At 36.7% G+C, this 57,671-nt stretch carries 54 protein-coding genes, 3 tRNA genes and 1 riboswitch (1 of these 58 running past the window's edge); of the genes, 38 read left to right on the forward strand and 19 right to left on the reverse strand.

The window, feature by feature from the left end; translation table 11 throughout:
• Positions 1-238: 238 nt before the first annotated feature.
• From B9N79_RS21395 to dnaA, 10 genes are all read right to left on the reverse strand, one after another.
• A complete protein-coding gene (locus B9N79_RS21395) occupies positions 239-418 on the reverse strand; it encodes a hypothetical protein (protein WP_019394651.1) in 180 nt (59 codons plus the stop codon).
• A complete protein-coding gene (locus tag B9N79_RS26970) occupies positions 415-585 on the reverse strand; it encodes a hypothetical protein (RefSeq protein ID WP_420874886.1) in 171 nt (56 codons plus the stop codon). The genes B9N79_RS21395 and B9N79_RS26970 overlap by 4 nt, the downstream gene beginning before the upstream one ends.
• Positions 549-1,013 carry an HD-GYP domain-containing protein gene (locus tag B9N79_RS21400; protein WP_085118922.1) on the reverse strand — a complete coding sequence of 155 codons (465 nt, stop codon included), beginning with the start codon at positions 1,011-1,013 and terminating at the stop codon, positions 549-551. Before B9N79_RS21400 ends, B9N79_RS26970 begins: the two co-directional genes overlap by 37 nt.
• Before the next feature lie 146 nt (positions 1,014-1,159).
• Positions 1,160-1,309: a hypothetical protein gene (locus B9N79_RS26275; RefSeq protein WP_156134627.1), complete on the reverse strand. Its 150-nt coding sequence runs from the start codon at positions 1,307-1,309 to the stop codon at positions 1,160-1,162.
• 97 nt (positions 1,310-1,406) lie between these two features.
• Positions 1,407-3,908: a DNA gyrase subunit A gene (gyrA, locus tag B9N79_RS21405; RefSeq protein ID WP_040060469.1), complete on the reverse strand. Its 2,502-nt coding sequence runs from the start codon at positions 3,906-3,908 to the stop codon at positions 1,407-1,409.
• Positions 3,909-3,998: 90 nt separating this feature from the next.
• Complete coding sequence (gene gyrB, locus B9N79_RS21410; protein WP_019394655.1) at positions 3,999-5,921, reverse strand: DNA topoisomerase (ATP-hydrolyzing) subunit B; 1,923 nt, start codon at positions 5,919-5,921, stop codon at positions 3,999-4,001.
• Between the two features lie 136 nt (positions 5,922-6,057).
• On the reverse strand, positions 6,058-7,173 hold the full coding sequence (gene recF, locus B9N79_RS21415) for a DNA replication/repair protein RecF (RefSeq protein WP_019394656.1): 1,116 nt from the start codon (positions 7,171-7,173) through the stop codon (positions 6,058-6,060).
• 14 nt (positions 7,174-7,187) lie between these two features.
• The gene (yaaA, locus tag B9N79_RS21420; RefSeq protein ID WP_019394657.1) at positions 7,188-7,400 is read right to left on the reverse strand and encodes a S4 domain-containing protein YaaA; all 213 of its coding nucleotides are present in this window, start codon (positions 7,398-7,400) and stop codon (positions 7,188-7,190) included.
• 110 nt (positions 7,401-7,510) lie between these two features.
• The gene (gene dnaN / locus B9N79_RS21425; RefSeq protein ID WP_019394658.1) at positions 7,511-8,647 is read right to left on the reverse strand and encodes a DNA polymerase III subunit beta; all 1,137 of its coding nucleotides are present in this window, start codon (positions 8,645-8,647) and stop codon (positions 7,511-7,513) included.
• Between the two features lie 183 nt (positions 8,648-8,830).
• Positions 8,831-10,180, reverse strand: a complete 1,350-nt coding sequence (gene dnaA, locus B9N79_RS21430; protein WP_040060467.1) for a chromosomal replication initiator protein DnaA — start codon at positions 10,178-10,180, stop codon at positions 8,831-8,833.
• Between the two features lie 605 nt (positions 10,181-10,785).
• Between dnaA and rpmH the strand changes: the two genes are divergently transcribed.
• From rpmH to B9N79_RS21475, 9 genes are all read left to right on the forward strand, one after another.
• The gene (gene rpmH, locus B9N79_RS21435; RefSeq protein WP_019394660.1) at positions 10,786-10,920 is read left to right on the forward strand and encodes a 50S ribosomal protein L34; all 135 of its coding nucleotides are present in this window, start codon (positions 10,786-10,788) and stop codon (positions 10,918-10,920) included.
• 173 nt (positions 10,921-11,093) lie between these two features.
• On the forward strand, positions 11,094-11,432 hold the full coding sequence (rnpA, locus tag B9N79_RS21440; protein WP_040060466.1) for a ribonuclease P protein component: 339 nt from the start codon (positions 11,094-11,096) through the stop codon (positions 11,430-11,432).
• Positions 11,433-11,475: 43 nt separating this feature from the next.
• Complete coding sequence (gene spoIIIJ, locus B9N79_RS21445; protein WP_040060464.1) at positions 11,476-12,240, forward strand: YidC family membrane integrase SpoIIIJ; 765 nt, start codon at positions 11,476-11,478, stop codon at positions 12,238-12,240.
• 238 nt (positions 12,241-12,478) lie between these two features.
• Positions 12,479-13,867, forward strand: coding sequence for a tRNA uridine-5-carboxymethylaminomethyl(34) synthesis GTPase MnmE (gene mnmE, locus B9N79_RS21450; protein ID WP_040060463.1), 1,389 nt, complete (start codon positions 12,479-12,481; stop codon positions 13,865-13,867).
• Between the two features lie 17 nt (positions 13,868-13,884).
• The gene (gene mnmG / locus B9N79_RS21455; RefSeq protein ID WP_040060461.1) at positions 13,885-15,783 is read left to right on the forward strand and encodes a tRNA uridine-5-carboxymethylaminomethyl(34) synthesis enzyme MnmG; all 1,899 of its coding nucleotides are present in this window, start codon (positions 13,885-13,887) and stop codon (positions 15,781-15,783) included.
• Between the two features lie 32 nt (positions 15,784-15,815).
• The gene (gene rsmG / locus B9N79_RS21460) at positions 15,816-16,532 is read left to right on the forward strand and encodes a 16S rRNA (guanine(527)-N(7))-methyltransferase RsmG (RefSeq protein ID WP_019394665.1); all 717 of its coding nucleotides are present in this window, start codon (positions 15,816-15,818) and stop codon (positions 16,530-16,532) included.
• Between the two features lie 108 nt (positions 16,533-16,640).
• Positions 16,641-17,495, forward strand: coding sequence for a nucleoid occlusion protein (gene noc / locus B9N79_RS21465; RefSeq protein ID WP_019394666.1), 855 nt, complete (start codon positions 16,641-16,643; stop codon positions 17,493-17,495).
• A 163-nt stretch (positions 17,496-17,658) separates the two neighbouring features.
• Positions 17,659-18,441, forward strand: coding sequence for a ParA family protein (locus B9N79_RS21470; RefSeq protein ID WP_019394667.1), 783 nt, complete (start codon positions 17,659-17,661; stop codon positions 18,439-18,441).
• Positions 18,413-19,258, forward strand: coding sequence for a ParB/RepB/Spo0J family partition protein (locus tag B9N79_RS21475; RefSeq protein WP_019394668.1), 846 nt, complete (start codon positions 18,413-18,415; stop codon positions 19,256-19,258). The genes B9N79_RS21470 and B9N79_RS21475 overlap by 29 nt, the downstream gene beginning before the upstream one ends.
• Before the next feature lie 34 nt (positions 19,259-19,292).
• On the opposite strand, the gene yyaC is transcribed toward B9N79_RS21475, so the two are convergent.
• Positions 19,293-19,916, reverse strand: coding sequence for a spore protease YyaC (gene yyaC / locus B9N79_RS21480; protein ID WP_040060460.1), 624 nt, complete (start codon positions 19,914-19,916; stop codon positions 19,293-19,295).
• A gap of 88 nt (positions 19,917-20,004) precedes the next feature.
• On the opposite strand from yyaC, the gene B9N79_RS21485 reads away from it, so the two are divergent.
• The 24 genes from B9N79_RS21485 (at position 20,005) to rlmH (ending at position 41,768) form a co-directional block, all read left to right on the forward strand.
• Complete coding sequence (locus B9N79_RS21485) at positions 20,005-21,024, forward strand: YkvI family membrane protein (protein ID WP_019394670.1); 1,020 nt, start codon at positions 20,005-20,007, stop codon at positions 21,022-21,024.
• 66 nt (positions 21,025-21,090) lie between these two features.
• The gene (locus B9N79_RS21490; RefSeq protein ID WP_019394671.1) at positions 21,091-21,966 is read left to right on the forward strand and encodes a mechanosensitive ion channel family protein; all 876 of its coding nucleotides are present in this window, start codon (positions 21,091-21,093) and stop codon (positions 21,964-21,966) included.
• A 19-nt stretch (positions 21,967-21,985) separates the two neighbouring features.
• Complete coding sequence (locus B9N79_RS21495; protein ID WP_040060458.1) at positions 21,986-22,186, forward strand: DUF951 domain-containing protein; 201 nt, start codon at positions 21,986-21,988, stop codon at positions 22,184-22,186.
• A gap of 70 nt (positions 22,187-22,256) precedes the next feature.
• Positions 22,257-24,260 carry a molybdopterin-dependent oxidoreductase gene (locus tag B9N79_RS21500; protein ID WP_040060456.1) on the forward strand — a complete coding sequence of 668 codons (2,004 nt, stop codon included), beginning with the start codon at positions 22,257-22,259 and terminating at the stop codon, positions 24,258-24,260.
• Between the two features lie 120 nt (positions 24,261-24,380).
• Positions 24,381-25,481, forward strand: a complete 1,101-nt coding sequence (ychF, locus tag B9N79_RS21505) for a redox-regulated ATPase YchF (RefSeq protein ID WP_040060454.1) — start codon at positions 24,381-24,383, stop codon at positions 25,479-25,481.
• Positions 25,482-25,736: 255 nt separating this feature from the next.
• A complete protein-coding gene (rpsF, locus tag B9N79_RS21510) occupies positions 25,737-26,024 on the forward strand; it encodes a 30S ribosomal protein S6 (protein ID WP_019394675.1) in 288 nt (95 codons plus the stop codon).
• A gap of 33 nt (positions 26,025-26,057) precedes the next feature.
• Positions 26,058-26,549 carry a single-stranded DNA-binding protein gene (gene ssb / locus B9N79_RS21515; RefSeq protein ID WP_019394676.1) on the forward strand — a complete coding sequence of 164 codons (492 nt, stop codon included), beginning with the start codon at positions 26,058-26,060 and terminating at the stop codon, positions 26,547-26,549.
• A gap of 55 nt (positions 26,550-26,604) precedes the next feature.
• Positions 26,605-26,847, forward strand: a complete 243-nt coding sequence (rpsR, locus tag B9N79_RS21520; RefSeq protein WP_019394677.1) for a 30S ribosomal protein S18 — start codon at positions 26,605-26,607, stop codon at positions 26,845-26,847.
• Between the two features lie 166 nt (positions 26,848-27,013).
• The gene (locus B9N79_RS21525) at positions 27,014-27,949 is read left to right on the forward strand and encodes a YybS family protein (protein WP_048896894.1); all 936 of its coding nucleotides are present in this window, start codon (positions 27,014-27,016) and stop codon (positions 27,947-27,949) included.
• An 89-nt stretch (positions 27,950-28,038) separates the two neighbouring features.
• Positions 28,039-30,012 (forward strand): DHH family phosphoesterase, encoded by a 1,974-nt coding sequence (locus B9N79_RS21530; protein ID WP_019394679.1) that lies wholly within the window; start codon positions 28,039-28,041, stop codon positions 30,010-30,012.
• Positions 30,009-30,455: a 50S ribosomal protein L9 gene (rplI, locus tag B9N79_RS21535; protein WP_019394680.1), complete on the forward strand. Its 447-nt coding sequence runs from the start codon at positions 30,009-30,011 to the stop codon at positions 30,453-30,455. Before B9N79_RS21530 ends, rplI begins: the two co-directional genes overlap by 4 nt.
• Positions 30,456-30,550: 95 nt before the next feature.
• On the forward strand, positions 30,551-31,921 hold the full coding sequence (gene dnaB, locus B9N79_RS21540) for a replicative DNA helicase (RefSeq protein WP_019394681.1): 1,371 nt from the start codon (positions 30,551-30,553) through the stop codon (positions 31,919-31,921).
• 190 nt (positions 31,922-32,111) lie between these two features.
• Positions 32,112-33,404, forward strand: coding sequence for an adenylosuccinate synthase (locus B9N79_RS21545; protein WP_019394682.1), 1,293 nt, complete (start codon positions 32,112-32,114; stop codon positions 33,402-33,404).
• A gap of 141 nt (positions 33,405-33,545) precedes the next feature.
• Positions 33,546-33,617 (forward strand) — tRNA-Glu (locus B9N79_RS21550).
• Positions 33,618-33,646: 29 nt separating this feature from the next.
• Positions 33,647-33,722 (forward strand) — tRNA-Asp (locus B9N79_RS21555).
• Between the two features lies 1 nt (position 33,723).
• Positions 33,724-33,796: transfer RNA gene (locus tag B9N79_RS21560), tRNA-Phe, on the forward strand.
• A 408-nt stretch (positions 33,797-34,204) separates the two neighbouring features.
• A complete protein-coding gene (gene yycF / locus B9N79_RS21565; protein ID WP_019394683.1) occupies positions 34,205-34,906 on the forward strand; it encodes a response regulator YycF in 702 nt (233 codons plus the stop codon).
• A gap of 5 nt (positions 34,907-34,911) precedes the next feature.
• A complete protein-coding gene (walK, locus tag B9N79_RS21570; protein ID WP_019394684.1) occupies positions 34,912-36,732 on the forward strand; it encodes a cell wall metabolism sensor histidine kinase WalK in 1,821 nt (606 codons plus the stop codon).
• Positions 36,729-38,072 (forward strand): YycH family regulatory protein, encoded by a 1,344-nt coding sequence (locus tag B9N79_RS21575; protein ID WP_167555142.1) that lies wholly within the window; start codon positions 36,729-36,731, stop codon positions 38,070-38,072. The genes walK and B9N79_RS21575 overlap by 4 nt, the downstream gene beginning before the upstream one ends.
• Complete coding sequence (locus tag B9N79_RS21580; RefSeq protein ID WP_019394686.1) at positions 38,059-38,823, forward strand: two-component system regulatory protein YycI; 765 nt, start codon at positions 38,059-38,061, stop codon at positions 38,821-38,823. The genes B9N79_RS21575 and B9N79_RS21580 overlap by 14 nt, the downstream gene beginning before the upstream one ends.
• A 37-nt stretch (positions 38,824-38,860) precedes the next feature.
• Positions 38,861-39,664, forward strand: a complete 804-nt coding sequence (locus B9N79_RS21585; protein WP_040060450.1) for an MBL fold metallo-hydrolase — start codon at positions 38,861-38,863, stop codon at positions 39,662-39,664.
• 76 nt (positions 39,665-39,740) lie between these two features.
• Positions 39,741-40,928: a S1C family serine protease gene (locus B9N79_RS21590; protein ID WP_019394688.1), complete on the forward strand. Its 1,188-nt coding sequence runs from the start codon at positions 39,741-39,743 to the stop codon at positions 40,926-40,928.
• A 111-nt stretch (positions 40,929-41,039) separates the two neighbouring features.
• Positions 41,040-41,198 (forward strand): CxxH/CxxC protein, encoded by a 159-nt coding sequence (locus tag B9N79_RS21595; protein WP_019394689.1) that lies wholly within the window; start codon positions 41,040-41,042, stop codon positions 41,196-41,198.
• 90 nt (positions 41,199-41,288) lie between these two features.
• The gene (gene rlmH / locus B9N79_RS21600; protein ID WP_019394690.1) at positions 41,289-41,768 is read left to right on the forward strand and encodes a 23S rRNA (pseudouridine(1915)-N(3))-methyltransferase RlmH; all 480 of its coding nucleotides are present in this window, start codon (positions 41,289-41,291) and stop codon (positions 41,766-41,768) included.
• A gap of 120 nt (positions 41,769-41,888) precedes the next feature.
• Here the strand turns inward: rlmH and B9N79_RS21605 are convergent, their stop codons facing one another.
• The 4 genes from B9N79_RS21605 to B9N79_RS21620 form a co-directional block, all read right to left on the reverse strand.
• Positions 41,889-43,100, reverse strand: a complete 1,212-nt coding sequence (locus B9N79_RS21605) for an L-lactate MFS transporter (protein WP_040060449.1) — start codon at positions 43,098-43,100, stop codon at positions 41,889-41,891.
• A gap of 134 nt (positions 43,101-43,234) precedes the next feature.
• A complete protein-coding gene (locus B9N79_RS21610; protein ID WP_040060447.1) occupies positions 43,235-43,999 on the reverse strand; it encodes a LytR/AlgR family response regulator transcription factor in 765 nt (254 codons plus the stop codon).
• Positions 43,996-45,654: a sensor histidine kinase gene (locus B9N79_RS21615; RefSeq protein WP_082023748.1), complete on the reverse strand. Its 1,659-nt coding sequence runs from the start codon at positions 45,652-45,654 to the stop codon at positions 43,996-43,998. Before B9N79_RS21615 ends, B9N79_RS21610 begins: the two co-directional genes overlap by 4 nt.
• 530 nt (positions 45,655-46,184) lie before the next feature.
• The gene (locus B9N79_RS21620) at positions 46,185-47,357 is read right to left on the reverse strand and encodes an MFS transporter (protein WP_085118928.1); all 1,173 of its coding nucleotides are present in this window, start codon (positions 47,355-47,357) and stop codon (positions 46,185-46,187) included.
• Between the two features lie 82 nt (positions 47,358-47,439).
• Between B9N79_RS21620 and yeiL the strand changes: the two genes are divergently transcribed.
• Entirely contained in the window at positions 47,440-48,111 is a 672-nt protein-coding gene (yeiL, locus tag B9N79_RS21625) for a transcriptional regulator YeiL (protein ID WP_019394695.1), read from the forward strand.
• A gap of 595 nt (positions 48,112-48,706) precedes the next feature.
• Here yeiL and ahpF read toward each other — a convergent pair.
• Together ahpF and ahpC are read right to left on the reverse strand one after the other, a co-directional pair.
• A complete protein-coding gene (ahpF, locus tag B9N79_RS21630; RefSeq protein ID WP_019394696.1) occupies positions 48,707-50,236 on the reverse strand; it encodes an alkyl hydroperoxide reductase subunit F in 1,530 nt (509 codons plus the stop codon).
• 15 nt (positions 50,237-50,251) lie between these two features.
• Positions 50,252-50,815: an alkyl hydroperoxide reductase subunit C gene (gene ahpC, locus B9N79_RS21635; RefSeq protein WP_019394697.1), complete on the reverse strand. Its 564-nt coding sequence runs from the start codon at positions 50,813-50,815 to the stop codon at positions 50,252-50,254.
• 504 nt (positions 50,816-51,319) lie between these two features.
• A riboswitch (glycine riboswitch) is annotated at positions 51,320-51,400 on the forward strand.
• 160 nt (positions 51,401-51,560) lie between these two features.
• Between ahpC and B9N79_RS21640 the strand changes: the two genes are divergently transcribed.
• Positions 51,561-52,916 (forward strand): amino acid permease, encoded by a 1,356-nt coding sequence (locus tag B9N79_RS21640; RefSeq protein ID WP_085118930.1) that lies wholly within the window; start codon positions 51,561-51,563, stop codon positions 52,914-52,916.
• A 176-nt stretch (positions 52,917-53,092) separates the two neighbouring features.
• Here B9N79_RS21640 and B9N79_RS21645 read toward each other — a convergent pair whose 3' ends face one another.
• Complete coding sequence (locus B9N79_RS21645; RefSeq protein ID WP_046218061.1) at positions 53,093-53,935, reverse strand: alpha/beta fold hydrolase; 843 nt, start codon at positions 53,933-53,935, stop codon at positions 53,093-53,095.
• Between the two features lie 193 nt (positions 53,936-54,128).
• Positions 54,129-54,848, reverse strand: a complete 720-nt coding sequence (locus B9N79_RS21650; protein WP_040060441.1) for a 3-ketoacyl-ACP reductase — start codon at positions 54,846-54,848, stop codon at positions 54,129-54,131.
• 206 nt (positions 54,849-55,054) lie between these two features.
• Between B9N79_RS21650 and B9N79_RS21655 the strand changes: the two genes are divergently transcribed.
• From B9N79_RS21655 to B9N79_RS21665, 3 genes are all read left to right on the forward strand, one after another.
• A complete protein-coding gene (locus B9N79_RS21655; RefSeq protein ID WP_046218060.1) occupies positions 55,055-56,164 on the forward strand; it encodes a CdaR family transcriptional regulator in 1,110 nt (369 codons plus the stop codon).
• 127 nt (positions 56,165-56,291) lie between these two features.
• Positions 56,292-57,560 carry a GntP family permease gene (locus tag B9N79_RS21660; protein ID WP_040060437.1) on the forward strand — a complete coding sequence of 423 codons (1,269 nt, stop codon included), beginning with the start codon at positions 56,292-56,294 and terminating at the stop codon, positions 57,558-57,560.
• Positions 57,561-57,604: 44 nt separating this feature from the next.
• Positions 57,605-57,671, forward strand: the start of a protein-coding gene (locus tag B9N79_RS21665) for a glycerate kinase (RefSeq protein ID WP_046218058.1). It continues 1,091 nt past the right edge of the window; 67 of the gene's 1,158 nt are visible here — the first part of the coding sequence; the start codon lies at positions 57,605-57,607; its stop codon lies beyond the right edge, outside the window.

Here is a 57,671-nt window from a genome sequence, read left to right on the forward strand (position 1 = left end):
TCTTTCGATGTCCATAGCTTTTTGTTTCTAATAAGAAACGTTGTTTTAAAAATAAAATAGAATTAACGTTGACGTATTTTGTTCAGTTTTCAAAGAACTTGTCTTAAGCGACTTACTTAGTATAACTCATATCTACTAAGCTTGTCAACCTCTTTTTTTCAACTCTATGTTGTCTTGAGCTGACTTTTAAAATATTATCATAGAAATGCTTACATTGACAACCCTTTTTTCACTTTTTTTATAAAATTTCTGCAATGTATAGATCATTCTTCTCTGATAAGTCTAGAAATGAAGCATTTTCATCAAGTCTAATAAGTGGTTTGGAAAGATCATTTTGATTGATAAAAACAATTTCTCCTCTTTGATTATTATTTAATAAAATTCTTCTTCCAATGGCTGTTGAAGATATGTCTTTCATAAGGATTGTGAGATACTCAAAATCCTATTTTCCAAAAGTTTTTTTCGCATTTCTTCTAGTACAGTGAAAGGTATTTTCTTCCCTCCACGCTCTTTACCACCTACCATAGCATAGAACGTATCTGCAACTGCTACAATTTTGCTATAAGGATGGACTTGATTTCCGATAAGACCAAGAGGATATCCCGAGCCATCAAGACAAGACGTTCATGATGTTGAAGAACAGCAAGCTTGCTTCCCTCTGTTAACAGACGTAGGTGTCGAACCATTTGATAGCTTTTACTAGGATGGATTTTAATCATTCTTTTTTCATCTTCATTTAACATCCTACCACTTTTCAAGAAAAGATGCTCGTTCATACGAGAAAACCCACAGTCCATTAAAAGTCCTGATAAAGCTATGGTAACCCATTCCTCTTGTTTAATGTTCTTTTTCCGCCCAATAAAAGCAGCAATTAACCCTACAGCTACTGGGTGGTGATAAAAATAATTTTCTTTTGATTGATATCTACAGAGATTTAAAATATGAGAGGAAGTAGAAAAATCTTTGAAAAAGGAAATAAATCTTTTTCTAATATCTATCATGTCAACCATCATCCCAGCTTGTCATCCTTGAAATATTTTCTTATATTCCTCTATAGCTTTTTTATATTGATCAACAAATGTATTATACTTTTCAATACTCTCATATAATTCATTTATTTCTTCTTCCGGATTAGACAATGATGTTCTTTCTTGAACTCTTATCTCTTTAATGAGAAAAGCTCCCAAAACTTGTATTCTATGTTTTGTAATCTCATTCCTTTTGGCATGATAATATGTCCATCTTGAGAACATACATCCTCTTTCACAACAAAGCCTGCTTTTAAATCTTGAACTAAAATGTTTACCATTCTCACCTCCTAAAACAGCATTTCTATGAATGAGTAAAATTATACTAAAAAAAGAGCGCATATAGCGCTCTTTTTTCAATGATTTTATTTAGAAGGTTTAATCTTCTTGTTCCTCTGTTTCTTCACCTTGAGGACTTTCAAGATGTTCTCCTTCTTCATCAAGATCTTCATCTTCACTCTGTACACGAGCCACAGTTGAAACATATTCATCATCACCAAGACGAATAAGTTTAACTCCTTGTGTATTTCTTCCTGTTTGAGAGATGTCTTCAACAGATACACGAATAAGAACACCATGAACAGTAATAAGCATTAAATCATCGTCAAGATTAACAGATTTTAAAGCTACAACATCACCATTTTTCTCTGTAATGTTACACGTCTTGAGTCCTTTACCACCACGCGTTTGGATACGATAGTCTTCAACTGGGGTTCTCTTTCCATATCCATTCTTCGTGACTACAAGAATATCATCTTCATCTGCTGAGATTTCCATCCCCACTACTTCATCATCATTAGCAAGAGTGATTCCTTTTACACCAGTAGCTGTTCTTCCCATTGAACGAACATCGTTCTCATCAAAACGAATAAGCAATCCTTTTTTCGTTCCAATGACCATATGCTGTTCTCCATTTGTTAGGCGAACAGAAATCAATTCATCTTCTTCACGTAGGTTAATTGCAATCAGTCCATTAGTACGAATATTTTCAAAAGATGACAGTGGTGTTCTCTTAGCAATTCCATCCTTAGTTGTGAAGAATAGATAATCTGTATCTGTGAATTCTTTCACTGGGATAATAGCATTAATCCATTCTCCTTTTTCAACTTTTAGAAGGTTAATGATTGGTAGACCTTTTGCTGTTCGACTATACTCAGGAATTTCATACCCTTTTGTCCGGTATACTTTTCCTTTATTTGTAAAGAACAGAATCGTGTCATGTGTAGAAGTTGTTAAAAGTTGTTCAACGAAGTCATTTTCATTCATATTCATTCCTTGAATACCTCGTCCACCCCGACGCTGACTTTTATATGTTGAAACAGGAAGACGTTTAATATAACCATTATGAGTCAATGTAATAACAATGCTCTGCTCTGGAATTAAGTCTTCGTCTTCAATATTTTCAATGCCACCATCTAAAATTTCTGTTCGGCGGTCATTACTGAACTTCTCTTTCACTTCTGTAAGTTCTTCACGAATGATTTCAAGTACTTTTTCCTCATCTGCTAGAATTGCGCGAAGTTCTGCAATTAAAGCTAATAGGGATTGATACTCAGCTTCGATCTTCTCTCTCTCTAGACCTGTCAAACGTTGAAGACGCATATCTAGAATTGCTTGAGCTTGCTTTTCAGAAAGAGAGAAGTTCTCCATTAACCCCTCTTTAGCTATCTCTGCTGTTTGAGAACTACGGATAAGCTGGATGACTTCATCAAGGTGATCAAGTGCAATTTTTAGTCCCTCTAAAATATGAGCACGCGCTTCTGCTTTGCGCAATTCAAACTCTGTACGGCGACGAATAATTACTACTTGATGATCAAGGTAATGCTGTAAACACTCTCTCAGACTAAGTACTTTAGGCTGACCGTTAACAAGCGCAAGAGTGTTGATTCCAAAGCTTGTTTGTAAAGCTGTATGTTTATAGAGATTGTTAAGAAGTACGCTTGCATTTGCATCACGACGAACTTCAATAACAATACGCATGCCACGGCGATCTGATTCATCACGTAAGTCTGTTATTCCATCAATTCTCTTATCACGAACTAGATCAGCAATCTTCTCAATAAGCTTTGCTTTGTTCACTTGGTAAGGAAGTTCCGTTACAATAATTGCTTCTTTTCCATTGCTCTTCTGTTCCACATCAACTTTTGCTCTTAATGTAATAGACCCTTTTCCTGTTTCATAAGCTTTACGAATCCCACTTCTTCCAATGATATGAGCTCCTGTAGGAAAATCAGGACCTGGAATAATGTCCATAAGCTCCATTGTTGTAATCTCTGGATTTTCACTAACGGCTAATACCCCGTCAATTACTTCTCCAAGATGGTGTGGTGGAATGTTTGTAGCCATACCAACAGCAATCCCTGATGAGCCATTTACAAGAAGATTAGGGAAACGAGAAGGTAAAACAACAGGCTCTTTCTCTACCCCATCATAGTTATCTTGATAGTCGATTGTATCTTTATTAATGTCACGCAGAAGTTCCATAGAGATTTTAGACATCTTAGCTTCTGTATAACGCATAGCTGCGGCTGCGTCTCCATCAATTGATCCGAAGTTTCCATGGCCGTCAACAAGCATATGACGATAGTTGAAATCCTGTGCCATACGTACCATTGCATCATAAACGGCTGAATCACCATGTGGGTGATACTTACCGATTACTTCCCCAACAATACGTGCGGATTTCTTATATGTTTTATCAGCGGTAATTCCTAAATCATTCATTGCATAGAGAATACGACGGTGCACAGGCTTAAGTCCGTCTCTCACATCTGGTAAAGCCCTTGAAACGATAACGCTCATTGCATAATCAAGGAATGAAGTTCTCATTTCTTGGCTAATGTTAATTTCATGAATTCGAGAGCTTGGCGTATCTGCCATAACAGTAAACCTCCTTGTGAGACCCAATAACAAGTCTCTGTTCCATATATAATGCAGGATAAGAACTCATCAACTTACCCTGCACTGGTGTTAAATATCTAGGTTTTTCACATATTTTGCATTTTCTTCAATAAAGTTTCTTCTTGGTTCTACTTTGTCTCCCATCAAGATCTCAAATGTTTCATCTGCTTCCATTGCATCTTTCAAGCTAACTTGAAGCAATGTTCTTGATTCAGGATCCATCGTTGTTTCCCAAAGCTGCTCAGGATTCATTTCTCCAAGTCCTTTGTAACGCTGAATACCAGGCTTTGAGGTTCCAGAGAAGTTTTGAAGAACTTGTTCTAGGTCACGATCTGTATAAGCATATTCAACTTTCTTATTTTGAGAAACTTTATACAATGGTGGCTGTGCAATGTATATATAACCTTTTTCGATAATATTCCTCATATAACGATAGAAGAATGTTAGAAGAAGTGTTCTAATGTGAGCTCCATCGACATCTGCATCAGTCATAATTACAATTTTATGGTAACGAGCTTTTGAGATATCAAAGTCTTCTCCAATACCTGTACCAATTGCTGTGATAATAGCTCGAACTTCATCATTAGAAAGAATGCGATCAAGACGCGCTTTCTCTACATTAAGGATTTTACCTTTTAGAGGTAGGATAGCTTGGAAATGGCGATCACGCCCTTGTTTAGCAGAACCTCCAGCTGAATCACCCTCAACAATGTAAATCTCACCAATTGATGGATCTTTTGAAGAACAATCTGCAAGTTTTCCTGGTAGATGTGATACTTCTAAAGCACCTTTACGTCTTGTAATTTCTCGTGCTTTCTTTGCAGCAATACGTGCTCTTGAAGCTGTAAGTCCCTTTTCAATAATACGTCTTGCAACACTTGGATTTTCAAGCAAGAAAGTTTCAAAGCGTTCTGTAAATAGTGAATCTGTAATTGTACGTGCTTCACTATTTCCAAGCTTTGTTTTTGTTTGTCCTTCAAACTGTGGATCAGGATGCTTAATAGAAATAATCGCTGTTAAACCTTCCCGAACATCTTCCCCTGTTAGATTTGTATCATTGTCTTTGAAGATTTGATTCTTTCGCGCATAATCATTGATTACACGTGTTAAAGCTGTTTTGAAACCAGATTCGTGTGTTCCACCTTCGTACGTGTTGATGTTATTGGCAAACGAATAAATATTGCTTGCGAAACCATCATTATACTGAAGCGCAACCTCAATGGAGATATTATCTTTCTCTCCTTCTACATAAATCGGTTCTTCATGAAGAACTTCACGTGAACGGTTTAAATGTTCTACATATGACTTAATTCCGCCTTCGTAGTAATATACATTCTCTTTCTCTTCTTCACGTTTGTCACGGATAATGATTTTGATGCCACGATTTAAAAACGCTAACTCGCGAAGACGGTTAGCAAGTGTATCATAGTCATACTCCAATGTTTCTTGGAATATTTCCGGATCTGGTTTAAAGTGAGTAATTGTTCCTGTATGGTCAGTTTTTCCGACTACTTTAATATCTTCTTGAGGAATGCCACGTTCATATTTTTGATAATGAATTTCTCCATCACGATGAACATGCACTTCTAAGAAAGTAGAAAGTGCGTTTACAACTGAAGCCCCTACCCCATGAAGTCCACCTGACACTTTATAACCGCCACCGCCGAATTTACCTCCTGCGTGTAAAACAGTCATGATAACTTCTAAAGCAGGACGACCTGTTTTTTCGTGGACACCAACAGGAATTCCACGTCCATTATCTTGTACAGTGATACTATTATCTTTCTCAATTGTGACAGTAATTTCGTCACAAAAACCTGCTAATGCCTCATCAATACTATTATCAACAACTTCCCACACAAGGTGGTGAAGACCTTTTCCACTTGTAGAGCCAATGTACATACCAGGTCTTTTCCGGACTGCTTCTAAACCTTCTAATACCTGAATTTGATCAGCTTCATATGATTGGTTTTGTACTTCTTTTTGTTCCATTGTCAACTATATCACCTACACTTTTTATTGGGCCAAATCACTTTCATCCTCTCATAAAGAGGACAATCCTTTTCCCTCCCCTGAGCTAGGTTAAATTGATCTTGAATATGACTTTTTTACTCCCATTAACAGACTGTCAAACTTTCTCAATCTCCCCAGCTTTCACATGAAAGGTGGTTGCTTTTTGTAACGTTTCGTGGTGAATCCCGTCAATATTTGTTGTTGTCACAAAGGTCTGAACTTTTCCTTGAATCGTATTGAGCAAATGTGACTGACGATAATCATCTAATTCAGATAATACATCATCGAGAAGTAGAATCGGATACTCTCCAATCTCTCCATGAATAAGCTCAATCTCAGCAAGTTTTATAGAGAGTGCTGTTGTACGCTGCTGTCCTTGAGAACCGAAAGTTTGCACATCTTTATCATTTACGTAGAAAATTAAATCATCGCGATGTGGACCTGCTAATGTGATACCTCTGTCGATTTCTCTCATCTTTATTTTATCAAACTTTTCATAGTATGCTTGTATCATTTTCGACAAATCTTGTTCAGCTGATACATCAACAGAACTTTTATATTGAATTTTCAACGTTTCAAGCCCTCTGCTTATCCCATGATGAATAGGCTCTGCCCAACCTTGAAGAAGCTGTAGAAACTCATATCGCTTCTTTAAAACAGATGCAGCGACTTCTGAAAGCTGAGTTGTATAAACATCTAATAAAGATTGATCAGTTACTTTTCTCGTTTGGAGCTGTTTTAAATATTGATTACGTTGATGGAGAATTTTTTGATATCTGGCTAAGTCATGCATGTAAACAGGAGAAACTTGTCCGATTTCCATATCAAGAAATCGTCGTCTTACTTGTGGGTTTCCCTTTACAAGATTAAGGTCTTCTGGAGCAAACATCACAGTGTTCATTGCTCCAATATATTGACTGAGTCGTTTTTGCTCAAGTCCGTTGTACTTAGCCTTTTTCCCTTTCGTAGATACGATCAGTTCAAGAGATAAAGGTCCTGAATTTCGAGTAAGCTCTCCTTGTATCTTAGCAAAATCACAGTCCCACTTAATAAGTTCTTTATCTTTTGATGTACGATGAGATTTTGCCATAGAAAGCACATAAATAGCTTCCATCACGTTTGTTTTCCCTTGTGCATTCTCGCCTAAAATGACGTTCACTTTGTTCTCAAACGAAATAGTAGCTTTCTCATAGTTACGATAATTTTTCAGCTGTAGTTCATTGATATGCAAGATTTCACCAACTTTTATGAAACAACAAATTGACCAACTGTCGGAATGTCCACTTGATCACCCGTTCTTAATTTTCGGCCACGGCGATCTTCGCTTTCTCCGTTTACAAAAACCTCATGTTCACTAAGGAACCATTTAGCCATCCCACCAGACTGAATCACGTCTGCAAGCTTCAAAAACTGCCCTAAAGTAATGAAGTCTGTTGAAATTTGCACTTCTTGAGCCATCAATATCTCCTACTTTCCAAAATGATCTATCTTTTTTATTTTACTAAAAAATTTAAAAAGAGAAAAGAAAGCTACTAGTCCTCTTCTAGTAGCTTTGTTCTCTTTATGAATTAATATGTTCGTACTGGTAAAATTAATTGTAACATAGAATCGTCATCTAATGTGCGAATAACAAATGGACGCATAGCCCCTGTGAAGTTTATTTTAATTTCACTGCCCTCTAAAGCTTTAAGTGCATCAAGCATATATTTAGCACTGAAGGAGATTTTCAGGTCTTCCCCATCTACTGATTTACTTTGTACTTCTTCACTTACTTTTCCGATTTCAGGAGAGTTTGAAGAAATCTCAATAATTCCCTCTGGCATTGTAGAAAGTTTAACAACATTATTTCGTCCTTCACGAGCTAACAATGATGCTCGGTCGATAGATTGAAGAAATTCTTTTACATTCAATACAACATCAGTTTTGCTGTCATCTGGAATAAGACGAGATGTATCAGGATAGTTGCCGTCTAATAAACGAGAGAAGAACAGCAGATGTTTTGTTTTAAATAAGACTTGGTTCTCTGTAATGACGATATCAACAAGCTCGCTTGAATCATCAAGAATCTTGCTGAATTCATTCAAGCTCTTTCCTGGAATTACAATGCTATATTTTTCTTGATTTGTTGTTTCAATTTTAGCTTTTCTTAAAGCTAAGCGGTGGCTATCTGTTGCAATACATGTCAACTCACCATCTTCAAGTTTCCAGTTTACACCTGTCAAGATGGGGCGTGTTTCTGACGTGGACACTGCAAACACTGTTTGTCGAATCATGTTTTTAATTAAGTCCGTAGGTACACTAAACATGTTTTCTTCTTCAATTTGTGGAAGCTGTGGATATTCTTCTGCATCTAAGCCATTTAAATTAAATTCTGCTTTTCCAGAACGGATAACTGTGGAAAAGTTATTTTGAACTTCAATTTCTACTGTTTCTTTTGGCAGCTTCTTAACAATCTCGCTAAAGAAACGAGCTGGTAGAACAATACTGCCCTCTTTTTCAACATCTACAATGTGTTTGTCTTCATCTTCTTTTGGAATGAAAGATTCAATTGAAACATCTGAATCGCTTCCTGTCAATGTTACTCCTTCATCAGAAACAACAATCTTGATTCCTGTAAGAATTGGAATTGTCGTACGAGAAGAGATAGCTTTCATCACATCTTGAACACTTTGAACTAAATAATCTTTTTGAATTGAGAATTTCATTTTCTATTGTTCCTCCTTTTTTTATCTGGAGAGTTCTTTTATTTATTATTTTTTAATAAAAAATAGCAGTAGTAATAGTAGGGGCTGTGAAAATGTGGATAACTCTCAGAAACCCAGAAAATAAAGTCTATCCACATGTGGACAGACTGTGTGTAAATGAGTCTAAGTTATTCACATAATTCACTATGACCTTTGTAACATATCTTGAATTTCTTTAACTTGCTTTTGAAGTTGAGCATCAGAATCAAGTAATTTTGAAATCTTTTCATGTGCATGGATGACTGTTGTATGATCTCGCCCTCCGAACTCTTCCCCAATTTTCGGTAGAGAGAAATCAGTTAATTCGCGAGATAAATACATAGCAATCTGACGCGGAAAAGCAACTGATTTTGTACGCTTCTTCGCTTTAAAATCTTCTAACTTTACGTTGTAATGTTGCCCAACAACACGCTGAATATCATGAATGGTAATAACACGTGGTTTTGAGCTTGGGATGATATCTTTTAGGGCTTCAGCTGCTAAATCAGCATTGATGTCCTTGTTGATAAGAGATGAATATGCAACAACTCTTATGAGTGCCCCCTCTAATTCACGAATATTCGAGTCAATTTGGTTTGCGATATAGAGCATAACCTCATTTGGGATATCCAATCCGTCTGCTTTTGCTTTCTTACGCAGAATGGCGATCCTTGTTTCCAAATCTGGAGGGGTAATATCAGTGATTAATCCCCATTCAAAACGTGAACGAAGACGATCTTCTAGTGTTGGAATCTCTTTTGGTGGTCGATCACTTGAAATGACAATTTGTTTGCTTTCTTCATGCAATGTATTAAAGGTATGGAAGAATTCTTCTTGAGTTTGTTCTTTCCCCGCTAGAAATTGAATATCATCTATAAGCAATACATCAACGCTGCGATACTTATTACGAAATTCAACTGCTTTATTATCTCGAATTGAATTAATGAACTCATTTGTAAACTTTTCAGAAGATAAGTATACAACTTTTGCTGATGGGTTATGCTCTAATACATAATGACCAATAGCATGCATAAGGTGAGTCTTTCCAAGTCCTACTCCCCCATAAATAAAAAGTGGATTATAGGCTTTTGCCGGGGCCTCAGCAACTGCTAGTGATGCAGCGTGGGCAAAACGGTTTCCAGATCCAATAACAAAGGTTTCAAATGTATATTTAGAATTAAGCATGCTTGGAGAAAATTCTGCTACATCATCCGCTTTTTTCTTTCTTTCTTTAGGATGAACAACGTCAAGTTCACTTGAAGATTGGTGTTGAGGGATAATAAATTTAATTTCAAGCTCTTCCCCAGTAAGTGAGTACAGCGTTTCTGAAATTAAGTTTCCATAATGAGCCTCAAGCCAATCACGGGCAAAATCATTTGGTGCTGTAATTGTTAGTGAACTACCTTGAAGTGAATGTGCTTTTGTAGATTTTAGCCAAGTTTCAAAGCTAGGCTTGCTCAATTTTTTTTGAATTTCTACTAGTGCCTTATCCCATAAATCATGAATATTTTCCAACAATACCCCTCCTTTTTTGAAAACTAAAGGGTTGTACAACTATTGTACAACTTAGATTTTTAAACAAATTAACGATATAAACTAGAATACATATTTATGCAAACAGCTAATTGTGAATAAGTATATAATATAGAAGAAACTAGAGTATTCGACAAAATTAACAGCCTGTGGACAAGTTTATATACACCCTGTGGTAAAAATGTCCACACTTTATCCACAAATTGTGGATAAAGTTAGAAATAATGATGATCTATTAAAGTGAAAACAAAAATATCATATCAAAGAAAAACAATAGTTGCAATGAATTTCAGAAACTTATCCACAATGACTACAGGTTGGGGAGTAAACTTTTCCACAGTACTAGATTATGTGTAATATATGTCGATAAATGGTGAATGAGCGTCAAAAAGAGGAGTAACTTTATCCACAGAGCAAAAAAGGCCTATAAATGCATAAAGAAAATCATTCTAAAATCAGCTTTTTTATTACTCTTGGTTTATTATGGTTTTAATCATTTCATGATTTGAAGTTGACAGAATCGAGGGGTATTCTCTATAATTAGTAAGACTGTCTTTTTAAGATATTCCTCAGGGAGGTGTAATATAATGAAAAGAACGTTTCAACCCAATAAACGTAAGCGTAGTAAAGTTCATGGTTTCCGTAACCGTATGAGCTCTAAAAACGGACGTCACATTTTAGCTCGTCGTCGTCGTAAAGGAAGAAAAGTATTATCTGCTTAGACCACTGAACTGTCAGTGGTCTTTTTTTTTCTTATTTTTATTACAAATTTTCTCGGATAAGCGAGTAAATATTTTATAATTTTGAAATGAAAAGATGCTTTTAAAAAATATATGTAAGAGGCTTCTTAAAGTTGGCTATACTGTTGAATGAAGAAGTCCAGGAGCTGTTAGAAATGGAAAAACGTTATCGTGTAAAACGAAATGAAGATTTTCAGAAGATATTTAAGAGAGGAAAGTCAATGGCAAATAGACAATTTGTTGTTTATACGCTCGATAAGCGTGATCAACAAAATTTTCGCGTAGGACTTTCTGTCGGTAAGAAGTTAGGAAATGCTGTAACACGAAATCGAATTAAGCGTTTAATTCGTGAGGCGCTGCAAGAAGTAAAAGATCAGCTGCCCCAAGACAAGGATTATATTATTATTGCCCGCTTTCCAACCGCTGAGATGTCACACAGCGAAATTCAAAAAAGTCTTTTCCATGTTTTAAAACGAGCAAAGCTTATTCAATAGATTTACATCAAAGAGTTGGGCGGGGAGAGAAGGAGGGAAAACGGTGAGAAGTAGAGTTCTCGCTTTATGCCTTGTTGCTCTCTTTTTTCTAAGCGGCTGTACTGAGGTCCAGGAGCCGATTACAAGAGAGAGTGAAGGACTGTGGAACGAGTATGTTGTTTATCCCATTTCACAAACGATCATCTACCTTGCTCAACTCTTTGGGAATAACTTTGGCATAGCAATTATTATCGTTACTGTTATGATTAGGGTTCTTATTTTCCCATTGATGGTGAAACAGATAAGAAATACAAAAGCAATGGGAGCCCTTCAGCCTGAGATTGAGAAGCTGAAAGAGCAGTATCCAAATAAAGATGCTCATTCACAGCAACAGCTCCAAGAGAAGATGATGGAACTTTTTAGCCATTATAATGTGAATCCACTATCTGGTTGTTTACCAATTTTAATTCAAATGCCTATTCTCATTGCTTTTTTTCATGCTATTACGAGAACAAAGGAAATTTCCGAAAATAATTTTCTTTGGATGAACTTAGGTAGCCCTGATCCATACTATTTTCTGCCTATCATTGCAGGTATTACTACTTATATGGGACAAAAACTGATTATGGCAGGAGCTGAGAGTGATAATCCACAGATGGCTATGATGCTTTGGGTTATGCCTGTTATGATTGTTATTTTTGCTTTGAATTTTCCTGCTGCTCTTTCTCTTTATTGGAGTGTTGGCAACATTTTTATGATTGCTCAAAGCTTCTTTGTTAAAGATCATATTGAAAAGAGGACAGCAACTCTTCTAAAAACAACAGAATAATCAAAAAAAGCTTGAGGGAGTCCTCAAGCTTCTTTTTTTAAAAAAGATATGGTGAAAGAATTGTTATCCACATGTTAATAATGTAGAATAGAAATGTTTTTTACAAAACAATGTGTATAACTTTCAACAAAAGATAATTTTGTCTATTATAGATTTATGTTACTCTAATATATTAGAGCTTTATTTTACACAAAACCATTGTTTTTTATAGATAGAATATCGAAAAGAGGTGAAAAATATGCTTGAACTTGATACAATTGCAGCCATTTCAACTCCAATGGGAGAAGGAGCTATTGCTATTGTAAGATTGAGCGGCCAAGAGGCAATTTCTATTGGGGATAAAGTTTTCCAAAGTCCAAATGGTAAACGTCTAAGCAATGTTCCATCACATACGATTAACTATGGTCATATTAAAGATCCAGCTACAGATGAAATCATTGAAGAAGTAATGGTATCTGTTATGAAAGGACCTAAAACCTTTACAAGAGAAGATCTTATCGAAATCAACTGCCACGGCGGTATTGTTTCCGTAAATCGAGTGCTGCAACTCGTTCTCTCACAAGGAGCTCGTTTAGCAGAGCCTGGTGAGTTTACGAAACGTGCTTTCCTAAATGGTCGTATTGACCTTTCTCAAGCAGAAGGCGTTATGGATTTAATTCGTGCTAAAACAGATCGTGCCATGAATGTGGCGTTAGGTCAAGTTGAAGGTCGACTTTCAAAACTTGTTCGTCATCTTCGTCAAGAAATCCTTGAGACGCTTGCACATGTTGAAGTAAACATTGATTACCCTGAGTACGATGATGTAGAAGAAATGACCCATAATGTGTTAATCGAGAAAGCAACAGGTGTTAAAAGTGAGATCGAAAAACTGTTGAGAACTTCTCAACAAGGGAAAATTTTGCGTGAAGGACTTGGTACTGTTATTGTAGGACGTCCAAACGTCGGTAAATCATCCCTTTTAAATAGCCTTGTACATGATACAAAAGCTATTGTAACAGATGTACCAGGAACAACTCGAGATGTAATTGAAGAGTATGTAAATGTAAGAGGAGTACCGCTTCGCCTTGTCGATACAGCAGGAATTCGTGAAACAGAAGACATTGTTGAGCGAATTGGTGTAGAACGTTCTCGTGAGTATTTGAAAAAAGCAGATTTAATTTTGCTTGTCCTTAACTACCATGATGCCCTTACACAAGAAGATGAGCATCTTTTTGAAGCTGTGAGCGGTATGGACTATATTGTTATTATTAATAAAACAGATTTAGAGCAAAAAATTGATTTAGAACGTGTGAAAACTCTTGCAGATGGAAAACCAGTCATTTCAACTTCTCTTCTTCAAGAACAAGGGATTGATGAGCTGGAAGAAGCTATTTCTTCTCTTTTCTTTGAAAGCGGAGTTGAAGGACAGGATTTAACTTATGTATCAAATACGCGTCACGTAGCGCTTTTAAATCAGGCAAAAAATTCGATTGATGAAGCAATTATGGGCATTGAGAGCGGTGTTCCAATTGACATTGTCCAAATTGATTTAACACGTACGTGGGAGCTTTTAGGTGAAATTATCGGAGATGCTGTTCACGAAAGTTTAATTGATCAGCTGTTCTCTCAATTTTGTTTAGGAAAATAAGGAGGAATACGCAAGATATGCAACAATATGAAGCAGGAAATTATGATGTTGTTGTCATTGGGGCAGGTCATGCTGGCTGTGAAGCTGGATTAGCTTCTGCTCGCCTTGGGGCTAAAACACTTGTGCTCACTCTGAACTTAGATATGGTTGCTTTTATGCCTTGTAACCCATCTGTAGGCGGTCCTGCTAAAGGAATCGTTGTTCGCGAGATTGATGCGCTTGGTGGAGAGATGGGCCGCAACATTGATAAAACATATATTCAAATGCGTATGCTGAACACAGGCAAAGGCCCTGCTGTCCGAGCGCTACGTGCACAAGCTGATAAATTCTCTTACCAACACGAAATGAAAAAAACTCTAGAAGAAGAACCAAACCTTACGCTTATGCAAGGAATGGTTGAAAAACTTCTTGTGGAAGATGGAGAATGTAAAGGTGTTATCACAAACACAGGAGCCATCTACAATTCTAAGACAGTTGTTATTACTACAGGAACATTCTTGCGCGGGAAAATTATTCTTGGACAGCTTCAATACTCAAGTGGACCAAATAATCAGCAGCCTTCTATTCATTTGTCTGAGCATTTAGAGGAACTTGGCTTTGATCTTGTTCGTTTCAAAACAGGAACGCCACCTCGCGTAAAAAGTCAGTCTATTGATTACAGCAAAACAGAGATTCAGCCTGGTGATGAATCACCACGAGCTTTCTCTTACGAAACAACGCAATATATTACAGATCAGCTTCCATGCTGGTTAACATATACTAGTGAGCGTACACACCAAATTATTGATGAAAATCTACATCTTTCACCAATGTATTCTGGCATGATTAAAGGAACAGGACCTCGTTACTGTCCATCTATTGAAGATAAAGTGGTTCGTTTTAATGATAAACCGCGTCATCAAATTTTCCTTGAGCCAGAAGGTCGTAACACACAAGAAGTATATGTTCAAGGGTTATCCACAAGTCTACCTGAACATGTTCAACGCGAAATGTTGTCAACAATCCCAGGTCTTGAAAATGTGGAAATGATGCGTCCAGGTTATGCCATCGAATACGATGCAATTGTACCAACACAGCTTTGGCCAACACTTGAAACCAAACGTGTAAAAAACCTTTATACAGCAGGTCAGATTAACGGAACATCTGGATATGAAGAAGCTGCAGGACAAGGAATTATGGCAGGAATTAATGCAGGTCTTCGTGCACTAGAGCGAGAAGAGTTAATTCTTAGTCGTTCAGATGCTTACATCGGTGTCTTAATCGATGACCTTGTTACAAAAGGAACAAATGAACCTTATCGTTTATTAACATCTCGTGCTGAATATCGCCTTCTTCTTCGTCATGATAATGCAGACCTTCGTCTAACAGATATTGGTCATAAACTTGGATTAATCTCTGGAGAACGCTACGAGAAATTTAATACTAAAAAAGCAGAGATTGAAGAAGAAAAGAAACGTTTATATAACACAATTATTAAAGCAACGGACGAAGTTCAAGAAGTGATTCGAGAAGCAGGGGGAACAGAGCTAAAAGATGCTGTTCGTGCTTCAGACTTATTGAAGCGTCCGGAAATGACATATAGCGCGGTTAAAAAGCTTGTTCCAGCTGATAAGGAACTTGATTTTGATGTTGAAGAACAAGTTGAAATTCAGACAAAATACGAAGGCTACATTCAAAAGTCATTGCAACAAGTAGAACGTCTGAAAAAACTTGAGAATAAAAAAATCCCAGATGGCATTGATTATGATGCAATTACAGGCTTAGCAACAGAAGCTCGTCAAAAACTAAAACAAGTTCGACCACTTACGGTTGCTCAAGCTTCTCGTATTTCAGGGGTTAACCCAGCAGACATTTCAATTTTACTTGTTTATATTGAACAAGGACGTATTGCAAAAGTCTCAAATGAACCTAATTAAATTTATAAATTAAGTTGAAAGGAATTTACCTAATGAATTCTACCCAATTTCAACAGTTGCTGGAGGCGAAAGGGATTTCTCTTTCGTCTCATCAACTTCATCAGTTTGAACAATACTTCCACATTCTTGTTGAATGGAATGAAAAAATGAATTTAACAGGCATTACAGAGAAAGAAGCCGTATATGAGAAACATTTTTTTGATTCTATTTCAGCCTCTTTTTTTGTTGATTTTAAATCTCTACATACACTTTGCGATGTAGGCGCAGGAGCAGGTTTTCCAAGTATTCCTCTTAAAATTTGTTTCCCTCATCTTCATGTTAGCATTGTTGATTCTTTAAAAAAACGAATTGGTTTTTTAGATCATCTTGTTTCTGAGTTAGGATTGGACAATGTATCTCTTTATCACGATAGAGCTGAGATTTTTGGAAAGAAAGAGCAGTTTCGTGAGAAATTTGACGCTGTAACAGCAAGAGCTGTCGCACGTATTTCAGTTTTAAACGAATTTTGTCTTCCACTTGTTAAGAAAAATGGCGCATTCATTGCAATGAAAGGTGCTAGTGCTCAAGAAGAGCTTCAAAATGGTGAAAAATCACTTGAAGTTCTAGGTGGTAAACTTCGTGAAATCCATCATTTCACACTTCCATTTGAAGAAAGTGAACGCTACATTGTAACAATTGATAAAGTAAAAGCTACACCTAAAAAATATCCACGCAAGCCAGGCGTTCCAATTAAAACACCAATTGAATAATGTTTCATATGAAACGTCTTAAAAAATTTTAAGCTACGAATCAAGAAGGAAATTTAGACCGTATATCGAATTATGTAAGAGGGATTTTCCTTAAGGTGGTGTTGGACAATGAAATCTGCTTTTTCTCGCTTTTTTAATTTGAAAGACAAGCCAGAAGAGCATGAGATTAATATTGAGGAAAAGGAAATACGTGATGAAGTTAAGGAGTTGCCTGTTAGTCAAATTAGCCCAAACCGTTATCAGCCACGTACTATTTTCCAGGAAAATAAGATAGAAGAGCTTGCTCAAACAATCCGCACTCACGGTATTATCCAGCCGATTATTGTTCGGAAAATGACAGAGGGGCAATTTGAGATTATTGCCGGGGAAAGAAGATGGAGAGCTGTGCAATCTCTAGGATGGGTGACCATTCCAGCTATTGTAAAGCAGTTCAATGATACAGAAACAGCTTCTGTTGCCCTTATTGAGAACCTTCAGCGTGAGGAGCTTACTCCAATTGAAGAAGCGGTAGCATATGCAAAGTTGATAGAGCTTCACAATTTGACGCAAGAGGCATTAGCTCAAAGGTTAGGTAAAGGTCAATCCACAATTGCTAACAAGCTTAGACTTCTAAAACTTCCTGAAGAGGTTCAGGATAGCATCCGCCAAAAGCTAATTACAGAACGTCATGCAAGAGCTTTAATTTCCTTGAAAATTCCACAGAAGCAAGTTGAACTATTGTATGAGATTATTGAGAAGAACCTAAATGTGAAGCAAACAGAAGATCGAATTGTGCAGTTATTAGACGGAACAAAACGAAAAGCAAAACCAAAGCGAAAAGCTTTTAGCAAAGACACTCGAATTGCGATGAACACAATTCGTCAATCGCTAACAATGGTACAAGATAGCGGCATTACGTTAAATTCTGAAGAAGAAGAGTTTGATGACTATTATCAATTTACAATTCGAATTCCGAAAAAATAGAAAGTAGTCGTTTCTTATAGACTTGATGCATAGCAAACGTTGTCCTCATCGTCCCTAGTTTTGATGAGGTTTTTCCCTTTCTAAAAGAGATTTTAGAAAATTCGTGATAAACTATCAATAAGAGTTTCATTATTCCAATGTTAAATAAAGGGTAGGTGACAGCATGGGGAAAATCATCGCGGTTGCTAACCAAAAGGGTGGAGTTGGTAAAACAACTACGGCTGTTAATCTTGGGGCATGTCTTGCGGCCCAAAACCATCAAGTGTTACTCGTAGACAGTGATCCGCAGGGAAATGCTACAAGTGGGGTTGGTATTGAAAAAGGAGATGTAGAACAGTGCATTTATGATGTACTTACAGAAGATGTTGAACCAAGACAAGTGGTTTATCCAACAGGTGTAGAAAATCTTCACATCTTACCTGCTACAATTCAGTTAGCAGGTGCAGAAATTGAGCTTGTTTCAACTATTTCTAGGGAAGTTCGTCTAAAACGAGCACTTGATACAGTAAAAGAACACTATGATTATATTGTGATTGACTGTCCGCCTTCTTTAGGGTTGTTAACAATAAATGCATTAACAGCCGCGGATTCTGTTTTGATTCCTGTTCAATGTGAGTACTATGCTTTAGAGGGTCTTAGTCAGTTATTGAACACAGTACGCCTTGTACAAAAACACCTGAATAAAGCTCTTAAAATTGAAGGTGTTCTACTTACAATGCTTGATGCGCGTACAAATTTAGGGTTACAAGTTACAGAGGAAGTTAAAAAGTACTTTAGAGATAAAGTGTATCAAACGATTATTCCGAGAAATGTTCGCTTAAGCGAAGCGCCTAGTCATGGTGCACCTATTATTTTATATGACCATAAATCTCGCGGAGCAGAAGTTTATATGGAGCTTGCAAAGGAAGTGATTTACAATGGGAAAAGGATTGGGGAAAGGAATTAACGCTCTTTTTTCTACTTATGACGAAAAAACGGATGAAACAGTACAAGAGATTCCGTTACGTGAACTTCGACCAAATCCATATCAGCCTCGGAAAATCTTTCATGAAGAAGCGATTCAGGAATTAAAAGAATCAATTGAACAGCATGGGATTCTTCAGCCGATTGTAGCACGAAAAAGTATTAAGGGATATGAGATTGTAGTTGGGGAAAGAAGATACAGGGCAGCAACAGAAGCAGGGCTTGAAGTTGTTCCTGTTATTGTGCGGGAGTTAACAGAGAAGCAAATGATGGAGCTTGCTCTCTTAGAAAATCTTCAACGTGAAGATTTAACTCCAATTGAAGAAGGTATTGCTTACCAAACTTTAATCAGTCAACTTGAAATGACCCAAGAACAGCTTGCTTCTCGTTTAGGTAAGAGCAGACCGCATATTTCTAACCACTTAAGACTATTAAATTTACCTCAAGAAGTACAAGGGTATTTAACTGAAGGAAAGCTTTCTATGGGACATGGCCGTGCTTTGTTGGGAGTAAAGGACAAGTCCCTTCTCGTAAAGCTAGCTCAAAAAGTGGTAGAAGAGAAGTGGAACGTTCGCTATCTTGAACAATATATTACAAAGTTAAATAAAGAAGAAAGTCAAAAAGAAGATAAACAGAAGCCAAAGAAAGATCTTTTCTTAAAAGAAAGTGAAACGCGCTTGAGAGAGCGATTTGGGACATCTGTTCATATTACACAACATAAGAAAAAAGGAAAAATTGAGATTGAGTTTTTCTCACCTGATGATTTAAACCGTCTTCTAGACTTGCTTCAAATGAAATAAAAAACCGCTACACATGTTGATGTGTAGCGGTTTTTTACGTTTCTTTCAATGTCGGGGGAACTTTGAGTAATGTTGGTTTGCGAATACGTTGCATCTCTTTTCCTGCAAGTGCTATTCCTTCTGTAATCATATCAGCCATGCTCATTACAAGGTGAAGCCTTGTATTCTGAAGAACAAAGAATTCCATCAAACCGCTTACATTTACAATTCCTGCAATATGAATGTCCCCAACAGGTGAGAGATTTTTATTCACTCCTGCTCCTGGTTTGACAGGACCAATCCCTAAAGTTACAGTTCCAATATTTTTACTTCTCCCTAGGCAAGCATCAATTCCAATAATAAAAGGTTTCACGTGAAGCTTTTGAATATGTTCTAGCATTTCATCAAGGTTAAGAGCATGAATAGGCTTGGCTAATGTGCCATATACATGAAAAGGGGAGAAAGGCTGTTCTTGAAGTTTAGTACCGATTAATGGACCCAATGAGTCACCTGTAGAACGATCTGTTCCAATACAAACAAAGACAATTGAACGGTGAGGTGAAAGTGGAACAAGCTCTGTGAGTAACCGTTCAGCAAGTTTCTCACTTGCTAAGCTTTCATCATGAGCAACACGAAATAGAGATTTTGATTTATCAAATAAAGAATGCTTTAGATTCATAGGGTCCACTCCTTACACATAGTAGTAACAGTATACGAATAAAACAAGCTTTCTATACGTATGAAGGGAAAGAAATGGGGGAAAGGGAATGTGGAAATCAGGTTTTCAGTGGATTTTCTTAATTATGGGGACAATCATTGGTGCTGGCTACGCTTCTGGCCGAGAGCTATGGCAGTTCTTTGGAAAGGAAAGCGGGCTAGCTATAGTTTTATTCACTATTATCTTTTCTCTTTGCTGCTATACAATTATGAAAGTGAGTTATGAACAAAAAACGGAACATTTTATGCCGTTATTAGAGAAACTAGTTGGTGCTAGGTGGGCCTCTGTTTATGATATTTTAATCATGCTCTATCTTTTTACGACAACGGTCGTTATGCTCGCAGGTGGAAGTACATCACTAGAGGCATTTGGTTTTTCCTATTGGGGAGGCATGATTTTATTTTGTGTATGTATTGTGATTATCTTTTTTAAAGGTGTACAAGGTATGATTACGATAAATACGCTTTTAACTCCTCTTTTAATTTTAGGTTTATTGGCAACACTGCTTATTTTTATTGGTCATGACCAAGGGGTAATGCCTCTCTTTGAAAAGCTTCAGAGGAATTGGCCCTCTGCTTTTACTTTTACATCTTTAAATGTGCTTTCCCTTGTAGCTGTGCTAGCAGCCGTTGGAAAAAAGATTAAAAGTATAGAAGAAATTAAAATTGCAAGCATTGGGAGCGGCCTCATCATTGGATTTCTTTCTTTCATTTATAACCGTGCTTTATTGTTTGTAGAAAGTGAAATGAGTCATTACGAAATTCCACTTTTTGCAATTATGAAAAGTTTTCCGTACTTAATGTCATTCATAATGACTATTTTATTAATATCAGCTATATATACAACAGCTGTTTCTAGCATTCTTGGGTTTTTAGCTCGCATTAAAGAAGCCGTCGGATTACCTCTTCCTATCCTTGCTGTGTTATTATTACTTATTATGGTTCCGTTTACAATGGTAGGATTCTCAACGTTAATTGCTGTTCTATACCCTATTTATGGGATTCTGAACCTTTATTTACTAGCGGGAATTTTAGCATATCCTATTATAAATCGGTACAAATCTGAATGAAAAGTTGCTAAAATATAAAGGAAGTTTTCTATCTTTCGGAACGAATAGGGGAAGGAAGAATAAAAAGTGAATGCAACAGAGAAAGCAATAGATAAAATTGTCGGTTATTTATCCAATGAAGATCTATGGATATTAATTGGGGAAAAATGTTTAAAAATCATTTTAATTCTCGTTCTGTCTTTTCTTTTTATTAGAGTAGGAAAAGCTCTATTAAACAAATCTTTTGAAGTCAGAATGAAGAGTCCACTGCGAATTTCGGAAAGACGGGAAGCTACTATTAGTCGCCTCCTCCAAAATACGCTAACTTATTTTACGTACTTTGTTGCAATTGTTATGATTCTAGAGACTCTTTCCTTAGAAGTCCGAGCTCTTCTTGCGGGAGCAGGAGTGGTTGGACTTGCTATTGGATTTGGAGCACAAAACTTAGTACGTGATATTATTACAGGTTTCTTTATTATATTTGAGGATCAGTTCTCAGTTGGAGACTATGTACGAATTACAAACTTTGAAGGAACTGTTGAAGAAATTGGAATTCGGACAACAAAAATTAAAAGCTGGACAGGAGAGCTTCACATTTTTCCAAACGGAAACATTACTGATGTGACAAACTTTTCTATCCATAATAGCATGGCTGTAGTTGATGTGAATATTTCATATAAAGAAGATATTGAAAAAGCAGAGAAAGTGATTCTAGAACTTTTACCACAGCTTCCTGCTCGTTACGAAAATATGGTGAAAGAACCTGAGCTTTTAGGAGTTCAAAGTTTGGGACCAACAGAAGTGATGATTAGGGTCGCTTGTGAAGTGAAACCAATGACACATGTTCCAATTGCTAGAAAAATGCGCAAAGACATTAAAGGTGTTCTAGATGCGAATGGTATTCAAGTTCCATTTGCTCAAATGATGATGTACAATCCATCAAATAGCACAAAGCCCCTTTAAAAAATAGAAAGAGGAGCGAATAGTAGTGGATAAAGAATTTGATCTCTATGATATTGTTGAAATGAAGAAACCACATCCTTGTGGTGAAAATCGTTGGAAAATCATCCGAATGGGGATGGATATTCGAATTAAATGTGAAGGATGTTCACATAGTGTTATGATTCCGAGAAGAGAATTCTCTCGAAAGTTGAAAAAGATCCTTGTAAAACACGAGGAATAATTGTACCTCATCGCCTTTTTAAAGCGATGAGGTTGTTTTTTTAGCATTATTCATAAGAAGGAGAGGTAGAATGGGTGAAATCAGACAATCAGCTTGTCCATTGAACTGTTGGGATAGCTGTGGCTTTCATATCGAAGTTGAAGATGGGAAGGTGAGAAAAGTCAACGGAGACCCTACTCACCCGATTACAAAAGGGAAAATTTGTGGACGAGGAAGAGCATTAGAAACGAGAACAAACTCATCTAAGCGTCTTACCGTTCCTTTGAAAAAAATCAACGGTACATTTGAGGAAATTTCATGGGAAAAAGCATTAGAAGAGATTAGCCGAAATTTAATAAATGTAAAGTCAAGATACGGTTCAGAAGCTGTTTTACATAGTCATGACTATGCTAATAATGGACTTTTGAAAAATTTGGACAAACGTTTTTTTAATGCATTTGGAGGAGTTACAGAGCTTTACGGAAGTATTTGCTGGGGAAGTGGTATTGAAGCACAAGTATGGGATTTCGGTGCTTCACACAGTCATGCTCCAGAGGATATTTTACACAGTAAAAATATTGTGGTTTGGGGACGCAACGTAGCTCGTACAAATATGCATCTTTTTAGTTATTTACAAGAAGCGAAGAAAAAGGGCGCAATAATTACGGTTATTGATCCTATTCATAATGCAACAGCAAAACTTGCTCATCACTATGTGTCAGTAAAGCCTGGTATGGATGGATTACTTGCAGTTGGGATTATGAAAGAGCTCTTTGAAAAAGATGTGTATGATAAAGAATTTGTAGAAAAATACACGCATGGATTTTCTGATCTTTGTAAGCTTTTAGACTCTCTGACAATGGAAGAGATTTTGGATAAAACAGAAGTTTCAAGAGACATTATTTCTTTGCTTGCATCTCTTTATGAAAGTGGTCCAACTTCAACTTATCTTGGTCTTGGTATGCAACGTTATCAAAATGGCGGAAATACGATTCGACTTATTGATGCTCTTGTTGCTCTAAGTGGGAACGTAGGAATCAAAGGGGGAGGTTCTCATTTCGGGAATACGCAAGTTGGGGAGAGTTTCAATATAAAAGAGCTCTCAAGACAAGATTTAAAAGAAACAAACCGTAAGTTTTCTATGATGACTCAAGCAAAGGAAATGATGGAGGCAAATGAACCTCCAATCAAAACGGTAATTGTTACTTGTGGAAATCCACTTACTCAAGTTCCAGACACAAATAGCGTGCATAAAGCTTTTTCTAATGTGGAAACATTGATTGTATTTGAACAATTTATGACGGATACAGCGCTTCTTGCTGATTATATATTGCCTGTTACAACAGTTTTTGAAGAAACAGATATCTATTTTTCTTCTATGTATCATGGATATATGAACTATAGTGAAAAAGCGGTAGAGCCTCCAGGACAAGCAAAGTCCGATTTGTGGATTTGGACAGAACTTTCGAAACGGTTGGGGTTTTTCGATCTCTTTAATTATACAATTGATGAATTTTTAGCAATGGGTATTTCTTCTTTGAGTGAAAAGGGCATAACCCTTGAAAAACTAAAAGAAAAGCATCATATATTGTTACCAGTTAAAGCTGTGCCTTGGGAAGATCGGCATTTTAAGACACCAAGCGGAAAATATGAATTTACATCTCTTAAAGCTAGTGAAGCAGGATATAGCGGCCTACTCTCAGCATCATTACCTGGTGAAATAGAAAAAGAAAAGGGGAAAGAGAGCTTAAGGTATCCTTATACACTTTTATCTATTCATCCTTTAAGGTCTAATCACTCCCAGCACTATCATGTCTTAAAAGGAATGGACAAGGCAACAATTGATATATCACCTGATATTGCGCTTGAAAAAGAATTGAAAAACGGAGATCGTATCCGTGTATACAATGATCGAGGTGTGCTAGAGGGAGAAGTGAAAATTTTAAAAGAAGCCCATCCTAGAACAGTTAATATTGATGAAGGAAGATGGAGAACGATGGGAGAAACCGTCAACGTACTTACATCTAGTGCTCTTTCTGATAATGGATTAGGAAGCTCTCTTTATGATTGTGTTGTAAACATAGAGAAGCTCTAGAAAGAAAGGTTGTATTCTTTTTCAGAAATCTCTATAATTGTGAAAGGTTGAAGTAATAGTGAACACGGGCATGAGTCGTGTTAGACAATAGATTGTTCAAAATGAAGAGGAGTGGTTGAAGTGGCTTTAACAGCAGGAATTGTTGGTCTTCCAAACGTAGGGAAATCAACATTATTTAATGCCATCACACAAGCAGGAGCAGAATCAGCAAACTATCCGTTCTGTACAATTGACCCGAACGTAGGAATTGTTGAGGTACCTGATGAGCGATTGCAAAAATTAACAGAACTTGTAAAACCAAAAAAGACAGTTCCAACAGCATTTGAATTTACAGATATTGCAGGGATTGTAAAAGGTGCAAGTAAAGGTGAAGGACTTGGAAACAAGTTTCTATCACATATCCGTGAAGTAGATGCTATCTGTCAAGTTGTTCGTTGCTTTGCAGATGATAACATCACACACGTATCAGGCAAAGTCGATCCAATTGCAGATATTGAGACAATCAACTTAGAGCTTATTTTAGCAGATTTAGAAACAGTTGAGAAACGCATTGGTCGTGTTGGTAAAATGGCGAAACAAAAAGATAAAGAAGCAGTATTTGAATATGAGATTCTTGAAAAGCTAAAAGAAGCATTTGAAGCAGAAAAGCCAGCGCGTGCTGTTAGCTTTACTGAAGAACAAGCGCGTGTTGTAAAAGGTCTTCACCTTCTTACAATTAAACCAACTCTTTATGTAGCAAACGTAGGGGAAGATGAAGTTGCAGATGCTTCTGAAAATGAATATTTGAAACTTGTTCAAGACTATGCTGAAAAAGAAGGCGCAGGCGTAATTGTGGTTTGTGCAAAAATTGAGTCTGAAATTGCTGAACTTGAAGGAGAAGAAAAAGAAATGTTCCTTGAAGAACTAGGCATTAAAGAGTCTGGATTAGATCAGCTTATTCGTGCAACATATGAGTTACTTGGACTAGCAACATACTTTACAGCAGGTGAGCAAGAAGTACGTGCATGGACGTTCCGCAATGGCATGAAAGCTCCTGAGTGTGCTGGAATCATCCATACAGACTTTGAGCGTGGTTTTATTCGTGCTGAAACAGTAGCGTATGAGGATCTTCTTGAAGCTAAAACAATGGGTGCAGCTCGTGAAGCTGGAAAAGTACGTTTAGAAGGAAAAGAGTACGTTGTTCAAGATGGAGATGTTATTCACTTCCGCTTCAATGTATAAAAAACCGAGAATTTCTCGGTTTTTTTCTTTATATAAATAGACATATAAATAGACGAACGTATGTTTCTTTATTATGATAGTAAAAAGAAGATAATCAACTTAATCATAGAAACTAAAAAGCTATGTTTAAAATTTATTTTATCAGTCATTGCAACGGATAGTTTCCTATGCTATAATTTTTAGATGTGAGTAATGACTATTGCTCCTTGCTCTATTTTCAAATAGGGCCGTTTAGACCAAGAGGAGGTGACTATAATGAAAAAGTACGAAGTTATGTACATCATTCGTCCAAACATTGATGATGAAGGTAAAAAGGCACTAGTTGAGCGTTTCAACGGTGTTATCACAAGCAATGGTGCTGAAGTTACAGAAGCAAAAGAATGGGGTAAGCGTCGTCTAGCTTACGAAATCAACGACTTCCGTGATGGATACTATATGCTTTTAAAAGTACAAGGTGAAACTCAAGCAGTTAACGAATTCGACCGTCTTGCTAAATACAGTGAAGACATCATTCGTCACATTGTTGTAAGAGAAGAAGCTTAATTATTGAACGAAATTCTGTAAGAGGTGGTTCTCATGATCAATCGCGTTATTCTTGTTGGCCGTTTAACGAAAGACCCTGAATTACGCTATACGCCAAATGGAGTCGCTGTAGCAACTTTTAGTTTGGCAGTTAATCGCACATTTACAAATCAGCAAGGCGACCGTGAAGCTGACTTCATTAATTGCGTCGTTTGGCGTCGTCAAGCTGAGAACGTAGCAAACTTCTTGAAGAAAGGAAGTTTAGCTGGTGTTGATGGCCGAATTCAAACTCGTAGCTATGACAATCAAGAAGGCCGTCGTGTCTATGTCACTGAAGTGGTAGGAGACAACGTTCAATTTCTTGAGCCGAAGAGCGGAAGCGGTGGCGGAAATTCTAATAACAATTTCCAAAGCTCTCCAAATCAAGGTTCTCCATTTGGACAAGATCAGAACCGCAACAATCAAGGATATACACGTGTAGATGATGATCCGTTCTCAAGCAACGGAGATACAATTGACATTTCAGATGATGATCTGCCATTCTAATTCATCACACAATAGATCGAGTTTTAATAATCTCAAATAGAAGGGAGGACTTGACATGGCAGCAGGAGGACGTAAAGGTCGCGGTAAACGTCGTAAAGTGTGTTTCTTCACAGCAAACGGAATCACTCATATCGACTATAAAGATGTAGATCTTCTTAAAAAGTTCGTTTCTGAACGTGGTAAGATCCTACCTCGTCGTGTAACAGGAACTAGTGCAAAATATCAACGTAAGCTTACAAGAGCTATCAAGCGTTCACGTCAAATGGCACTTCTTCCATATGTAGCAGACGAGAAGTAAGTTGTTTAAAAAGAGACAGTAAGTTACACTTACTGTCTCTTTTTTTATAGTATAAACATATTGTGAACAATTTTTGACATAAGGGTTATTTGATGTAAAAGTTTGCGTCGGGTGTCTCATCTAGATAAAATATAAGATAGTGTAGTTTAAAAAGTGAGGTGAAGTTGTGAATAAAGCACGTACATTAACTGAAGGAGCAATGAACTTAGCAATTTTTATTGTTCTGCTTCTCATTACAATTTATGTTCCAGCTCTTGGTGTTTTGGCTGCTTTTACCCTTTCTATCCCTTTTATCATATATACAGTTCGCCATGGGCTTAAAAATGGGATTTTTATGGTGATTATAGCTATCCCTATAACATTGCTTCTTGGTACATATGTATTATTACCTTTTGCATTGATGTTCGGAATTAGTGGGGTTGTAATGGGATATCTTTTTTCAAAAACGAAATTAGCATATGTGGTTCTCTTAGGAGGAACTGTTTCCTTTGCTTTAACATTGCTTTTGCAGGTTGTAGTAGCTAGTGTTTTCCTTAATGTTGATTTACAAGGAGTTTTTCAGCAATCTGTAAATGATTCAATACAGAGGTCAGAAGAGATTATGAAATCAGTTGGGCAAGCCCCTGTAGAAGAAGAGATTGAACTCATTCGAGAGAACATGCGGATGATGACATATCTTATCCCAACATTACTTGTTGGGGCTGGTGTAATATTAGCATTTATTACTCAGCTTTTCTCAGTACCCGTGTTGAAACGCTTAGGACATAAACCAGTTTCATTTCCACCATTACGTGATTTACGTTTGCCTAAATCTCTTCTTTGGTACTATCTTATCACTTTAGTATGCTCCCTTATCCCACTTGATGAAGGATCATTTGGGTATATAGCAGTGATTAACTTACTTATGGTACTTCAGTGGCTTATGTTTCTTCAAGGTGTATCGTTTCTTTTCTATTACTTTCATAGCAAAGGAAGATCAAAAGCAATCCCTGTTGTTATTACGATAATTGCTTTAGTTATTCCACCTGCTGGAACTGTATTACGTATTGTTGGAATTGTAGATTTAGGGTTTAACCTCAGAAAGAGCAATTCTCAATCTTAACCTAGAATAGAGCATATTCTTTCAAACAAGAAGGCATTTTTGCGTGTATAATAGAATAAATAAGTAGCTTAAATAGGGAGTTGAAATGTATGCCTATCTTTCAAAAAAAGCATATCATTCGTCTTCCTTTTTACCTTTTATATAGTTTTGCTTTGATTATAACAGCAATCATTACATATGAAAATTGGTATGTAGGGGCTGCGGGATTTGCTGTTCTTCTTGGCATGTTGTATCTCTATATAAAAATGGAACGAATGATCATGACAGAGTTAGAAGCCTACATTTCCACACTTTCACATCGTGTGAAGAAAGTAGGAACAGAAGCTTTAATGGAAATGCCTATTGGAATCATGCTTTTTAATGATGATTATCAAATTGAGTGGACTAATTCTTTTCTAGCTTCATGTTTTGCTGAAGAAACGTTAGTAGGGAGATCGCTTTATGATGTATTAGACAGCATTGTGCCGCTAATTAAACAAGAAGTAGAATCTGAAGTTGTTACCGTTTATGATCGCCGGTATAAAGTTATCATTAAAAGAGATGAACGTTTAGTTTATTTCTTTGATGTAACAGAACAGGCTACGATTGAGAAACTATATGAAGAAGAAAAAACAGTTTTTGGCATCATTTTTCTTGATAACTATGATGACTTGACTCAAAGCATGGATGATCAAGTGAAAAGTAATTTAAATAATCAGGTAACATCAATCATTAATCGGTGGGCAAATGAACAAGGCATTCTTATCAAGAGAACCTCTTCTGAGCGCTTTGCTGCCATTTTGAATGAACGTATTCTCTCTCAATTAGAACGAGACAAATTCTCTATTCTAGATCATGTAAGGGAAGAAACTTCTAAGCAAAATATTTCTCTAACTTTAAGTATTGGACTTGGGATTGGCTCTCCATCACTGCCGGAGTTAGGAACACTTGCTCAGTCGAGCCTTGACTTAGCGTTAGGGCGTGGTGGTGACCAAGTAGCAATTAAGCTTCCAAGTGGAAAAGTAAAATTCTACGGTGGGAAAACAAACCCTATGGAGAAGCGAACTCGAGTAAGAGCACGCGTTATCTCCCATGCGTTAAAGGAGCTTATCACAGAGAGTGAAAATGTGATTATTATGGGTCACAAGTATCCAGATATGGATGCCATTGGAGCTGCCATTGGAATCTTAAAGGTAGCAGCTGTGAACAATAAAAAAGGCTATATTGTGCTTGATCAAGAAAGAACAGACTCTAGTGTACAAAAACTATTAAGCGAGATTAAAAAAGACGAGAATTTATGGCCACATTTTGTTTCACCAGAAGAGGCACTTAATATGGCTCAGGATCAATCGCTCCTTGTTGTTGTGGATACCCACAAGCCATCTCTTGTTATCGAAGAACGTCTGCTTAATAAAATAGATAGTGTTGTCGTTATTGATCACCATCGAAGAGGAGAAGACTTCGTTAAAAATCCCCTTCTTGTATATATGGAACCATATGCTTCTTCAACAGCTGAGCTTGTAACAGAGCTCTTAGAATATCAACCAAAGCGTTTTAGTATTAATATGCTTGAAGCTACAGCATTGCTTGCAGGGATTATTGTAGATACGAAAAGCTTTACGCTTCGTACAGGATCTAGAACATTTGATGCAGCCTCTTTCTTACGTTCACAAGGTGCAGATACTGTGCTTGTGCAGAAGTTTTTAAAGGAAGATATGGATCACTATGTTAGGCGGGCAAAGATTATCGAAAAAGCTTGTATATATAAAGCAGGGATTGCTATCTCAAAAGCCCCAGAGAACGTTGCTTTTAGTCCGGTTCTTATTGCTCAAGCAGCAGATACATTGCTTTCAATTGACGGCGTTGTTGCCTCTTTTGTTATTGCTAAGCGTGAAGACGACCAAGTTGGAATTAGTGCTCGTTCATTAGGAAACGTGAACGTTCAAGTCATTATGGAAGGTCTACAAGGAGGCGGACATTTGACAAATGCCGCTACACAGTTGCAAAATATCAATATCGATGAAGCTGAAAATAAATTAAAAGAAGTCATTGATGAGTACTTGGAAGGAGGAACACAATCATGAAAGTAATCTTTTTAAAAGATGTAAAAGGTAAAGGTAAAAAAGGAGAAACAAAAAACGTAGCTGATGGCTATGCACATAACTTTCTATTAAAACAAGGTTTAGCTGTTGAAGCAACAAACAGCAATGTTAAACAACTTGATGCTCAGAAGAAAAAACAAAAAGAGCTTGAAGCAGAGGAGCTAAAAGAAAGCCAAGAGCTTAAAAAGACACTTGAGGCTTTAACGGTTGAGCTAACAGCTAAATCTGGTGAAGGTGGCCGTTTATTTGGATCTGTTACAAGTAAACAGATTGCTGAGGAATTAAAGAAAAAGCATAATATCAAAGTAGACAAACGTAAAATTGAACTTGATGATGCTATTCGTGCTTTAGGCTATACAAACGTTCCTGTTAAGCTTCATCCTGAAGTGACAGCAACGGTAAAAGTACATGTTACAGAAGCTTAATGATAACTATAGAGATGAAGATAATAGACAGCATGAAGGCTGTCTATTATCATTCATAGCCAATAAAAATAATGGAAATGAAGGGGCAAATAACTATGAGTGATTTGTTTGCAGATCGTATTCCGCCCCAGAATATTGAAGCAGAACAAGCAGTGCTTGGGGCAATTTTTTTAGAGCCATCTGCGTTAACAATGGCTTCTGAGATTTTAATTCCAGAAGATTTTTATAGAGCTGCACATCAGCGTATTTTCAACTGCATGCTTACACTAGCAGATCAAGGGGAACCTGTTGACCTTGTTACTGTAACGTCTGAGCTTGCTGATCAAAAGACGCTTGAAGAAGTAGGGGGCGTATCTTACTTAAGTGATGTAGCAGAATCAGTACCAACGGCAGCAAATATTGAATACTATGCCAAAATAGTGGAAGAAAAATCCATTTTACGTCGTCTTATTCGTACTTCAACAACAATTGCCTCTGATAGTTATACAAGAGAGGATGATGTTGAGGCGCTTTTACATGATGCTGAAAAAAGTATCTTAGAAGTAGCTCAGCGTAAAAATACAGGAGCTTTTCAAAGTATTGGGGATGTTTTAGTTGAAACATATGACAATATTGAAGAGCTTCAAAATCGAAAGGGAGATATTACAGGTATCCCAACAGGTTTTACTGAGCTAGACCGAATGACGGCAGGATTTCAGCGAAATGACCTCATTATCGTTGCTGCTCGTCCTTCTGTGGGGAAAACTGCTTTTGCCTTAAATATCGCACAAAACGTAGCTACTCGAACAGATGAGAATGTGGCCATTTTCAGTCTTGAGATGGGTGCTCAGCAGCTTGTTATGCGTATGCTATGTGCAGAAGGAAATATTGATGCTCAAAATATGAGGACTGGGGATCTCACTCAAGAGGACTGGAGCAAATTGACGATGGCAATGGGTTCTCTTTCAAATGCAGGGATTTATATTGATGATACTCCTGGGATACGTGTAGGCGATATTAGAGCAAAATGTCGACGTTTAAAACAAGAGAATGGCCTTGGAATGATCTTAATTGATTATTTACAGCTTATCCAAGGTAGTGGACGCCATAAAGGTGAAAACCGCCAACAGGAAGTTTCTGAGATTTCTCGTGCCTTAAAAGGGTTAGCACGTGAGTTAGAAGTCCCTGTAATTGCGCTTTCACAGCTTTCTCGTGGAGTTGAACAAAGACAAGATAAGCGTCCAATGATGTCTGATATTCGTGAATCAGGAAGTATTGAGCAGGATGCTGATATTGTAGCTTTCTTATACCGTGATGATTATTATGATAAAGAAACAGAAAATCAAAACATTATCGAGATTATTATCGCAAAGCAGCGTAATGGTCCTGTTGGAACTGTTCAGCTTGCTTTCGTAAAAGAATATAATAAATTCGTAAACCTTGAGCGGCGTTTTGACGATGCAAGTGCACCTCCGCCAGCTTCGTAGAAACCTCTTCATAATTGATGAAGAGGTTTTTTTACTTTTTTAGAATAAAGAAAACGCTTTTTAGGCGAACATATTTGAAAAAGAAATATTAATTGTTCGTGTTTTGTTGACTTGCAAATCTTAAATTGGTACACTTAGAACGTTCAATAAGGAAATAGACTTCTAATTGTAAAGGCGGAGGTGCGATCATATGTCTTCTGTAGTAGTTGTTGGTACACAGTGGGGAGACGAAGGAAAAGGTAAAATTACTGACTTCCTTTCAGAAAATGCTGAGGTAATTGCTCGTTATCAAGGTGGAAATAATGCAGGACATACAATTAAATTCAATGGTGAAACATATAAACTACATTTAATTCCTTCAGGAATTTTTTATAGTGATAAGATTTGTGTTATTGGTAATGGAATGGTTGTAGATCCAAAAGCACTTATCACAGAACTTAAGTATTTACACGATCGTAATGTAACAACAGACAATTTACGTATTAGTAACCGTGCACATGTTATTCTTCCATACCACATCAAACTAGATGAAGTAGAAGAAGAGCGCAAAGGTGCAAACAAGATTGGAACAACGAAAAAAGGAATTGGTCCAGCATACATGGACAAAGCTGCTCGAGTTGGAATCCGAATTGCAGATCTTTTAGATCGTGAATCATTCGAAGAAAAATTAAAACAGAATCTACAAGAGAAAAACCGTCTTTTTGAAAGAATGTACGAAGTAGAAGGCTTCAAGATTGAAGATATTCTAGATGAGTATTATGAATATGGTCAACAGTTTGCAAAATATGTTTGTGATACATCTGTTGTTTTGAATGATTCTCTTGATGAAGGTCGTCGTGTTCTATTTGAAGGAGCACAAGGCGTTATGCTAGACATTGACCAAGGAACATATCCATTTGTTACATCTTCAAATCCTGTGGCAGGTGGTGTAACAATTGGTTCTGGTGTTGGTCCAAGTAAAATCAAGCACGTTGTTGGAGTAGCAAAAGCTTATACAACACGTGTTGGTGACGGTCCTTTTCCAACAGAGTTAGATAATGAAATTGGTCAACAAATCCGTGAAGTTGGACGTGAATATGGTACAACAACAGGTCGTCCACGCCGTGTTGGTTGGTTTGATAGCGTTGTTGTTCGTCATGCTCGTCGTGTTAGCGGCATTACAGACCTATCTCTTAACTCTATTGATGTATTAACAGGCCTTGAAACAGTGAAAATCTGTGTTGCATATCGCTATAGAGGGGAAGTTATCGAAGAATTCCCAGCAAGCTTAAAAGCATTAGCAGAATGTGAACCTGTTTACGAAGAAATGCCTGGCTGGACCGAAGATATCACAGGTGTGAAATCTTTAAGTGAGCTCCCTGAAAATGCTCGTCATTATATTGAACGTGTGTCACAACTTACAGGAATTCCGCTATCAGTCTTTTCAGTCGGTCCTGATCGCACACAAACAAACGTTATTCGCAGCGTATATGGTCCAAGATAAAGGGAAAAGCCTGCAAATTGCAGGCTTTTTTTCTTTTTTTAAAACTTTTTTCAAAAAAAGTGAATAAATTTCTAAAATACTATTGCTTTATGTTTAAAGTGATGATATTATAATCAATGTCGCTAAGATATTAATCAATGTGGCCCGTTGGTCAAGCGGTTAAGACACCGCCCTTTCACGGCGGTAACACGGGTTCGAATCCCGTACGGGTCATCTTTATAATACATACTTTAACACGGTTTGGTCCCGTGGTGTAGCGGTTAACATGCCTGCCTGTCACGCAGGAGATCGCGGGTTCGATTCCCGTCGGGACCGCCATGGCTCAGTAGCTCAGTTGGTAGAGCAATGGACTGAAAATCCATGTGTCGGCGGTTCGATTCCGTCCTGAGCCACTTCTAAAACACGACAAATATTGTCGTGTTTTTTGTATGGGAAAAAGACTTTTCACATGTGACAAAAGTAATACAAATGAATTACAAATTTTCCTTTATCAATGATATATTTTTTAAGGTATGATACATTAATGAAGTTGGAAAAAATGCCTTTTTATATTTTAAGTAACTAAATTTCTCTTTCTTAGAGGGAGAAGGATGTTAAAGGCATCCAGAATTTATTTTTCATGATATATACAATAGAGATGAATATAGCAAAATAAAAGCCTCTAGCTCTGTCTAGAGGCTTTCCTGTAGTGGAAATGAGCAATATAGACCAAACTATATTAGAATGTTAAAGTGTGTATGCAGTATAATAAAGGTACGATGTATTCGTATGATTTTATGCAATTAAAGGAGCCGGATAAAATGGATAAACGTATTCTAGTCGTTGATGACGAGAAACCAATCGCGGATATTTTAAAATTTAACCTACAAAAAGAAGGATATGAAGTTCACTGCGCTTACGATGGAGTAGAAGCATTAGAAAAAGTAGAAGAAGTGCAGCCAGAACTTGTTTTATTAGATATTATGCTTCCTCAAAAAGATGGGATGGAAGTCTGCCGAGAGATTCGCAAAAAATATGAAATGCCTATTATTATGCTAACAGCTAAAGATTCAGAAATTGATAAAGTATTAGGTCTTGAGCTAGGAGCAGATGACTATGTCACAAAACCATTTAGCACAAGGGAATTAATTGCTCGAGTAAAAGCAAATCTGCGCCGTCATCAAGCAGTAGCTTCTGAAGCAGGGCAACAAAATGAAATTCAGATTGGCTCTTTAGTGATCCATCCTGATGCATATATTGTATCTAAACGTGGAGAGCTTATTGAACTAACTCATCGTGAGTTTGAGCTCCTACATTATTTAGCTAAACATATTGGACAAGTTATGACTCGTGAACATTTATTGCAAACAGTGTGGGGTTATGACTATTTTGGAGACGTACGTACTGTTGACGTAACAGTTCGCCGTTTACGTGAGAAAATTGAAGACAACCCAAGTCATCCAACTTGGATTGTAACACGAAGAGGTGTGGGGTACTATCTCCGTAATCCAGAGCAGGAGTAGTAGAAATGAAAAAGGTTAGATTCTTTCAATCGATTCATTTTAAGTTTGTGTTAATTTATATTTTACTTATTTTAATTGCCACCCAAATTATTGGGGCCTATTTTGTCCAAAAGCAGGAAGAGAATAATATTACAAACTTTAGTAATTCAATTAATGAACGTGTAGATGTTTTAGCATATAGTGTGGAAAAAGAAATGACTGAAAAAAGAGATGAAGGGGATCCAACTCTGGAAGATGAGATTGCCAAACTTCTCAATGATTTTAAATCTCAGGATATTAATGAGATTAGTGTGGTGGATAAAAATCATCAAGTTCTTGCAGTATCCAATTATGATACTAAAAGTGCCATTGGTAAAAAATCCGTCACGGATCCTTTGAACAAAGCGTTATCAGGCGGTACTTATAATAATATGATGGTGAATGAGAAAGGCGAGAGAGTGAGAGTTGTAGCTGTTCCGATCAATTCTAGTGAAGGAACAGTTGGAGCTATCTATCTTGAGGCTTCAATGGAATCTCTTTACGAGCAAATGAAACAAGTGAACGCTATTTTTGCAAAAGGAACGCTTCTTTCTCTTTTACTAACAGCTATTTTGGGAATTCTTTTAGCTCGTACCATTACAAGACCAATGTCCGATATGCGCCGCCAAGCACTTGAAATGGCGAAAGGAAACTTCTCACGTAAAGTAAAAGTGTATGGCTATGATGAAATCGGTCAGCTGGCCATTACATTTAACAATTTGACGAGAAAACTTCAAGAAGCACAAGCAACAACAGAAGGGGAGCGCCGGAAGCTTGCTTCTGTATTAACAAATATGACAGATGGAGTCATTGCAACAGACCGAAAAGGTCGCGTTATTTTAATTAATGAGCCTGCTGGACAAATGCTAGATGTTTCACGTGAAACTGTTCTTTCAGAATCTATCTTGAGGTTGTTAAATATTGAAAAAGAATACACGTTTGATACGTTATTGGAAGAGCAAAATTCACTTATTTTAGAGTTTGATAAATACGATGAGCCATATATTCTAAGAGCTACTGTGTCTCCTATTCAGAAAGAAACAGGATTTATTAATGGAATTATCGTTGTGCTTCATGATATTACAGAGCAAGAAAAAATTGATCGCGAACGTCGTGAATTCGTTGCGAACGTTTCACATGAGCTCCGCACACCGCTTACAACGATGCGTAGCTATTTAGAAGCTCTTGCAGAAGGAGCATGGCAAGATAAAGAGATTGCACCGCGTTTTCTAGACGTTACGCAAACAGAAACAGAGCGGATGATTCGACTTGTTAATGATTTGCTTCAGCTATCAAGAATGGACAGCAGAGATTATCATTTGACAAAGTCACAAGTGGATTTTATTGATTTCTATAACCATATTATTGATCGCTTTGATATGAGCAAAAGTCAAAATATCGAGTTTGTTCGCAAACTTCCAGAAGGACCAATCTCAATTCAATTTGATCAAGATAAAATTACACAAGTATTAGATAATATTATTTCAAATGCAATTAAATATTCCCCTGAGGGCGGAAAAGTGACTTTCTCTGTTCAGCCTCAAGAGTTCTTCATTCTTGTTAGTGTGAAGGATGAAGGGATGGGAATTCCTCGTGAAAAAGTGAAAAAAATCTTTGAACGCTTTTACCGAGTAGATAAAGCGAGAACAAGACAACTTGGAGGAACAGGTCTTGGCTTAGCCATTGCCCGGGAAATGATTGAAGCTCATAAAGGTGAAATTTGGGCTGAAAGTAAAGAAGGAAAAGGCACAACCATTCACTTTACGCTTCCCTTACAAGTAGAACAAGACGAGGATGAATGGATATGAGATATGAAAATATCAAAACCGTAGTACTGTCATGTTTAATTTTAGTTAGCCTTATTTTAACGTGGACGTTATGGACCTACACGCCTACATATAAAAAGATGGATAATTCACCTTATGTAGACGATGTGAAAATCGGCAAAACTAAGATGTTAGAAGACCATATTCAGCCATCTTTAATTTTAGCTCACTTTGCTTCTGCTCATAAGGGACTTCTCAATAAAGATATGGATACATGGACAAATGAGATGAAGAAATGGTCTATTTCTGATGTGGTTCGTATTTCGAATACTTCTTTTGAGCGTCCAGAGGATTTCTATAATTTTGTACATGGAAATCAGACAATGGAAATTCTTTATCCTACAGAGATGCCATTATCAACTTTTCAAAGTATGTATGAAGTAAAAGGGACAATGCCATCGGGGGCATTTGACCGAATCATTCTTAAGCCAGGTCAAGCAGACAATGTCTCACAGTCTGTGCGTATCTATTTTGTTAATTACGAAACAGAAGAGATTTACGAGGCGAATATAAAGGGATTTAATGAAGCTGCATGGGAGAAACATTATAAAGACATACAAAGTAATGGACAGGATTATATAGCATTTAAAAGAGAAGATAAATCAGTCCTTTTCTTACCAGAGCAACCAACCCCACTTCAACAAAAAAGTTATAAACAAGAAATGATTTCATCTGATAAGTTTCGCAATGCATTGTTTGATAATATGAAAATCGTTGAAGAAAATGAGCTTTCAGGTCAAACTGTTTATAACGATTCAAAGCGAATGTTGGAATTGTCCAAAACAAAACCATTGATGGCATACACAAACTATGAAGATGCGGACCAAAATGTAGGCATAGATAAAGAGGGAGCGATAAAAAGATCATTTGACTTTGTGAACGCTCATGCAGGGTGGACAGATCCATATTATTTAACAGAATGGGATAGTACTGTTCCAGCTCAGAGTGTAACATTCCAGCTTCATGAAGATTATTATCCTGTTTTTAATGATGATGATTTATCGAAGGTTACGTTACAATCTTCAGGACAAAATATCTCTGATTATAAACGTCCAACCTTTCAATTAGGGAAACTTTCAGATGAGTATGGAAAAAAGATTAAATTACCATCTGGTGAAGATGTTATAAAAGAAATTAAAGCAAGAGAAGACTTTGATGACAGCAAATTAAAAAATATTGTAGTAGGCTATGAGCTGCAAACAGAGAAAGATTTTACAAATGTAATTACGCTCAAGCCATATTGGTTTTATAAGTATGATGGAATATGGTACAAAATTGTAGATAAAGCAGAGCAAGGAGGAGATAAGGATGGATTGGAATAAGACGAAAACGATTTTTATCGTTATCTTCTTTATCCTGGACCTTTTTCTTGCTCGTCAATTTATGGTTAAAAGGGAAGCTAACCAGCTTGATGTGATTTCAGAACGTACAGGTGAAGAATTATTACAAGATGCTAATATTACGTTTAAAGAGTCCCCAATCAGTAATCAGCAGGCAGGATATATTAAAGCGTATGTTCATACATTTACGGAAAAAGAAACGAGTAGTTTAAAAGAGCAAAAGGTTGAGGTTCAGGAAGATGGGAAAGAAATTCATGGAGAGTTCATAAAGCCAACTTCTTTACCTTCTTCTGATGAAGAGAACAAATTAGAAGACTTTGTGAAAAAGAACATGATAAATGGGGATCAGTATAAGCTAGTACAGATTGATAAAGATGGTGGGCAAATTACGTTTGCCCAGTTGTATAAACAAAAGCCTGTTTATGATAACACTAAAACCTTTATTACCATTCAACTTAATGAAAAGAATGAAATGGTATCTTACAAACAAAGGATGCTAGAGCAGTTTGAACAGAGAACAGAAACTGAAACTGTGAAAAGTCCAGTGAATGCTGTTACCGAACTGTATAATAGTAATAAAATTAATCAAGGTAGTAAAGTTAGCATGGATTTAGGATATTATGCATATTTCCCACCTGCAACTGATTCACAAATCTTAGCCCCAACATGGCGAGTCACTGTGGATAAGGAAAAAGGTGAGGCTGAAGTGTACTATGTGACAGCCCTTGATTAGAGAAAGACGTAATGGTTAAAAAAACGGAGTGAGAACGGTGAGTTTACAATTTAGTGTGCTAGCAAGTGGGAGTACAGGAAATGCTCTTTTTGTTGGCAATGGAAAAGAATCACTACTAGTTGACGCAGGACTTAGTGGCAAAAAAATGGAACAACTTTTTAAAGAGGTTGATCAATCAATTGAGAACTTATCAGGCATTTTAGTGACCCATGAGCATAGTGACCATATTAAAGGTCTAGGGGTGCTCGCGAGAAAATATAAACTGCCTCTTTACGCAAATGAAAAAACGTGGAAGGCAATGGAGCACTTAATTGGGACAGTTCCAACAGAGCAAAAGTTTTCATTTGAAATTGGAGATGTAAAAAGCTTTGGAGGAATTGAAGTTGAATCATTTGGGGTTTCCCATGATGCCGCAGAGCCAATGTTTTACACGTTTCATAGTGAAGGAAAAAAGCTCACTCTTTTAACAGATACCGGATATGTTAGCGATAGAATGAAAGGCATTGTTAGAAATAGCGATGCCTTCATTTTTGAGAGCAATCATGATGTTGAGATGCTTCGCATGGGACATTATCCGTGGAATATTAAGAGACGTATTTTGAGCGACCTTGGTCATGTATCAAATGAAGATGCAGCTATCGCTTTGTCAGAAGTGATTGGAGATCATACAAAATATATTTACTTAGCTCATTTAAGTCAAGATAACAATATGAAAGAACTTGCCAGAATGACAGCAGAGCAAACATTAAAAGAAAAAGACCATGGGGTTGGCATTCAGTTCAACATCCATGATACTGATCCGAAAAAGCCAACACCTCTTATTGATCTTTCACACACGTAAATCCCTCTAAATGAAGGATAGAAAAACTTCAAACATCCATACTATAAAAGCATATGTCTAATGTGAGAAAGGATGAATGTTTGAAGTGGGGCTTTACGATGAACGGAAAGGAAGAAAGAGAACTATATTTTTTACAGGTCTTATTGGTGCAATTATCGGTGCTATTCTTATCCTGCTTGCTCTTCCTGCCTTAGAGAGAAATGGCATTTTATCAAGCCGCACAGAGAGCAGTAATAAAGAGGGAAACAACATTTCAGAAGAGCGGTCTGTTTCGATTGATGTGACAACGGACATTACTGAAGCTGTTGATAAAGTATCTGATGCCGTTGTGGGGGTTGTGAACATCCAAAAGAGTGGTTTCTGGGAAGATGAGAGTGAATCATCTGAAGCTGGAACAGGTTCAGGAGTCCTTTATAAAAAGAGTGGAAATAAAGCATATCTTGTCACCAATTATCATGTTATTGAAGGTGCAAATGAGATTGAAGTAAGTTTAAAAGATGGATCGCGTATTGCTGGAAAAGTACGTGGTGGAGATGATTTAACAGATTTAGCGGTCATTGAAATTGATGGTAAGAATATTAAAACACTTGCTGAATTTGGAGACTCAGACCGTATTAAAACAGGAGAACCTGCAATTGCAATTGGTAATCCTCTCGGTCTTCAGTTTGCAGGTTCTGTCACACAAGGAATTATCTCAGGCACAAACAGATTAATTCCTCAAGACTTAAACAATGACGGAAATCCAGACTGGCAAGCAGAGGTTATTCAAACAGATGCAGCAATTAACCCTGGAAATAGCGGTGGAGCTCTTATTAATGTGGCAGGCAAAGTTATTGGTATCAACTCCATGAAAATTGCTCAAGATGCCGTTGAAGGAATTGGGTTGTCAATCCCGATTAATACAGCACGACCGTTTATTGAAGATCTTGAAAAAGATGGAGAAGTTCATAGACCGTATATTGGCGTAAGTACTCTTTCACTATCACAAATTTCGGGTTATCATCTACAAGAAACGTTAAAGTTGCCAAAAAGCATTGTAGAGGGAGTAGCAGTGCTTCGCGTTTCCCGTCTTTCACCAGCAGCTAAAGCTGGAATAAAAGAATATGATGTGATTGTTGAAATTGAAGGTAAACGTGTACGAAACATCATTGATCTCCGCAAATACTTGTATCAAAAAGGAGTCAATGATACATTAGACATTACGTTTTATCGAAATGGAAAGAAGAAAAACGAAACATTAAAACTTGTGGAAGAACCAAAGTAAAACAGGAGAAATCTTTCTCCTGTTTTTACGTTAATAACTTGTGGATAACTCCAGAATTTTCTGTGTATTATTTTGTCCACAGGAAGAAGAAAACGTAAAGGAGAAAAAAATATGAAAGTGAATTGCTGCCTTGAGCACGTAGAGCTTGCGCTTGATATTATTGTTGATGAAACAGAAGAAGCCCCAATTATGAAAGAGCTAGATAAAGAACTGTGTATAACTTGTGAATATTGCGAAAATAATGCTACATATATAGTGGGGAACGAGTGATCCTATACCATATATGCCACTCTTTGTGGATATGTGGATAATTTCTGTGTATAACTTGTTTGTAAACTATTTACAGAGAGGAGAAAACCTGTGAATATTTCGATTATTACAGTGGGAAAATTAAAAGAAAAATACTTAAAACAAGGTATTAATGAATACTTAAAACGCTTATCAGCTTATGCAAAGGTAGAAGTAGTTGAACTTCCAGATGAGAAAGCACCTGAAAACCTTAGTGAGGTTGAAATGGAACAAGTGAAAGGAAAAGAAGGAGAGCGGATACTTGCTAAAATCTCACAAGATACACATGTCATTGCTCTCGCCATTGAAGGGAAAATGAAATCATCTGAACAGCTTGCAGATGATTTAGATAAGCTTGCTACATATGGAAAAAGCAAAATTGCTTTTGTTATTGGTGGATCACTAGGATTAAGCAGTGATGTAATGAAAAGAGCTAATGATACATTGTCATTTTCAAAAATGACTTTTCCACATCAGTTGATGAGATTAATTTTAGTGGAGCAGATTTATCGCGGATTTCGAATTAATCGAGGAGAACCGTATCATAAGTAACCGCTGATTTTTATGAATAAAAGGTACCTCTAAAATAGAGGTACCTTTTAGCGTATTATTATTCTAATACAGTGACCTATGAAGGCTATTTTGTTGGGATTAACCAATCTTGGTAGCCTTTTATGCGGCGTGAGTTTTTTCTTTTTTCAAAATATCTCTTTGACCAGGTGCCTTGATAAACAGCGCAATGACTACTGAGATTATACTTAACACGGCAATAAACGTGAAAGTAGAAACAAAGCTGCCAAGCGCTGCGGCAATAAATGATCCGGACAATGCACCGATCCCAAACCCTTGATAAATGATCCCATAGTTTTTACTTTGGTTTTTTAAGCCAAAGAAATCAGCAACAATTGCAGGGAAAATGGTTATATTTCCGCCAAAACAGAAAGCAATTCCTGCAACACACACAAAGAACAATCCATAATTTAGTTCTAGAAAACTTAAAGCAGATACAGCTACTGCAGTCACTAACAAAGCGCCTGCTACTACTTTTAAACGGCCAACTTTATCTGATAGCGCTCCAAGGATAATGCGGCCAATTGTATTAAAAATCGCTACCAACGCAACAGCATTGGCTGCTGTTGCCACATCCAAACCAGCTAAACTTACACCGATATCTTTTACAACTCCGATTAGATATAAACCGCTCATACACGCAGTGAAAAACATAATAAACAATAAGTAAGCTTCTTTTGTTTTAAGCATTTCTTTAACTGTGTAGTCTTTAGCTTGTACCCCATTAACAGCCGGGGATTGGCTTGTTACCTGTGCCTCGCGAATTAAGAATGAGCCGCCTATAACCATAATCATCACGATTATGCCCCAGTATAAAAATGTATAAGATACGCCAACGTGTTGAATTAGTGACCCGTTAATATATTTGAACAGCAAACTTCCTGTACCATAAGCACCGACAGAGATTCCAGAAATAAGCCCTTTTCTCTCTGGAAACCACTTAATAAGATTTGACAATGACGTGATATAAGCAGTACCATCGGCAAATCCCACCACAACACCAGCCAAGATATAAAGCATCCATAATGATGAGACTTGTGAGCTAATGATTAAACCTGCGCCCAAGACAATGCCCGCAGTTGCGATTAAGCGGCGAATTCCCCAGCGATCCTGAAGTTTGCCAGCAAACAGTGTGGAAAAAGCTAGAGCAAAGCTTGTAATTGAAAAAGTAATGGCTACCGAGTTCAATTGCCAGCCAAAGTGATCAACCAATGGTTGGTTAAATAAGCTCCATGTATAAATAGTTCCTAAGCCCATTTGAACAATAATGGTTCCTAGAACAATCAGCCAGCGATTACTTGTTTGTGAATTCATGTTGATCTTCCCTTCAACTTACGAAACCAATGCTGGTTTCTTAGTAGAATGCGTTTACAAGAAGATCATACCACTAAAAAAAATCATGAAATCGTATTCAGAACCAAATGCTTAAAGAAGGGAATGAATTGCAGTTAAAATCGCATAATTTGTCGAAACTCTTTTACTTTGCTCCGGCTTACAGGAATCTCAGCATTAAAGTCCTTAAGATGAATCATATAGGTTTGGTTAAACCAAGGGACGATTTCACGAATTTTGGATAAATTTACTGTATAAGAGCGATGACAGCGAAAGAAAAGGTTCTGAGGAAGAGTGGAATGGAACTCTGTTATACTCATTGGCATCGTGTATTCTTCATCAAATGTATAGACCAGTGTTACCTTTTCACTCGCTAACGCATAATAAATATCATTCACGTCTGTGACAATTATTTTATCGTTTTTTCGCAAATTTACTCGAGCATCTGTTCCTAAGATTTTAACTGAATTATTTTTTGGGAAAGATAACTTCTCTTCTTTATCTATTTGATCTAGATCACGCAAAAAAGCAGATTCAAGCTTATGCAACATAGAAGCAATCCGCTTCTCATCATATGGCTTAAGGATATAATCAAAAGCCTCAAGTTCAAATGCCTGGACCGCATGCTCTTTGTATGCTGTTGTAAAAATAATATAGGGCCTTTTTGCAAACTTACTTATATTGCTTGCCAGCAGCATCCCATCGAGAGATGGAATGTTGATATCAAGAAAAATAGCATCTGTGTCATTTTCTTGTAAAAATTTTAGGACATCTAATCCATCTTCAAAGCAATTGGTCACTTGGATGCTGCTATGTGTTTCAATAAGATATTTTAATTCTTCTCTTGCAGGAAATTCGTCCTCAACAATAATCGCTTTCATTTTTTCTCCTTTACAATATCAAAATAAACTTCAGTACCTGGAGATAATCTTTTGATGATTAGTCCTTTGCCATAAATCAATTTAACTCGTTGATGTACATTATATAATCCGATTTTATTTGCAGGGACCTCATCCCGGTACAAATTCTCTATTACCTCATCTGCTATCCCAGCTCCCGTATCCTTTACGCTAATCCGGACTCTATCACCGAGGTCATTCACAGCAATTGTAACAATACCGGGACCATTTTTTAGTATGCCATGAATAATTGCATTTTCGACCAGTGGCTGAATAAGCAGACTTGGAAGTTTTATGTTTACTTCTTCAATATCATATTCCACCTGAAGTTTAGATCCAAAACGAGCCTTTTCAATTTCAACATAATCGCGCACCTGTTTTAGTGCATCATGAATATTGATAAGTTCATCATTTAACTCCAGATTGTATCGCATATAGCTTGATAAAGTAACAATCAATTCACGGGCTTTTTCTGGATTGCGTCGGGTTGTCGACGCAATGGCATTCAGTGCATTGAAGAGAAAGTGTGGATTAATTTTTGTTTGCAGTGCCTTTAGTTCTGCTTTGTTGGCTGCCTCCTTAATCTGCTCGACACGGGATATTTCCATAAGGGTAGAAATAATTTGTGATAAACCAATTGCCATCGTTTGCAAAGGATAGGTCATTTCGGAGGCTTTGCGAGAATAAATTTTGAGAGATCCCGTGACTTCTCCCCGCTCTTCAAATGGCATGATGAGCAGAGACTGAATTTCAGGAGTTTGTTGATCAGCCACATGATTTCTAATCGTGATTTCACCACTACGGATTGCTGATTTCGTTAGATCACTTATGATTTCTTGTCCAATTTTATACCGTTCTTCACCAAAGCCAACATAAGCAAGGACAGTTTCTGTATCGGTTATAGCCACTGCATCGGCATGAATTTGATCTTTAATGATTGTACAAATTTTTGTCAAAGATTCTGTATTGATCGAACGAAAATAAGGTAATGTTTTATTGGCAATATCTAAGGCTAACTTTGCTTGTTTAGCAGCAATCATTTCCTTTTCATCTTCCACACTCATGACCAATAAAACAATCAAGCCGATACTGACTTCACCCGCAATCATAGGAAAGCCAATTTTTGATACAATATCGAGGCCAAGTTTAAAAGGGTCTGACATAGCAAGTATCAATAACATGGTAAGGACTTCGCAGCTCATCCCTGCGATAATCCCATAAATCCAACGCTTTGCTTTTTTTACTTTAAGGTTAATAAAACCGGATGCTATCCCGGCAATAATACTTGTAATTAGACATGGAATGGATGTTACGCCACCAATGTCAATTAAAAAACGATGCACACCTGAAACAATTCCAGTAATGATGCCTACCCATGGACCGAATAATATGCCCCCAGACATGATAGCGATAATTCTTACATTGACTAAAGACCCTTCCACTTTAATTCCGGAATAGGTCCCAAAAATAGCAAATAAACAAAAGATAAGAGTGATGACAATTTTCTCCGAAAGTGAATGCTGTTCTTTATGGAGAGATTCTTTAAATCTGGGGACTCTTGTTAAAAAAAATAAGCAAATTAACAAGAGTGCCGCCCGTTCAAAAACTTGGATTAGCATTTCTAATGATGAATTCATCTTAAGTTCCTTTCCAGAGGATTATATATTGCATAGTTTTAGTATAGTACTATACTAAGTAAGAAAGCAGATGTTTTTGTTTGAAAATAAAGTAGTAGGGGATATTACCGAAACAAAAAATATATGGATTTAGATTTATTTTCTAATAAAGTAATTTAATTGATAATTATATTAGGTATATCAATGCTTTAATTTGATTTTCTAAAGGGAGAAATACTATGAACTTAATTCCCTATTCATTGTTATACCAAATAAAGAATTGAATTAAAACCTCACTAAGATGCGTTACAGTGAGCCTTATCATAAGTAAATAAAGTTTCTCCTTATATCTTGTAAACATGCATAAAACAGGCGGCTTATCCAAAATGGATAAGCCGCCTGTTTTATAATAATTAGTATTATCTTATGTCTATGTAGGCTTGGCACGGATTTCAGACATTAGATAAAATGAAAATATACTTTGCCATAGCATTTGAAGTTTATACAGCGGATAAGGTTGACTCAGCTTTGTAAGATTTTAAGTAAAAGAACTAAATAGAAATTAAAACATTTTTTCTAAGCTCCAACTTTTGATATACAAGTGCAAGCAGCATTGAGGGAATGGTACAAATAATCATTCCGATAAAGGCATATCGTGGCTCAATTTCGTATAAAAAGCCACCAAAAAGCGTGAACACTGCAGTGCTCCAGCTAAGTGCTAGCGCTGAATACATACCTTGTGCTTTCGTAATCTGCTCATGTGGAATGTTTTTAATTAAGTATTTCATAAATGCATAATGCCCCATAGCAAATGAGCACGCATGTAATGTTTGTGCAATACAGAAAACAATTACACTTGGAAAGGAAAACACTAATATCCAACGTATAGAAGAACCAAGTGCTGCTAGTGCGAGCAAGGATCCTACTGAAAATTTATAAAATCTCCGATCTGCGATTGCGAAAAAAACAATTTCTGCAATCACGGCAATGTTAATAATCACACCAATTAAATATTTGGGTGCATGGATTTCTTGTAAAAAAAGATAACCATAATTGTAATAAGAAGCATGTGCTGCCTGCAGTAAGATTACAATGATGAGTACCAAACTAAAGTGTTTAATACGAAATAATTGTAACATACTCCTTTTTTGTGTTTGGTCCACCTGTGGCTTTTTGGATAAAATAACAGGTGCGCGCATAAAACCAAGACACACAAATATTAAGGTGCCAAGTAAAAGTGCCCCTAAAATTACCTCATCTCCAAGTCTCCCTGTAAAGAAGGTTAAAATTATGCCAGCTGCAACAAACCCAATGGATCCCCACTTGCGGCTTTTCCCATAATGTCTTAACTGTTTACCTTGTACTAAGATGCCAGCAGCACTATCTAAAGCAGGCATTAAAGGCGGGTAAAAAAAGTGCAGTACAAGGGTGACCATAAGTAAGCTCACAAAGGAATTTGCTGGAATATAACATAGAATGGCAACCAGAGTTCCTGCTCCAGCTCCATTTAATAATGTTTTACTACTGAATTTTCCTGATAAATAAGGAAAGGCAAATAGTGTGGAAAGTCCTCTTGCAACCAAACCTAAGCTCATAATCAAACTAGCTTGAGCAACGGTTATTCCTTTTGTATGAATCATCCATCCAGTCCAATAGGGAAGAAAAATTCCCCATGTCATATAAAAACTAAAAAACTGTGTACTCATCCAATGATGTGTTTTCATTCTGTATCCCTCCCCAATATTTGCATGATATCATGGAGATACATACGAATAATATGAGATATCTCATATTTTGAGGTGGATTATGGAAATCTATAAGGGTGAGAAAAAGCAACTATATTTAAAGAAGAACTATATTGCAGATTTATTTTCTTTTCCAGTTGAAGAATTTATAGAAATACAAGAATATCAACGAGATGAATGGATTATTAAAGAAGGCATGAGACCAGACTTTTTATTTTATGTTATTGAAGGAAAAGCAAAAATATATGTAACACATCAAAATGGAAAAGTTTCGTTAATCAATTTTATTAACACAAACGATTACATTGGAGAAATGGAATTATTACATGAAGTTTACTATACAAAAGGAATTCAAGCTTCTACGAAGACTGTTTGTTTTGCTCTGCCTATTCAGCGCTATCGCACATGTTTGTTGGAAAATACGAAATTTCTATGTGAATTAGCCAAATTTTTAAGTGTAAAGGCAACCCATATGGCTGCAAAGTATTCCCAAAGCCTCGCTTTTCCTCTCGAAAACCGGCTTGCAGATTTTATTTTACAAACTGCTGATGAAGGAGTTTATAAGGAGAAACACGTAACAATTTGCGATTATTTAGGTGTATCATATCGGCACTTACTGCATGTGCTTACACAATTTTGCGATAAGGGATATTTACAAAAAGAAGGACGGTATTATCAAATTAAACAGTACCATTCCCTATATGAACTTGCTGAGAGGTTGAAGAATAAGTAAAAAGAAGTGAAGAGAAAAGTCCTTTTTATTCTAAAACTAGGAGATATTTCTGGTTGAATATATTTGTATAAAGAGAGAAAGGGAGGGAATTGAACGAGAAGGATGTCTTGTATTAATTAAGATATAGGTGCTCCTTGATACAATGCTAATATTATTAACTATTAGTAGTTGTGGAAGCGACAAGAATGAATCAGTCTATAAGGATAAGGTTACAAGCGGTAACATAGTGAAAAGAAATTGCTAAAGGAAATAGAGATGTTTTGAGCTTTAATATTTTAAATTCCCAAATACTGTGGAATCTTAAAAATATTGTGGGTTGTAAAATAATAGAGGGCTGTGAAACTATGTCTTTTGTATTGGATTTTTCTATCATAAGCTATTTTTGATATAAAAAATAAAGAATAATAAAAAAAGAAAATCACTATTCTATCTAACTAGACAGGATAGTGATTTTCTAAAAAAAATGTTAAAATTGTTTATGGTAAGGTGATCTATCTCAGTCTAACAGGTTTTTTAATGGCATTTATAAATGTTCGAGGAATTTATAAATATCAAAAGAACCGTTAGACTAGGATTTCACTAGTTAAGTTCTAAATTAATTTCGAATGAGATAATCAAATGCACCCAAGGCTGCCGTCGAACCTGATCCCATGGAAATAATAATTTGGTTATAGGCGCTATCTGTACAATCTCCTGCTGCAAACACTCCAGGCATTGTAGTAGCTCCACGCTTATCAACAACGATTTCACCGATGCGATTACGCTCAATTGTCCCCTCTAACCATTCAGTATTTGGCACAAGTCCGATTTGAACAAACACACCTTGTAATTCAACATGATGTTCTTCATTTGTCTCACGATCAGTGTACGTAATACCAGTTACATTGTCAGTACCCGTAATTTCTTGAGTAGCAGCGTTCGTTACAACTGTTACATTTGGCAGGCTGTTAAGACGCTCTTGAAGCACTTGGTCTGCTTTTAACTCTGATGCAAATTCAAGAACTGTAACATGTTTCACAATTCCTGCAAGATCAATTGCCGCTTCAATACCAGAGTTACCGCCACCGATAACCGCTACGTCTTTTCCTGCAAACAATGGACCATCACAATGAGGGCAGTACGCAACTCCTTTGTTTTTAAGTTCTTGTTCGCCAGGAACGTTAACATTTCGCCAACGAGCACCTGTTGAAATAATGACAGATTTACTCTTAAGAATAGCACCGTTTTCAAGTTCAATTTCAAAAAGATCTTTCTTTTCTAAACGTTTAGCACGCTGTAGGTCTATTACGTCAATATTATATTCTTTTACATGTTCTTCAAGAGCCTGTGCAAGCTTAGGTCCTTCAGTAGCTTTTACACTAATAAAGTTCTCGATACTTAGTGTGTCAAGAATCTGTCCACCAAAGCGTTCAGCAACGATTCCTGTACGGATACCTTTACGTGCTGCATAGATGGCTGCACTTGCTCCAGCTGGTCCGCCACCAACAACGAGGACATCGTATGGATCTTTGTCTGCCAAATCCTCTGCACTTAAGCCCTCACCTAATTTAGCAATAATTTCTTGAAGTGAAATACGGCCTCCATTCCAGAATTCTCCATTAAGGAAGACAGCTGGTACAGCCATAACATTTTTACTTTCGACTTCTTCTTTAAATGCAGCTCCATCAATCATTGTGTGCGTAATGTTAGGGTTAAGCACACTCATAATGTTTAGTGCTTGCACAACGTCAGGGCAGTTGTGGCAAGTTAGGCTAACATAAGATTCAAAGTGATATTCACCATCAATCTTTTTAATTTGATCAATTACACTTTGATCAATTTTTGGAGCTCGTCCACTAACTTGTAATAGAGCCAATACTAAAGAAGTGAATTCGTGTCCTAAAGGTACACCAGCAAAAGTGATGCCAGTCTCTTCGCCAACACGGTTGATACTAAAGCTTGGTGTTCTATTTAATTCTACTTTTTCGACAGTGATTTTAGATGACATGGAAGCTAGCTCATCAACAAGAGCTAGCATTTCCTTTGATACGTCATCTGAACCTACACTGACCTTAAGCAGAATATTCTCTTCTAATAGTTGAAGATACTGATTTAATTGTGATTTAATTTCTGCATCAAGTGCCATTTATAATCGCTCTCCTTAAATTTTACCTACAAGGTCAAGGCTTGGCTTAAGTGTTTCTCCGCCTTCTTGCCATTTAGCAGGACAAACTTCACCTGGGTTGTTGCGAACATATTGTGCAGCTTTAATTTTATTGATAAGCGTGCTTGCATCACGACCAATGCCATCTGCATTGATTTCAACAGCTTGGATAACACCATCAGGATCAAGAATGAAAGTACCACGGTCAGCTTGACCTAGCTCTTCGATAAATACATCAAATTGGCGAGAAAGGATATGTGCAGGATCACCAATCATAGTGTAAGTAATTTTGCCAATTGCTTCTGATGAATCGTGCCATGCTTTATGTGTAAAATGAGAATCTCTTGAAACAGAGAATACTTCAACTCCTAATTCTTGAAGTGCAGGATATTGTTCTTGAAGGTCTTCAAGCTCAGTTGGGCAAACGAAAGTGAAATCTGCTGGGTAAAAACAAACAACACTCCACTGACCTTTTAGATTTTCTTCTGTAACTTCGATAAACTCACCGTTTTTATAAGCTTGTGCTGTAAATGGTTGTACTTCTTTTCCAATTAGAGACATAATTAAAATTCCTCCTAGATTTACTATTTAATTATTATAGAGAGTTTGTTCAGTGACTTTGTAAACCTCATATAATAATTATTAATTTATACTAATTATTATATAGAATTGAATACTATTGTCAATTAAAATGCATTTATTATTTTAAATAAATATTTTATAGGGTTTAGAAATTTATATATTCTTATTTTACTAATCATTTTTTATAACGTAAAATAAATAGAGAAGATATAGGGGAAAACTGGAGTTATATGCTTTATAAACGTAGGAATTTATAAAGCAATGATTAAATATGTATGGTGAGAGTCATATCATAAGTAACATTGGTTTTAATTGAATGATTTCTATCTCCTTATTTCAGGGAGATTAAATAAATGAGAATTATCTTTGTTATTGACAAAACATTTAACTAACATTAGAATAAAAAACTATTCGACAGTAATGATACCTATCCAAAAATTTAATAAATAGAAAGCTATGATTGTTATGGGTCACACTATAGCAGGAGCAGCTTCTGGAGAGACTGCAGAAAGTTTGCGGCGCCGAAGGGTTCACAATCTCAGGCAAAAGGACAGAAGAGTACCGGATATTTATTTGTTATGCTGATAGTAATCAGCTTAACGAATATTATTTGTTATTCTTATGATCAAGAGATTGGAGGACATCCAATCTCTTTTTTTATTGGGTTAATTTATTGTTCACAATTTCACATGGTAATTCTATTCATTTTAAGGAGGAGTTAAGTTTGGCACAGCAAGGCTTGAAGAGAGATTTATCAAATCGTCATGTTCAACTTATCGCAATTGGAGGCACTATTGGTACTGGGCTATTTTTAGGATCTGGTAAAGCCATACAATTGGCAGGACCCTCTATTATCTTTGCCTATTTAATCGTAGGTATGGCCCTCTTTTTTGTTATGAGGGCGCTAGGGGAACTGTTGTTATCTAAAGCAGGTTATCAATCTTTAACAGATATTGCGGAAGAATATCTTGGACCTGCGGCATCGTTTGTGACCGGATGGACATATTGGTTTTGTTGGATTATGACAGCAATGGCTGATGTTATTGCTGTTGGTGTATATGTGCAATATTGGTTTGATATCCCGCAATGGATACCTGCACTCATCTGCGTAATCATTTTGTTAGGACTCAATCTATTAACTGTGAAACTTTTTGGAGAATTGGAGTTTTGGTTTGCTTTAATCAAAGTAATTACTATTCTTGTATTAATTAGCGTTGGGATTATTTTGCTAGTGATGGGATTCAAGACAGATACAGGACCAGTTACGATTAAAAATCTTTGGGAACATGGAGGAGTTTTTCCGAATGGAATTTCAGGTTTCCTACTTTCATTTCAAATGGTTATATTCGCATATGTTGGTGTGGAATTAGTAGGTGTATCGGCAGCAGAAACATCTAATCCACAGAAAAATATCCCATCAGCAATTAATAAAATTCCTCTAAGAATTTTATTCTTCTATGTTGGTGCACTTATTGTCTTATTATGTATTAATCCATGGATGGAACTAAATGCAGCAGAAAGTCCTTTTGTTAAGACGTTTAGTTTGATTGGTATTCCGATTGCCGCAGGAATCATTAATTTTGTTGTATTAACTTCAGCCGCTTCGGCTTGTAATAGTGGAATGTTTTCAACGAGCCGGACGTTATATAGTTTAAGTACTAAGGGCCAAGGTCCATCGAATCTTACAAAATTGAATAAAAACCATGTACCAGGTAACGCGTTATTAATATCTACGCTTGTCATCTCGGTGGGAGCTCTTTTAAGCAAACTTATACCGGAACAAGCTTTTGGAATTGTGACAACCATTAGTGCCATTTGTTTTATTTGGGTTTGGAGTGTTATTCTTATTTGTCATTTAAGATATAAGAAAACACGTCCACAATTACATTCAAAGTCAACATTCAAAGCGCCATTAACCCCATTTATAAATTATGTTGTCCTAACGTTGTTTGCTATAATTCTTATTATTATGCTGTTCTCTAAAGAAACACGTCCAGCCTTATTGTTGACACCGGTATGGTTTATTCTATTATTTATTTTATATGGGACTAGAGGGAAAAAGAAAACAAATGGACAGTAACATAAAACGTAGGTGAAATGATTTTTTTAGATGAGAATTTAGGTTGTTTTAGTTTAATATCTAAATCTTTTACACCTTTAAACGAAAAAGAAGATTAAAACATTTGAGTATAGAAATTGAAACAAAAGTGAGAAGACCATAAATTATGGCCTTCTCGCTTCTGTTTTTCATATACCTTAGTTTTCTTTATTTAAAAAGTTTACAAGCGCCTTATTAAACTCCTCGGCATGTGTTGCATTCAACCCATGTGGTCCACCTTTAATAAGAGCTAGTTCACTGTTTTCAATTGATTCATGAGAAAGTTTTCCGCTTACTTCAAATGGAACGATGGAATCTGCGTCACCGTGAATAATCAACGTTGGAATGTTCATTTTCTTTAAATCATTTCGGAAGTCTGTTTTTCCAAAAGCGGAGATGCAATCTAATGTGCCTTTTGGTGAAGCAAAGGCGGCAATATCTTTGTTGTATAGACGGAATGATTCACTTACAAGGTCTTTTTGATCTTCTGTAGAGAAGAAATTCTTTGTAAAGTCTTCAAGGAATGCAAGGCGATCTTGTTTCACTCCATTTTCAAATTCCTTAATCGTGGCATCATCAAGCCCACCTTCAGGATGCTCATCAGTTTTATAAAGGTAAGGAGGAACAGCTCCTGCTAAAACAGCCTTTTCAATTCTCTCTGTTCCGTATATTCCAATATAGCGAGCTACTTCACCACCACCCATTGAGAATCCAACAAGCGTAACATCATGAAGATCAAGGTGCTCAAGAAGTTTATTAAGATCAGAGGCTAGCGTATCATATTCATATCCTTTATATGGTTGAGAGGACTTTCCGAAACCTCTACGGTCATATGTAATAACACGATAACCAGCTTCAGTTAAAGCAGGAACTTGAAATTCCCACGAACGTCCACTTAAAGGCCAACCGTGAATAAGAACTACAGGTTTTCCACTCCCATAATCTTCATAATACAGTTCAATTGGACTTCCATTCTCTTCTCCTACCGTAACTTTTGCCATTTTCAATTCCTCCTCGTAAATATATGAGATTTATGGTTTTGTACATGAACTATAGTTGATAAAATGAGCTTTCTTCTTTATATACTTCTCGCTCGCGGAAAATTTTAAACGTTGTTAGATTCTTGAAAAATCTATTCCATAATAAAAAAGGCAGCAGGAACATGATGTTCCTGCTGCTTTTTTGTTTCACATATTAAGATGGATTTGTAGACCATAAACCAGCTGTTTTCATAACAACTCTTGGATGAAGTTTCAATCCTGCAACTAGAATATCAGCTAAATCTTCTGGCTTGATCATTGTCTCAGGGTCATTATTAATAAGACCAATCTCCTTCGCCATATCTGTTGCCACAGTACTTGGTGTAAGAGCTGTAACACGAATATTATGCTTTCTTACCTCAAGCATAAGAGATTCTGTTAAACCTAGAACTCCAAATTTAGAAGCACTATAAGCACTTGTAGCAGGTGCACCTTTTTGACCAGCTGTTGAAGCAATATTTACAATGTCTCCTGATTTTCGTTCGATCATTTCAGGGAGCACTGCGCGCGTTACATTGTAAACACCCATTAAATTGACGCGAATAATGTTTTCCCATTCTTGTGGGTCAAGGTCAAGGAATCCACCGAATTTTGAGATTCCTGCGTTGTTTACAAGGATATCAATTGTGCCTAGGTCTGATTTAATGTGCTCAACGGCATGTTCTACAGCTTCAAGCTCAACAACGTCTGCTGTTGCTGCTGAAACTTTAATATCATACTCTGCAAGTTCAGCACTCACTTTTTCAAGATTTTCAATTGAGCGTCCGATTAAACCTATGTTTACGCCTTCTTTAGCTAAAGCAATAGCAGTAGAGCGTCCAATGCCTCTACCTCCGCCTGTGATAATGGCTGTTTTTCCTTTTAATGAAATCATGGTATCATTCCTTCTTATTCATTTGAGACATCGATTATAAAAGACTGGTGTGCTTTTTACAACTTTTGCGCCTTGCTCCTGTGCCGTTTTATAGGATGTGCTAAAGAAATAGGGATTAAACATCTCTCTAAACTTGTATGTTCTTTTTATTTATTGTTTCTCCTCTATATGGTAGATTGAAGAAAAAAATAAAGGGAGGGAAATTGATGCTGTTTCTAACCCATGAATTAGCACAAGAGATTGTAGAGAGAACAATGAAAATTTTAAATCGAAATATTAATGTGATGAACAGTGAGGGAATTATTATTGGTTCTGGTGATCAAACTCGGATTAATCAGCTTCATGCTGGAGCTTTACTTGTTCTAAAGAATGAAGAAAGCATTGAGTTAGATCAAGTGAAAGCATCAGAAATGAAAGGATCAAGACCAGGCATTAACCTCCCAATCTATTTTAATAATCAGCCTGTTGGAGTGATTGGAATTACAGGGGAACCCCATGAAATTCAAAACTATGCCCAACTGGTTAAAATGGCAGCTGAACTTGTATTGGAGCAGTCTGTTTTATTAGACCGAGTGCAGTGGAAGGAAAGGTTGCAAAGTGAAATTGTGAACCAACTTATTTCAGGAATACAAATGAATGAAAACGGGATAAGAGAGCGATTAGAATTTCTCGGTGTAAACCTTAGTAAATCAAGAGTAGCAGTGGTGCTTAAACAATCAACTAGAATAGACTTTTCTAATCATAAAATCATTCGTGCACTTCGCTATGAATTATCTCAAGAAGACCTAATTGGAGTTACGATTAATGATGGCATTATTATACTGAAGAATGTCATCAACGAGATAGATTTTAGGAGCTGGCTCTCTCTATTTAAGAAGTGGATCAATAAATACGACAACACGCTTGTAATAGGGATAGGATTTGTTGTGGATGATTTGTTGAATGTGAAATCTTCATTTCAGTATGCAAAAAGGGCAATTGAAATTGGTCAAAAGCTTCAGCCGGAAAAGTGCTTTTATCACTATGAAGAGTACCAGCTTGAAATTTCATTGTCACAGCTTACAAGTAGTAAGGAGATGTTCTATTTTTATCATAGACTGATTGAACATGATAAAAATGGAGAGCTGATTAAAACACTAGAGATATACATAGAAGAGAGTGGGGAATTAAACAAGGTGGCTGAGCGCCTATTTATTCACCGCAATACATTAAGATACCGCCTTGAGCGGATTTTAACCATAACAGGAAAAGATCCAAAAAACATGAAAGATGTTATGGAACTGTATATAGCAAAACTTTTAAATGATCTTACATAACTGTGCAAACGCACAATAATAAAGACGATATTTTGTTCATATTTCATCACTCTTCACAATGATACTCATTAAGTAAACGCTTACAATATAAGTAACATCCGTGAGAAAGAAGGGGAAGGGAGCTTTAATGGATATGACAGTAAGCGTATGGGGAGCGATTAGTGCCTTAATTATTGCGATTGTTTTAATCTTAAGGAGGGTACCTCCAGCATATGGGATGGTAGCTGGTGCATTAATCGGTGGACTAATTGGTGGAGTAGATATTACAGATACAGTTACATTGATGATGGAAGGAGCACAAGATATTATCTCAGCAGTGCTGAGGATTATGGCAGCAGGGGTTTTAGCAGGAGTATTAATTGAATCAGGTGCCGCATCTTCGATTGCTGAAACTATTGTTAAAAGGCTAGGTGAAAAACGGGCACTGCTTGCTTTAGCATTAGCAACAACCATTTTGACAACTGTTGGGGTTTTTGTTGATGTAGCAGTTATTACTGTTTCTCCTATTGCTCTAGCTATTGCAAAAAGAGCGAATTTATCGAAAACGGCAATCTTACTCGCAATGATTGGAGGGGGGAAGGCAGGAAACATTATGTCACCAAACCCAAATGCGATTGCAGCTGCAGATGCCTTCAAGGTGCCTCTTACATCTGTTATGGTAGCAGGCGTTATTCCAGCTGTTTTTGGCCTATTTATAACTTATATTTTAGCTAAAAAGTTGGCAAATAAAGGATCGTTTGTTGAAAGTAAAGAAATTGAAATGAAGGACAATGCAAAAGCTCCGGTATTTATCACAGCTTTAGTTGCTCCAATTGTTACGATTATTTTGTTAGCACTTCGCCCGCTTTTCGGGGTTAATATTGATCCAATGGTTGCTTTACCAATTGGGGGGATTGTGGGCGCAATTGCGATGAGAAAATCTAAACATATTAATGCATATGCTATCTCTGGCTTAAATAAAATGTCAGGCGTGGCTATCATGCTATTAGGAACAGGAACATTAGCAGGTATTATTGCAAATTCAGAGTTGAAAGATGTTGTAACACAAGCTTTAAGTGCTTCTGGACTGCCTCCTTATCTACTAGCACCAGCCTCTGGGATTTTCATGTCGGCAGCAACTGCTTCTACAACAGCAGGAACAGCTGTCGCAAGTACTGTTTTTAGTAGCACAATCATTGGATTAGGTGTATCGGCACTAGCAGGAGCAGCTATGGTGCACGCAGGAGCAACTGTTCTTGATCACTTGCCACATGGGAGTTTCTTTCACTCTACAGCGGGAAGTGTCAATATGAATATGAAAGAAAGGCTAAAGCTAATGCCTTACGAATCTCTAATTGGTCTCACGCTTGCCATTGTTTCTACACTTATCTTTGGTGTATTTAAATTATTTGGATAGTTAGGGACTATAAAAAAATAGATGTGAAAAGGGAGATGAATAAAATGAAAATTATCATTGCTCCTGACTCTTTTAAAGAAAGCCTATCTGCATTAGAGGCTGCTGATGCAA

It is taken from the genome of Priestia filamentosa (assembly GCF_900177535.1).
Lineage (GTDB): Bacteria > Bacillota > Bacilli > Bacillales > Bacillaceae_H > Bacillus_I > Bacillus_I filamentosa.

Coding starts and splice junctions, on each gene's coding strand:
- B9N79_RS21395 (WP_019394651.1), bottom strand. CDS start 418: ATGAAAGACATATCTTCAACAGCCATTGGAAGAAGAATTTTATTAAAT.
- B9N79_RS21400 (WP_085118922.1), bottom strand. CDS start 1,013: ATGATGGTTGACATGATAGATATTAGAAAAAGATTTATTTCCTTTTTC.
- B9N79_RS26275 (WP_156134627.1), bottom strand. CDS start 1,309: ATGGTAAACATTTTAGTTCAAGATTTAAAAGCAGGCTTTGTTGTGAAA.
- gyrA (WP_040060469.1), bottom strand. CDS start 3,908: ATGGCAGATACGCCAAGCTCTCGAATTCATGAAATTAACATTAGCCAA.
- gyrB (WP_019394655.1), bottom strand. CDS start 5,921: ATGGAACAAAAAGAAGTACAAAACCAATCATATGAAGCTGATCAAATT.
- yaaA (WP_019394657.1), bottom strand. CDS start 7,400: ATGGCTCAAGAAGTGCAAATTTCAACAGACTTCATTACTTTAGGGCAG.
- dnaN (WP_019394658.1), bottom strand. CDS start 8,647: ATGAAATTCTCAATTCAAAAAGATTATTTAGTTCAAAGTGTTCAAGAT.
- rpmH (WP_019394660.1), top strand. CDS start 10,786: ATGAAAAGAACGTTTCAACCCAATAAACGTAAGCGTAGTAAAGTTCAT.
- rnpA (WP_040060466.1), top strand. CDS start 11,094: ATGGAAAAACGTTATCGTGTAAAACGAAATGAAGATTTTCAGAAGATA.
- mnmE (WP_040060463.1), top strand. CDS start 12,479: ATGCTTGAACTTGATACAATTGCAGCCATTTCAACTCCAATGGGAGAA.
- mnmG (WP_040060461.1), top strand. CDS start 13,885: ATGCAACAATATGAAGCAGGAAATTATGATGTTGTTGTCATTGGGGCA.
- rsmG (WP_019394665.1), top strand. CDS start 15,816: ATGAATTCTACCCAATTTCAACAGTTGCTGGAGGCGAAAGGGATTTCT.
- noc (WP_019394666.1), top strand. CDS start 16,641: ATGAAATCTGCTTTTTCTCGCTTTTTTAATTTGAAAGACAAGCCAGAA.
- B9N79_RS21470 (WP_019394667.1), top strand. CDS start 17,659: ATGGGGAAAATCATCGCGGTTGCTAACCAAAAGGGTGGAGTTGGTAAA.
- B9N79_RS21475 (WP_019394668.1), top strand. CDS start 18,413: ATGGGAAAAGGATTGGGGAAAGGAATTAACGCTCTTTTTTCTACTTAT.
- yyaC (WP_040060460.1), bottom strand. CDS start 19,916: ATGAATCTAAAGCATTCTTTATTTGATAAATCAAAATCTCTATTTCGT.
- B9N79_RS21485 (WP_019394670.1), top strand. CDS start 20,005: ATGTGGAAATCAGGTTTTCAGTGGATTTTCTTAATTATGGGGACAATC.
- B9N79_RS21500 (WP_040060456.1), top strand. CDS start 22,257: ATGGGTGAAATCAGACAATCAGCTTGTCCATTGAACTGTTGGGATAGC.
- rpsF (WP_019394675.1), top strand. CDS start 25,737: ATGAAAAAGTACGAAGTTATGTACATCATTCGTCCAAACATTGATGAT.
- ssb (WP_019394676.1), top strand. CDS start 26,058: ATGATCAATCGCGTTATTCTTGTTGGCCGTTTAACGAAAGACCCTGAA.
- rpsR (WP_019394677.1), top strand. CDS start 26,605: ATGGCAGCAGGAGGACGTAAAGGTCGCGGTAAACGTCGTAAAGTGTGT.
- B9N79_RS21530 (WP_019394679.1), top strand. CDS start 28,039: ATGCCTATCTTTCAAAAAAAGCATATCATTCGTCTTCCTTTTTACCTT.
- rplI (WP_019394680.1), top strand. CDS start 30,009: ATGAAAGTAATCTTTTTAAAAGATGTAAAAGGTAAAGGTAAAAAAGGA.
- dnaB (WP_019394681.1), top strand. CDS start 30,551: ATGAGTGATTTGTTTGCAGATCGTATTCCGCCCCAGAATATTGAAGCA.
- B9N79_RS21545 (WP_019394682.1), top strand. CDS start 32,112: ATGTCTTCTGTAGTAGTTGTTGGTACACAGTGGGGAGACGAAGGAAAA.
- yycF (WP_019394683.1), top strand. CDS start 34,205: ATGGATAAACGTATTCTAGTCGTTGATGACGAGAAACCAATCGCGGAT.
- walK (WP_019394684.1), top strand. CDS start 34,912: ATGAAAAAGGTTAGATTCTTTCAATCGATTCATTTTAAGTTTGTGTTA.
- B9N79_RS21575 (WP_167555142.1), top strand. CDS start 36,729: ATGAGATATGAAAATATCAAAACCGTAGTACTGTCATGTTTAATTTTA.
- B9N79_RS21580 (WP_019394686.1), top strand. CDS start 38,059: ATGGATTGGAATAAGACGAAAACGATTTTTATCGTTATCTTCTTTATC.
- B9N79_RS21590 (WP_019394688.1), top strand. CDS start 39,741: ATGTTTGAAGTGGGGCTTTACGATGAACGGAAAGGAAGAAAGAGAACT.
- B9N79_RS21595 (WP_019394689.1), top strand. CDS start 41,040: ATGAAAGTGAATTGCTGCCTTGAGCACGTAGAGCTTGCGCTTGATATT.
- B9N79_RS21605 (WP_040060449.1), bottom strand. CDS start 43,100: ATGAATTCACAAACAAGTAATCGCTGGCTGATTGTTCTAGGAACCATT.
- B9N79_RS21610 (WP_040060447.1), bottom strand. CDS start 43,999: ATGAAAGCGATTATTGTTGAGGACGAATTTCCTGCAAGAGAAGAATTA.
- B9N79_RS21615 (WP_082023748.1), bottom strand. CDS start 45,654: ATGAATTCATCATTAGAAATGCTAATCCAAGTTTTTGAACGGGCGGCA.
- B9N79_RS21620 (WP_085118928.1), bottom strand. CDS start 47,357: ATGAAAACACATCATTGGATGAGTACACAGTTTTTTAGTTTTTATATG.
- yeiL (WP_019394695.1), top strand. CDS start 47,440: ATGGAAATCTATAAGGGTGAGAAAAAGCAACTATATTTAAAGAAGAAC.
- ahpF (WP_019394696.1), bottom strand. CDS start 50,236: ATGGCACTTGATGCAGAAATTAAATCACAATTAAATCAGTATCTTCAA.
- ahpC (WP_019394697.1), bottom strand. CDS start 50,815: ATGTCTCTAATTGGAAAAGAAGTACAACCATTTACAGCACAAGCTTAT.
- B9N79_RS21645 (WP_046218061.1), bottom strand. CDS start 53,935: ATGGCAAAAGTTACGGTAGGAGAAGAGAATGGAAGTCCAATTGAACTG.
- B9N79_RS21650 (WP_040060441.1), bottom strand. CDS start 54,848: ATGATTTCATTAAAAGGAAAAACAGCCATTATCACAGGCGGAGGTAGA.
- B9N79_RS21655 (WP_046218060.1), top strand. CDS start 55,055: ATGCTGTTTCTAACCCATGAATTAGCACAAGAGATTGTAGAGAGAACA.
- B9N79_RS21660 (WP_040060437.1), top strand. CDS start 56,292: ATGGATATGACAGTAAGCGTATGGGGAGCGATTAGTGCCTTAATTATT.